This is a genomic window from Mesorhizobium sp. RCC_202, assembly GCF_041355295.1.
Taxonomy (GTDB): Bacteria; Pseudomonadota; Alphaproteobacteria; order Rhizobiales; family Rhizobiaceae; genus Mesorhizobium.
Window position 1 is genome coordinate 1 of record NZ_JBFUPO010000005.1, and the last position, 56125, is coordinate 56125.

Annotated in this window: 54 protein-coding genes and 2 pseudogenes (1 of these 56 cut by a window edge); 33 read left to right on the forward strand and 23 right to left on the reverse strand. The window is 61.4% G+C overall.

Annotated features, from left to right (window positions below; all coding sequences use genetic code 11):
* Window positions 1–174: 174 nt before the first annotated feature.
* Window positions 175–4476, reverse strand: a complete 4302-nt coding sequence (locus AB6802_RS12820) for a cytochrome P450 (RefSeq protein ID WP_371010479.1) — start codon at window positions 4474–4476, stop codon at window positions 175–177.
* 118 nt (window positions 4477–4594) lie between these two features.
* Window positions 4595–6376, reverse strand: a complete 1782-nt coding sequence (locus AB6802_RS12825; protein WP_371010480.1) for an adenylate/guanylate cyclase domain-containing protein — start codon at window positions 6374–6376, stop codon at window positions 4595–4597.
* 409 nt (window positions 6377–6785) lie between these two features.
* Between AB6802_RS12825 and AB6802_RS12830 the strand changes: the two genes are divergently transcribed.
* The 3 genes from AB6802_RS12830 (at window position 6786) to AB6802_RS12840 (ending at window position 8425) form a co-directional block, all read left to right on the forward strand.
* Window positions 6786–7043: a PepSY domain-containing protein gene (locus tag AB6802_RS12830; RefSeq protein ID WP_371010481.1), complete on the forward strand. Its 258-nt coding sequence runs from the start codon at window positions 6786–6788 to the stop codon at window positions 7041–7043.
* A gap of 83 nt (window positions 7044–7126) precedes the next feature.
* The gene (locus AB6802_RS12835; protein ID WP_371010482.1) at window positions 7127–7858 is read left to right on the forward strand and encodes a lysozyme inhibitor LprI family protein; all 732 of its coding nucleotides are present in this window, start codon (window positions 7127–7129) and stop codon (window positions 7856–7858) included.
* 102 nt (window positions 7859–7960) lie between these two features.
* Window positions 7961–8425, forward strand: a complete 465-nt coding sequence (locus tag AB6802_RS12840; protein WP_371010483.1) for a hypothetical protein — start codon at window positions 7961–7963, stop codon at window positions 8423–8425.
* 77 nt (window positions 8426–8502) lie between these two features.
* Here AB6802_RS12840 and AB6802_RS12845 read toward each other — a convergent pair whose 3' ends face one another.
* Together AB6802_RS12845 and AB6802_RS12850 are read right to left on the reverse strand one after the other, a co-directional pair.
* Window positions 8503–10380 (reverse strand): murein L,D-transpeptidase, encoded by a 1878-nt coding sequence (locus tag AB6802_RS12845; protein WP_371010484.1) that lies wholly within the window; start codon window positions 10378–10380, stop codon window positions 8503–8505.
* 220 nt (window positions 10381–10600) lie between these two features.
* Window positions 10601–11347 (reverse strand): 3-oxoacyl-ACP reductase family protein, encoded by a 747-nt coding sequence (locus tag AB6802_RS12850; protein ID WP_371010485.1) that lies wholly within the window; start codon window positions 11345–11347, stop codon window positions 10601–10603.
* Window positions 11348–11448: 101 nt separating this feature from the next.
* Between AB6802_RS12850 and AB6802_RS12855 the strand changes: the two genes are divergently transcribed.
* Both AB6802_RS12855 and AB6802_RS12860 read left to right on the forward strand, forming a co-directional pair.
* The gene (locus tag AB6802_RS12855) at window positions 11449–12057 is read left to right on the forward strand and encodes a TetR/AcrR family transcriptional regulator (protein WP_371010486.1); all 609 of its coding nucleotides are present in this window, start codon (window positions 11449–11451) and stop codon (window positions 12055–12057) included.
* 61 nt (window positions 12058–12118) lie between these two features.
* Complete coding sequence (locus tag AB6802_RS12860; protein WP_371010487.1) at window positions 12119–12517, forward strand: rhodanese-like domain-containing protein; 399 nt, start codon at window positions 12119–12121, stop codon at window positions 12515–12517.
* Between the two features lie 12 nt (window positions 12518–12529).
* On the opposite strand, the gene AB6802_RS12865 is transcribed toward AB6802_RS12860, so the two are convergent.
* Entirely contained in the window at window positions 12530–13438 is a 909-nt protein-coding gene (locus tag AB6802_RS12865) for an alpha/beta hydrolase (protein ID WP_371010488.1), read from the reverse strand.
* Window positions 13439–13485: 47 nt separating this feature from the next.
* Between AB6802_RS12865 and AB6802_RS12870 the strand changes: the two genes are divergently transcribed.
* Window positions 13486–13938: a MarR family winged helix-turn-helix transcriptional regulator gene (locus AB6802_RS12870; protein WP_371010489.1), complete on the forward strand. Its 453-nt coding sequence runs from the start codon at window positions 13486–13488 to the stop codon at window positions 13936–13938.
* A 167-nt stretch (window positions 13939–14105) separates the two neighbouring features.
* On the opposite strand, the gene AB6802_RS12875 is transcribed toward AB6802_RS12870, so the two are convergent.
* Together AB6802_RS12875 and AB6802_RS12880 are read right to left on the reverse strand one after the other, a co-directional pair.
* Window positions 14106–14717: a pyridoxamine 5'-phosphate oxidase family protein gene (locus AB6802_RS12875; protein ID WP_371010490.1), complete on the reverse strand. Its 612-nt coding sequence runs from the start codon at window positions 14715–14717 to the stop codon at window positions 14106–14108.
* A gap of 66 nt (window positions 14718–14783) precedes the next feature.
* Entirely contained in the window at window positions 14784–15137 is a 354-nt protein-coding gene (locus AB6802_RS12880) for a gamma-butyrobetaine hydroxylase-like domain-containing protein (RefSeq protein WP_095805855.1), read from the reverse strand.
* Between the two features lie 193 nt (window positions 15138–15330).
* Between AB6802_RS12880 and moaA the strand changes: the two genes are divergently transcribed.
* From moaA to AB6802_RS12950, 14 genes and pseudogenes are all read left to right on the forward strand, one after another.
* Window positions 15331–16326, forward strand: coding sequence for a GTP 3',8-cyclase MoaA (moaA, locus tag AB6802_RS12885; RefSeq protein ID WP_371010491.1), 996 nt, complete (start codon window positions 15331–15333; stop codon window positions 16324–16326).
* A 197-nt stretch (window positions 16327–16523) separates the two neighbouring features.
* A complete protein-coding gene (locus AB6802_RS12890; protein ID WP_371010492.1) occupies window positions 16524–17387 on the forward strand; it encodes a prolyl oligopeptidase family serine peptidase in 864 nt (287 codons plus the stop codon).
* Window positions 17388–17509: 122 nt separating this feature from the next.
* A pseudogene (locus tag AB6802_RS12895) lies at window positions 17510–17656 on the forward strand (GTP 3',8-cyclase MoaA); the annotation flags it as partial.
* Between the two features lie 53 nt (window positions 17657–17709).
* Complete coding sequence (locus AB6802_RS12900) at window positions 17710–18222, forward strand: hypothetical protein (protein ID WP_371010493.1); 513 nt, start codon at window positions 17710–17712, stop codon at window positions 18220–18222.
* A gap of 89 nt (window positions 18223–18311) precedes the next feature.
* Complete coding sequence (locus AB6802_RS12905) at window positions 18312–18668, forward strand: hypothetical protein (RefSeq protein WP_371010494.1); 357 nt, start codon at window positions 18312–18314, stop codon at window positions 18666–18668.
* Window positions 18669–18795: 127 nt separating this feature from the next.
* Window positions 18796–19716, forward strand: a complete 921-nt coding sequence (locus AB6802_RS12910) for a DMT family transporter (protein ID WP_371010495.1) — start codon at window positions 18796–18798, stop codon at window positions 19714–19716.
* Window positions 19717–19721: 5 nt separating this feature from the next.
* On the forward strand, window positions 19722–20354 hold the full coding sequence (mobA, locus tag AB6802_RS12915; RefSeq protein WP_371010496.1) for a molybdenum cofactor guanylyltransferase MobA: 633 nt from the start codon (window positions 19722–19724) through the stop codon (window positions 20352–20354).
* The gene (gene mobB / locus AB6802_RS12920) at window positions 20351–20866 is read left to right on the forward strand and encodes a molybdopterin-guanine dinucleotide biosynthesis protein B (RefSeq protein ID WP_371010497.1); all 516 of its coding nucleotides are present in this window, start codon (window positions 20351–20353) and stop codon (window positions 20864–20866) included. Before mobA ends, mobB begins: the two co-directional genes overlap by 4 nt.
* A gap of 153 nt (window positions 20867–21019) precedes the next feature.
* Complete coding sequence (locus AB6802_RS12925; RefSeq protein WP_371010498.1) at window positions 21020–21805, forward strand: ABC transporter substrate-binding protein; 786 nt, start codon at window positions 21020–21022, stop codon at window positions 21803–21805.
* Between the two features lie 79 nt (window positions 21806–21884).
* Window positions 21885–22601, forward strand: a complete 717-nt coding sequence (locus AB6802_RS12930) for an ABC transporter permease (protein ID WP_371010499.1) — start codon at window positions 21885–21887, stop codon at window positions 22599–22601.
* The gene (locus AB6802_RS12935; protein WP_371010500.1) at window positions 22598–23422 is read left to right on the forward strand and encodes an ABC transporter permease; all 825 of its coding nucleotides are present in this window, start codon (window positions 22598–22600) and stop codon (window positions 23420–23422) included. Before AB6802_RS12930 ends, AB6802_RS12935 begins: the two co-directional genes overlap by 4 nt.
* Before the next feature lie 158 nt (window positions 23423–23580).
* On the forward strand, window positions 23581–24450 hold the full coding sequence (locus AB6802_RS12940; protein ID WP_371010501.1) for an NAD(P)-dependent oxidoreductase: 870 nt from the start codon (window positions 23581–23583) through the stop codon (window positions 24448–24450).
* A 7-nt stretch (window positions 24451–24457) separates the two neighbouring features.
* Window positions 24458–25162 (forward strand): DNA alkylation repair protein, encoded by a 705-nt coding sequence (locus tag AB6802_RS12945; RefSeq protein WP_371010502.1) that lies wholly within the window; start codon window positions 24458–24460, stop codon window positions 25160–25162.
* The gene (locus AB6802_RS12950) at window positions 25122–25700 is read left to right on the forward strand and encodes a GNAT family N-acetyltransferase (protein ID WP_371010503.1); all 579 of its coding nucleotides are present in this window, start codon (window positions 25122–25124) and stop codon (window positions 25698–25700) included. Before AB6802_RS12945 ends, AB6802_RS12950 begins: the two co-directional genes overlap by 41 nt.
* A 43-nt stretch (window positions 25701–25743) precedes the next feature.
* Here AB6802_RS12950 and AB6802_RS12955 read toward each other — a convergent pair whose 3' ends face one another.
* Together AB6802_RS12955 and AB6802_RS12960 are read right to left on the reverse strand one after the other, a co-directional pair.
* Window positions 25744–26496, reverse strand: coding sequence for a hypothetical protein (locus AB6802_RS12955; RefSeq protein ID WP_371010504.1), 753 nt, complete (start codon window positions 26494–26496; stop codon window positions 25744–25746).
* Window positions 26436–27089 carry a hypothetical protein gene (locus AB6802_RS12960; RefSeq protein WP_371010505.1) on the reverse strand — a complete coding sequence of 218 codons (654 nt, stop codon included), beginning with the start codon at window positions 27087–27089 and terminating at the stop codon, window positions 26436–26438. Before AB6802_RS12960 ends, AB6802_RS12955 begins: the two co-directional genes overlap by 61 nt.
* Window positions 27090–27316: 227 nt before the next feature.
* Here AB6802_RS12960 and AB6802_RS12965 point away from each other — a divergent pair, with 227 nt between their 5' ends.
* A complete protein-coding gene (locus AB6802_RS12965; RefSeq protein ID WP_371010506.1) occupies window positions 27317–27886 on the forward strand; it encodes a DUF3299 domain-containing protein in 570 nt (189 codons plus the stop codon).
* Between the two features lie 16 nt (window positions 27887–27902).
* Here AB6802_RS12965 and AB6802_RS12970 read toward each other — a convergent pair whose 3' ends face one another.
* The 4 genes from AB6802_RS12970 to AB6802_RS12985 all read right to left on the reverse strand — a co-directional run bounded on the left by AB6802_RS12970 (window position 27903) and on the right by AB6802_RS12985 (window position 30440).
* Window positions 27903–28394, reverse strand: a complete 492-nt coding sequence (locus AB6802_RS12970) for an Lrp/AsnC family transcriptional regulator (protein WP_371010507.1) — start codon at window positions 28392–28394, stop codon at window positions 27903–27905.
* Between the two features lie 108 nt (window positions 28395–28502).
* Window positions 28503–29120 (reverse strand): uracil-DNA glycosylase family protein, encoded by a 618-nt coding sequence (locus AB6802_RS12975; protein ID WP_371010508.1) that lies wholly within the window; start codon window positions 29118–29120, stop codon window positions 28503–28505.
* A gap of 44 nt (window positions 29121–29164) precedes the next feature.
* The gene (locus AB6802_RS12980) at window positions 29165–29776 is read right to left on the reverse strand and encodes a glutathione S-transferase (protein ID WP_371010509.1); all 612 of its coding nucleotides are present in this window, start codon (window positions 29774–29776) and stop codon (window positions 29165–29167) included.
* Window positions 29777–29816: 40 nt separating this feature from the next.
* A complete protein-coding gene (locus AB6802_RS12985; protein WP_371010510.1) occupies window positions 29817–30440 on the reverse strand; it encodes a thermonuclease family protein in 624 nt (207 codons plus the stop codon).
* Window positions 30441–30516: 76 nt separating this feature from the next.
* Here AB6802_RS12985 and AB6802_RS12990 point away from each other — a divergent pair, with 76 nt between their 5' ends.
* Window positions 30517–32037: a sensor histidine kinase gene (locus tag AB6802_RS12990; protein ID WP_371010511.1), complete on the forward strand. Its 1521-nt coding sequence runs from the start codon at window positions 30517–30519 to the stop codon at window positions 32035–32037.
* Window positions 32038–32049: 12 nt separating this feature from the next.
* On the opposite strand, the gene AB6802_RS12995 is transcribed toward AB6802_RS12990, so the two are convergent.
* A complete protein-coding gene (locus tag AB6802_RS12995) occupies window positions 32050–33045 on the reverse strand; it encodes a nicotinate-nucleotide--dimethylbenzimidazole phosphoribosyltransferase (protein WP_371010512.1) in 996 nt (331 codons plus the stop codon).
* Window positions 33046–33324: 279 nt separating this feature from the next.
* On the opposite strand from AB6802_RS12995, the gene AB6802_RS13000 reads away from it, so the two are divergent.
* Together AB6802_RS13000 and AB6802_RS13005 are read left to right on the forward strand one after the other, a co-directional pair.
* Window positions 33325–33555, forward strand: a complete 231-nt coding sequence (locus AB6802_RS13000) for a DUF1289 domain-containing protein (protein WP_371010513.1) — start codon at window positions 33325–33327, stop codon at window positions 33553–33555.
* 32 nt (window positions 33556–33587) lie between these two features.
* Window positions 33588–34292 carry a TIGR02281 family clan AA aspartic protease gene (locus AB6802_RS13005; RefSeq protein ID WP_371010514.1) on the forward strand — a complete coding sequence of 235 codons (705 nt, stop codon included), beginning with the start codon at window positions 33588–33590 and terminating at the stop codon, window positions 34290–34292.
* Window positions 34293–34335: 43 nt separating this feature from the next.
* Here the strand turns inward: AB6802_RS13005 and dusA are convergent, their stop codons facing one another.
* Entirely contained in the window at window positions 34336–35334 is a 999-nt protein-coding gene (gene dusA, locus AB6802_RS13010) for a tRNA dihydrouridine(20/20a) synthase DusA (protein ID WP_371010515.1), read from the reverse strand.
* Window positions 35335–35449: 115 nt separating this feature from the next.
* Between dusA and AB6802_RS13015 the strand changes: the two genes are divergently transcribed.
* From AB6802_RS13015 to AB6802_RS13025, 3 genes are all read left to right on the forward strand, one after another.
* Window positions 35450–36511 (forward strand): site-specific integrase, encoded by a 1062-nt coding sequence (locus AB6802_RS13015; RefSeq protein WP_371010516.1) that lies wholly within the window; start codon window positions 35450–35452, stop codon window positions 36509–36511.
* A 631-nt stretch (window positions 36512–37142) separates the two neighbouring features.
* The gene (locus AB6802_RS13020; protein WP_371010517.1) at window positions 37143–37910 is read left to right on the forward strand and encodes a hypothetical protein; all 768 of its coding nucleotides are present in this window, start codon (window positions 37143–37145) and stop codon (window positions 37908–37910) included.
* 288 nt (window positions 37911–38198) lie between these two features.
* Window positions 38199–39458, forward strand: a complete 1260-nt coding sequence (locus tag AB6802_RS13025) for a GGDEF domain-containing protein (protein ID WP_371010941.1) — start codon at window positions 38199–38201, stop codon at window positions 39456–39458.
* A gap of 350 nt (window positions 39459–39808) precedes the next feature.
* Here the strand turns inward: AB6802_RS13025 and AB6802_RS13030 are convergent, their stop codons facing one another.
* On the reverse strand, window positions 39809–40027 hold the full coding sequence (locus AB6802_RS13030; protein WP_371010518.1) for a helix-turn-helix transcriptional regulator: 219 nt from the start codon (window positions 40025–40027) through the stop codon (window positions 39809–39811).
* Between the two features lie 128 nt (window positions 40028–40155).
* The gene (gene traA, locus AB6802_RS13035; protein WP_371010519.1) at window positions 40156–43203 is read right to left on the reverse strand and encodes a Ti-type conjugative transfer relaxase TraA; all 3048 of its coding nucleotides are present in this window, start codon (window positions 43201–43203) and stop codon (window positions 40156–40158) included.
* A gap of 172 nt (window positions 43204–43375) precedes the next feature.
* Between traA and AB6802_RS13040 the strand changes: the two genes are divergently transcribed.
* From AB6802_RS13040 to AB6802_RS13050, 3 genes are all read left to right on the forward strand, one after another.
* On the forward strand, window positions 43376–43702 hold the full coding sequence (locus AB6802_RS13040; RefSeq protein WP_371010520.1) for a conjugal transfer protein TraD: 327 nt from the start codon (window positions 43376–43378) through the stop codon (window positions 43700–43702).
* A gap of 1 nt (window position 43703) precedes the next feature.
* Window positions 43704–43952 (forward strand): conjugal transfer protein TraD, encoded by a 249-nt coding sequence (locus tag AB6802_RS13045; protein WP_371010521.1) that lies wholly within the window; start codon window positions 43704–43706, stop codon window positions 43950–43952.
* Between the two features lie 847 nt (window positions 43953–44799).
* Complete coding sequence (locus AB6802_RS13050) at window positions 44800–47481, forward strand: EAL domain-containing protein (protein WP_371010522.1); 2682 nt, start codon at window positions 44800–44802, stop codon at window positions 47479–47481.
* 551 nt (window positions 47482–48032) lie between these two features.
* Here the strand turns inward: AB6802_RS13050 and AB6802_RS13055 are convergent.
* The 4 genes and pseudogenes from AB6802_RS13055 to AB6802_RS13070 all read right to left on the reverse strand — a co-directional run bounded on the left by AB6802_RS13055 (window position 48033) and on the right by AB6802_RS13070 (window position 52426).
* Complete coding sequence (locus tag AB6802_RS13055; RefSeq protein ID WP_371010523.1) at window positions 48033–48350, reverse strand: DUF1236 domain-containing protein; 318 nt, start codon at window positions 48348–48350, stop codon at window positions 48033–48035.
* Window positions 48351–48960: 610 nt separating this feature from the next.
* A complete protein-coding gene (locus AB6802_RS13060) occupies window positions 48961–49248 on the reverse strand; it encodes a PilZ domain-containing protein (protein WP_371010524.1) in 288 nt (95 codons plus the stop codon).
* Window positions 49249–51300: 2052 nt separating this feature from the next.
* Window positions 51301–51561: a hypothetical protein gene (locus tag AB6802_RS13065; protein ID WP_371010525.1), complete on the reverse strand. Its 261-nt coding sequence runs from the start codon at window positions 51559–51561 to the stop codon at window positions 51301–51303.
* A gap of 27 nt (window positions 51562–51588) precedes the next feature.
* A pseudogene (locus tag AB6802_RS13070) lies at window positions 51589–52426 on the reverse strand (RNA ligase family protein).
* Between the two features lie 175 nt (window positions 52427–52601).
* Between AB6802_RS13070 and AB6802_RS13075 the strand changes: the two are divergent.
* From AB6802_RS13075 to AB6802_RS13085, 3 genes are all read left to right on the forward strand, one after another.
* Window positions 52602–52787: a DUF3606 domain-containing protein gene (locus AB6802_RS13075; RefSeq protein ID WP_371010526.1), complete on the forward strand. Its 186-nt coding sequence runs from the start codon at window positions 52602–52604 to the stop codon at window positions 52785–52787.
* A gap of 170 nt (window positions 52788–52957) precedes the next feature.
* On the forward strand, window positions 52958–53545 hold the full coding sequence (locus AB6802_RS13080) for a multiprotein-bridging factor 1 family protein (RefSeq protein ID WP_371010527.1): 588 nt from the start codon (window positions 52958–52960) through the stop codon (window positions 53543–53545).
* Window positions 53533–53742, forward strand: a complete 210-nt coding sequence (locus tag AB6802_RS13085) for a hypothetical protein (RefSeq protein WP_371010953.1) — start codon at window positions 53533–53535, stop codon at window positions 53740–53742. The genes AB6802_RS13080 and AB6802_RS13085 overlap by 13 nt, the downstream gene beginning before the upstream one ends.
* Window positions 53743–54463: 721 nt before the next feature.
* Here the strand turns inward: AB6802_RS13085 and AB6802_RS13090 are convergent.
* Both AB6802_RS13090 and AB6802_RS13095 read right to left on the reverse strand, forming a co-directional pair.
* A complete protein-coding gene (locus AB6802_RS13090) occupies window positions 54464–56014 on the reverse strand; it encodes an FAD-dependent oxidoreductase (protein ID WP_371010528.1) in 1551 nt (516 codons plus the stop codon).
* A 25-nt stretch (window positions 56015–56039) separates the two neighbouring features.
* On the reverse strand, window positions 56040–56125 hold the final stretch of the coding sequence (locus AB6802_RS13095) for a ferritin-like domain-containing protein (protein ID WP_371010529.1). It continues 421 nt past the right edge of the window; the window shows 86 of its 507 coding nt (coding positions 422–507); its start codon lies beyond the right edge, outside the window — the gene reads right to left on this strand; it ends in the stop codon at window positions 56040–56042.

Genomic DNA, 56125 nt, shown 5'->3' on the forward strand with positions numbered 1-56125 from the left:
ACAGATCGAAACTTCAGCGCAATGATCTACGCTTGCGCATCCGTCATCAACTCACGCTGATTCTCAACAGGCCCTAGAGCGCTTCACCGTTTCATGGAAACGGCGAAACGCTCTAACTCTTTGTTTTTACGCAATTCCGGACGGAAAACCGATCACACTTTTCCTGGAATTGCTCTAAAGCCGCGAAATCAGGTAGCGCAAGGCTGAGCGGCTCGGCATGAAGAAATAGCCGCCGCCCTTTGTCGTGACGAATTGCGGCATGTCCTTGAGCACGGTCACCTTTTCCCATGACGGGATCGAAAACCGGCCGCCGCCGTTGCGCGCGCCGATCGTCGGATCCTTCTCGCCGACAAGGCCCTGGAACGAGCTCGACGAGACCCAAGTCTGCTGGATGAACTCATATTGGCGCTCGATGTCGGCGTTGAGGCAGATGAAGAGCAGGCCCTTCTCGGTCTTGCCGCCCCTTTCCTTCTTCTCATAGGTGCGGCCGACACGCAGGATCCGGTGGCGCTTGCCGATCCTGATCTGCGTCTCGCGGTCCTCGCCAAGCGAATCGCGTGGATTGGAGCGACGTATGTGCGAGCCGAGCGGACAGGCGTGTCCCTGCGGATCCTCCGCGCCAAGCGCGAAATCATTGTCGGCGCCCCGGCTCGGGCGGCCGTTGGGATTGCGCACCAGCGAGCTGCCGTCCTGCCAGCGCCCGAGCATCTTGGCCGCGACCCAGCGCGGCGTAATAGCGGCATCGCCGGTCTCGGCGGCGGCCTGGGCGGCAGCGTTCCTGCAATAGTCGTCGAAGAGTTCGACATGCTGCTCGAACTGGCGCACCACCATGAAAGAGCCGTTGCGGCCGAAATCGCGCGGCGGCGGCGGCTGTCCAGGCACCTGGCGGTTGCGCCGTACCTGCGAGAGGATGCCGGTGCGGTCCTGCGCCGCCGCGACCGAGGGCGAAGCCGGGTAGAAACCGTGCTCGTCGCGATAGCCGAACAGGAATTCCCCGGGGGCGATCACATGCATGGGCGCCGCGCCCCGGTTGGCGCGCGCGGTGCCTCTGACGATCGGCTGCGAGACGCCATCGACGAAGCCGAAATGCTCGTAGGCGCGAAGCCGTCCCGGCTTGCCGTGCCTTGCGCCGTCGCCGCTTTTTTTCGGCTCCTCAGCGTCCGCGCCGTCCGGCTCTCGCTTGACCATAAGCGGCAGCTCGGCAACCAAAGACATCCCCGCATCCGCCGTCTGCCGTTTCATGGCCGCGATCTCGGTATTCAGCATAGCCGGCGTTTCTGTGTAACAGACAATGACGGCATCGACCCGTTTGTCGGGCGAACCCCACTGCCATTTCGCCGGGCCGTCGGGACCGGTATCATCGAGGATGCGGCTGCGCTCCGGTGTGCCCATGCCTTGGCGGAAGGCGACCGGGAACGTGTCCAGCGGATTGTTGTCGACACCGCCTTCCAGTCCGAGCCGGTGCAGGCCGTCGGGCCCGAAGGCCACGGTCATGGCACGGCCGACTGGCACGCCGTCGCCGAAACTTGTCTTGTCGATAACGAAGTCCAACCACGCTTTGCGCTTGTTTGCCGGCAGGCTTTCCGGCACCTGGATCGCAAGCATATGCGCATGACCGAGCGCGCCGAACGGGCCAAAGAAGATCGACTGGATTTCTCCGGATTCCAGCTCTTCGAGAGGGGTGGATGGAGGGGCAGCCGGCCCGGCCGCGTCCGCTGGCCGCGCTTGCGGACGCGGCAGCGAACCGAACAGGCTAAGCCAATCGCGCGCCTCGTTGCCGGTGGCCGAGGCAATGCCGCGCCTGATTCTCGAATTGGCCCGGATGCGTATGGTGTTGAGATGCGGATAGGCGGTGTACCAGAACAACGTCGGCACCTGCTGGCGCCGCGCCCAACGCTTGAAACGGTCGCCGTCGCGCGCTCCGTCGAGGAACAGCCAGCGCGTGCGGGGGTAGCCTAGCGTATTGCTCCACACGCCGGTCAGGCCCTCGGACGCTTTGGCGATGAAATCCTCAAGATAGCTTTCCCAGCTGCCGCCGTAGTTGGAGAAGAACACCAGCCTGTCGGTGCCGGGCAAAAGCACCCAGCGGGCGAAATGAATCGTATTGATGTTGGCGAGAAAGCCCGGCCTGAACACCTTCTGCGCCGCAATCGAGATCACGTAGAAGGAAAACCTGAGCGCCAGCCGCCGCAAGATGCCGGCCTTCATGGTCGAGATCGCCGTCAGATGGTTCTGCGCGGCAAGATCCTCATGGGCGAGGATTTTTTCCAGCGCCTTCGGCTCGATCGAGGCGGTTTGTGGCTGGTCACGGTCATCGAGGCGCTGCAATGCCCACAAGGCTATAAGCGCCAGCAGCGCCACCAAAATCAGCAACCCGGCAAATGCCAGCACTAGCGAGGTTACGGCTACGGCAATGCCGGTGAGCGAAATGTTGCTTATGCCGACAGGCCGGCCGAACACCAGATGATAGGTCATAAACCAGGAGGCAGCCAGAATGACTGCCACCGTCGCGAAAACCGGCGGCACCAGCAGCGTCGTCGTCAGAGCGCGTCCAAAACTGCCGGCCGGCTTTTCCAGCAGGCTTTCAGCCGGCTCGAACGCCCAGCCGAACTGTCCCAGGCACCGGACATGCCGGCGCGCCTCGGCAAGCACGTCCGGGGCATTGCCGTTGCCGGTGCGCGGCTTCTCGGCGATCTCGCGCACGCTGTCGGCAAGCTTGGCTTCGGCGAGGATGCGGCGGACGGAATGTCCAGGCGTGCCGGCGAAAACCAATCCGGCGGTACTGCCGAAAGAGGGCGATATCGCGATGTTGTGCTTCTTGAGGAAATCTTCGAGCGCACCGCCGTCCGGCAGGCCGCAGACATCCCTGAAGATCGGCCGCAGCCGGTGACCGATGGCTTGCGCGATGGCGGCAATGACATCGTCGGCGCTGCCGTCGCCTGAAATTTCAAACACCAGCATGCCGGTCTCGAGACCCGATCTGTCGTCCTTGCCGGTGGCGGCGACGGCGAGGCTGGTGAAATGGATGGTGCCGACCTTGTCGAGCGCCTCGCGGAGCTCGCCGCCGCAGGGATTGCCGAGGTCGCCGACTTTTTCGCGCACGGCATCCAGCGGCACGGTGCGGGTGATCGGGCAGACCACCGTCACCAGGGACTGCCCGACCGTGCGACAAAGCTGCGAGCGCTCGAAATCGACCTTGAGGCTTGCCGGATAGGCACCGACATCGGCCATCTTGCCGGCCCGCCCCGGCGCACGGGTCAGCTTCGGTTTGCTGAACAGGGCACGCACGCACTCGCCGATCTGGATGCGGGCGATCTCGGCGCCGATGCACAGATGGATGCCGTAGCCGAAAACCATGTAGTCGCGATGCGGCCGCGACGTATCGAACTCGTTTGGCCTCTGCACGATCTCCGGATCGAACATCGCCGAAAGCGTCGCCGGCATCACCACGGTACCGGCCTTCACCAGCCGTTCGCGGCGCGTACCCTTGCCGATGACCGCATCGCGCGCCGTGTAGCGCCACGGCCCGATCCAGATCGGCTTGAAGCGCATGGCCTCCAAAACCGCCCGGTCGAGCTTATCGGTGTCGTTGGCAGTGATCGCCGCGTCGACGGCCTGCCTTGCATCGGAACGTGACAGGATGACATCGAGGCAGTTGCCGCCGGCAAGCACATTGGTCGGCACAAATCCGGCAACCATGCCAAGCATGATGGAATGGATGTCGGGCTTGGACAGCCGTCCTTGGTCCATGAACGCGACGAGGCGCGCCAGCGGCCGGTCATCCTGTCCTGCCTTCTCCCTGATCGTGGCGATCGAACGGTCGATGATCTTGATCAGGCGGTCGCCGGCGACAACAGCAAGCTGGCGCGTCGTGGGGCTTGCGGTCGGATCGGAAAAGAACAGCGCGCTGAGCGCGATCGACCATTCGGCGAATTCGGTTTCATCGTCGATATCGAGGCCGAAATAGTCGCGGCAGATGCGCACCGGCACGATCTTCATCAGCCCGGCGATGGCATCGAAGCCGGGGCTGGCGCGGGTCATGATGTCGCGCGAATGGCGCTCGGCGATCGGCCTGACGGTGGCCTCGACCTCCGCCGGCGGAAAAGCGCTCAGCACCGCCGACTTCATCTGCCGATAGGCGGCGCCGTCCTGCATGCCGAGGATGAAATTCGAGCCCCGCGCCAGCTCGGTCATTTCCGGCCCGTAGGGTGTCTCGAACTCGTCGCCGCGCTCCAATATGTCGCGCACGTCGGCGCCCTTGGTGACGAGCAGGAAGTTGCCGAAGCCGACATTCGGCCGGAAACGGCGCAACAGCGCAAGCAGCCAGCGCGGGTCTCCCAACAGAAAGCCGGCGATGCGCGAGGCAATGCCCTTGGAGCCGCCGAGTCGGTTGATGTCGAATGGCGGCATGTCGACAACCGGCCGCTGGGCTTTCTGAGCCGCCCTCACGGCATCGAAATATTTTAACTTGATCATGCGCGTTCGAGCCCCCCGGCTGTCCACGTTGATACAATGCCGGCATTTTCTGGCCTAGGTTTGCATTGCTCCGGCGTATGTGAATTCGTTCACAGTTATTTGTCGTCGACGGCAGAGATCATGCCGCAGACTTGGCTTTCTCGAAGTTGGCGATCAGGACATTGTTCCTCGCCGGATCGACGAACGGTATCCAGCGTATGCGTTGCTCTGAGAAATCCGGGTGCCGGGTGGCGAAAATGGCAAGCTCGCGCGCCGCCTCGTCGCGGCGGCCGCTCCTGATCAGGGCGCCTATCTTGAGGAACCTGGCATAGAAGTAACCCGGCGACAGATTGAGCGAGCGCTCGGCGACGGCGATCGCCGCCTGCCAGTCCTCGACGAAACAATAGGCGGCCGCCAGCTCACCCAGATTGTGGAAGCGGTAGAGATCGAACGGGCTCAACCGCTCGGTATCGAGGAAGAACGGTATCGCGCCGGCCGCGTCGCCAAGCAGCAGTTGCGCGCTGCCCATGGCCGAGCGCGCAAAGGCGAAGCTAGGGTTGATGTGGATTGCCTCGGCAAGGTGCTCGGCCGCCAGGGCCGGCAGGCCGCGCATGATGTCGGCCGCGCCGAGATAGGCGTGCGGCCGGGCGTCGAGGCTGTCCATCAGCAACGCCTTGCGCGCCAGCGTTTCGACCTTTTCCAGATCGTCGCTGTCGCCGAAACGCAGCCATGCACGCCAGAAATACCACCAGGCAAGCTCGTTCAGCACGGCGCTCGAATTGGGATCCTCGCGATAGGCCTTGTCGAAGAATTCAAGCGCGATTTCGGTATCGCGGCGCGTGCGCCTGTTCATGTGCCAGCGGCCGCGCCGCACCAATTGCCAGGTCTCCAGGCTTTCCCACGGCACCTGGAAGGTGCGTGCCTGCTCGGCCCGGTCGACTTCCTTGTCGAGGATCGACACGATCTCACTGCCGATCTCGTCGCGCAGGCTGAAGATGTCACGCAGGTCGCGGTCGAAGCGCTGCGACCAGACAAGACGCCCGTTCGACGTATCGGTGAGCGAGGCGTTGAGGCGGATCTGGCGGTCGTAGCGTGTCAGCGTGCCGCTGACGATGTAGCGCGCGCCGAGCGCGTTGCCGATCAACCGGGTGCCCAGGCTGTCGTCACGGAACTGGAAGCTGGACCCTTTGGCGATCACGGAAAGCCAGCGCGTGTTGGAAAGGCCATAGATGATATCTTCGGAAATGCCGTCGGCCATATAGCCGACATCGGGCTCGGCCCCCTCGCCCCGGAACGGCAGCACGGCGATCGCCGGCGGGCCTTTTGCAAACGGCTTGTAGTGGCCGGGAGCGGTCGGAACCGTCGCGAATGCCATCGCGGCGGGGGCACCATTGCCGCCGCGCCCGGCAATCAGAACATGCACCGGCAAGGCGATGTTCTTCAGGCTGAATTCGCCGAGATCGGTGAACACAGCAGCGGTCTTGTCCTTCACATGGTGCCAGGTGGTTGCCGATATGGCAACGCCGTCATGCGGCGCGAATTCCTGAAGCCGGGCGGCGATGTTGACATCGTCGCCATAGAGACGGCCCTCGCGCACGATGACGTCGCCGGTGTTGATCCCGGCGCGAAACGGCATGCGCATGTCCTCGGCGACCGAGGTGTTCAGCATCACGATCTTTTCCTGGAAATCGAAGGCGGCGCGCAAGGCCTCGATCGGATTGCCGAACTCGGCCATGATGCTGTCGCCGGCGTCGCCGAAGGTGCGCCCGCCAAACGTGCCGCAGCTGTCGGCGATGATGTCGCGCCTTTCCTCGAAGGCGGCCACGGCGAGCTCGTCGTCGATACCCATCAGCCGCGAGAATCCCACGGCATCGATTGAAATGATTGTCGCGAGCTGACGGGTATAATTCCGTTCAGCCATGGTCGAGCCCCCAGTCCCTGCTTCCAGTCCAGATCAGGCGACTTGCGCTCAAAACACTTCGCCGTTTGCCGGCGAAAATCACCGGCAGGCTCGGCGCGCCATTGCCACCCTGTAATTATCGACAATTCTAGCAGGCTCTCGCCGAAAGCTCTACCACGAAGCGCTAATATGACGAATTCGCGTTCCAACGCATGGTTAGCCATTCGTTATGTAAGGAGCCACAGTCAAGTCGCGCCGTTGCGCATTGAAATCAAAAGATTTTGCTTGTTAAACCGTAGCGAATTGGTGCGCGCTCGACAGCATCGAGACAGGCGCCCCAAGAAGCGCTATTTTTGCGTTGCGGAACCAACCTGCATGTGTGCGAGTTTTTGAGCGCATTTCATGCCAACACAAGATTGAGGGGCAGTCCATGCGCATAGTTATTTTGGCGACCGGTATAGCAGCCTTGCTTGCCGGCGGACCGGCGTTCGCGGCGGACGACCAGGCGCTGCCGCCGCAAAATGCCAAGAAGCTCTCGGAAATCATCACCAAGGTCGAGCAGCGGACCGACTTCCGTTATGTGAAGGAGGTCGATTGGGACAGCGACGGCTATACCATCACCTACTACACGACCGACAAGGCCAAGGTCGAAATCACCTACGATCCGGTGACCGGCGAGCCGAAATAACCGCCCCAGCCTGCTTCGCCATTCCGCAAGGCCGCGGTTGCGCCTAGACTGAGCCGTCGAACCCGACATGGCCCGGAGGAAATATGCGGCGCCCCAACCGAGTGTTCGCTTGGTTCGTCCCCGCGCTGGTGCTGATGGCATCCGCGCCGGCCCTGGCGGACGGCCCCTCCTTCGACTGCCGTAAGGCGCAACTGCCGACCGAGAAGGCTATCTGCGCCGACCCGCAAATGTCGGCCATCGACGCTCTGGTCACCAAGGCCTATGGCGGCTTCGCACCGGCCTTCGGCGGCGACAAGCGCAAGATCGCCAGAGGACTGGCGGCGGACCGGAACGCCTGCAAGTCCGATGCCGCCTGCATCGTCAGCGCCCAGAACAACGCGCTGCAGACATACGGCTTCGCGCCGCATTGGGTGGAAGCCTACAATGAAGGACTGATCGGCAAGAAGGCGTTGAACACAGGAGCACGCGAACCCAAAAACGCCGACCAGTCCCTGCCCGCCTCGGTTGGCCAGTGCAGCGTGACGCATATCAAAACGCTTACAACGCGGCTCGGCGATGATCCGCTGGCCACCGCCCCGCCGGAAGGCGGCAGTGCCGCTACCTTCGCCAACGGCGGATCGGCGGTTTCTTATGATCGCGATGCGGGGCTGGCGGCTTCCATGGTCGGTGATCCCGTCGTGTTGTGTCTGATGTCGATCCCGAGGGACTGCCCTGAGGGCGATCTGCGCGGCAGGGTCTATTACGGCGTCAATCTAAGATTTCAAAACGCCTGGTGGGTGCTGCCGGACACCGAGCATCTGTGCGGCGGCGCTTGACGACAATCCGGCCAACGCGAGCCTCTCGTCCTCAGCCCTTGCATCGACACACCTTTGGTGGCTGACTGCGAGGCATAATTGCGGGCACGGGGGTGCATGGCAATGGTTGGCTATGTTCTGAAGCGCATTCTGATGGTGCTCACCGGCTATCTGGTGGCGGTGCTTGTCGGGCTGATCGCGATTGTCGTGCTCTATGTCGTTCTGAGCTCGCTGCCCGGCGCGCCCGGTTATTTCGATTTGATGCAGTTCACGCCGATTGCCGTGCTGGTGGTGCCGCCGCTCGGCATGTTCGTCTATTTCCTGACGATTATTCTGACCGGCTTGCAGGCCCTTATCTTTGCACTCATCGCCGAATTCTTTTCGCTGCGCAGCTTCTGGCTGCACATGCTGTTCGGCGCCATCGCCGCGGTCGCCGGTTTCATGCTGCTCTGGTCAGGCGCGCTGGACAGTTCGGAACGTTGGCCCGACACGGCCATCATTGCTGCGGCGGGCCTGGTGGCCGGTCTGATCTACTGGTTGATCGCCGGCCGCGACGCCGGCTTCCGGCGTCCGCTTATTGATCGCTAGAGAGCAATTCCAGGAAAACAGTTGCAACTGTTTTCCTGAAATTGCGGTTTTGTGGCCAACTGCGAAATTGATAAGCCTTAGCTTGACGGCGCGCGCACCGCTTCGGTCGCGTCAAGCGCCTGCATCAGCCTTGAATCGCGATCATAGACGTCGTCGAAATACTCGACCTTGCCGGACATGTCCGGCCATGCCGTGAAGTAGGCGACGTAGACCGGGATGACACGCGTGACATTCTCGGTCGAATGGCCATGGCTCAGCTTCTCGGCGATATCGTCGACCGTGGTGTCGAGCACCGCCGCCGCCATGCCGCGCGGATCCTGCAGGCGGACGCAGCCGTGGCTCAGCGCGCGCATATCGCGGGCGAAGAACGACTTCTGCGGCGTGTCATGCATGTAGATCGCATGCTTGTTGGGGAACAGGATCTTCAATTCGCCCAAAGCATTGGCCTCGCTCGGCTGCTGGCGCACGTTGAAGGGGATGTTGGAGCCATAGGCGCCCCAATTGACCGACGACGACGGAACCTGCCTGCCGCGGGCATCCGTCACCTCATAGCCGGCGCGATCCAGGTAACCCGGATCGCTGCGCAGCCGCGGCAGCATCTCGTTGACGATGATCGACTGCGGCACGCCCCAGAATGGATGGAAATCGACCTGCTTGATCTGGTTGTAGAAGAAGGCGGTCTGGTTGGCGACCCGGCCGATGACCGCGCGGGTCTTCAGCTTCTCCTCGCCATTGTCGATGTAGCTGGCGGTGAAGGCCGGCTGGTTGATGAAGACACGTGGACTGCCGAGATCGGACGGCAGCCAGCGCAGTTCCTCGAGCGCAACCTTGACCTTCTCGATCTTGTCGGCCTTCGAAGCACCGACATACAATGCCACGGTGCGCGGGCCGATGACGCCGTCGCCCTTCATGCCGGCTTTCACCTGCACTGCCTTGATGACCGGCACCAGTTCGGGATCGTACACCTCGCTCTTGCCGAGCCTGGCAAGGACTTCGCCGTAATTGCCGCCCATCTCGTCATCGAGATTGCGCGCAATAAGCGTCAGCAGTTTCGGCAGTTCGGGGCTGCTCTCACCGGGCTTCAGCAACAGCTTCTGGTCGATGACGATTTCGTTTTCCTCGCTGGCCTCCAACGCTTCGAGCTCGACACGCAACGCCTGGTATTCGGCGTTCTGCGGATGCCGCGATTCGAGATAGGTGCGCACTTCCTGGGTATGCGCCAAGGTCTTGAGCGCACCCTCGAGGTCGAACGGCTTTGCCGGAAAATCGTAATAGGCGGTCATGCGGTTGGGCTCGACGCGGCCGCTTTGGGCGTCCTGCGCATAGCGCAGCACGCGCGCCGACAGCGCCATTTCGAAGCGGACCAATTCCTTGCTGCGCTCTTGCGGGGTGGCGGTGGTCGCAGCCGCCGGGACATCGACATTGTAGTCGGCCGGCGTCAGTCCGTAGCTCGACGCTTCGCCGAGCACCCGCACCGCATCCTGCGCGCGGGCATTGGGCGCGTTGTCGCTCACCCAGATGAAATCCGGATTGGCCGAATAGTAGGCGACCAGCGCCTTGGCGATATCCGGCTCGGCGAAAAGCTCATAGTCGCTGAGACCAGCCAGCGCGTCATGGAACGCGTTACCGGCCGCCGACCGCACATAGGCTGCGTCTTGCGCCGAAGCCGGCTGTGGCGGCGTCGCCCCGATCAACGACGTGAAGTCGACGCGCACAAGCCTGTCGGCCTTATAGGTGTTGTAGGTCGGGCTGCTGATCCTGACGCTGGGACCGCCGCTGGGCTGGACCTTTCGCGGCTTGGGCGGCGGCGGAAATTCGCCTTGCGGATTGTGCCTTATGCCGCCGCCGAAGAGCATGTCGAACAGACCTTGAGCACTCGCCGGCTGCTGGCTGAAGGTAAGTGTGGCCGCAATAGCGAGCGGCACTGCGACTTGCTTGTTGCCGAGGAATTTCATGAAACACCCGTGCCGGTTGAAACCGGTTCCCGTTCCGCGCCGCTTGACGGTCTCGCCCACCGCATGGCGGATCTAAGGCGTGACTATACCGATTCATACCGATTTCGTTAAGCTTCCATAAATTTTCGCGGCCGTGTTGCAGAACGGTTTCACATCATTGTGAGACCCGCGGCGTCGATTGCCCCGGGTCTCTCGCAGTCAAAAAACGCTTCTGGAACAATCAGGCGTTGGCGCCGCCGTCGATGGTCAGCGAGGCTCCGGTGACGAAGCGACCTTCGGAACTAGCGAGCCACGCCACCATGCCGGCGATCTCGTCGGCCTCGCCGAAACGCGGCGTCGCCATCTTCTGACGCTGGTGCTCGGCATGCGGTCCATCGGCCGGATTCATATCGGTGTCGGTGGAGCCCGGATGGACGATGTTGGCGGTGATGCCGCGCGCGCCAAGGTCGCGCGCGAGCGCCTTGGTCAACCCGATCAACGCCGCCTTGCTGGTCGCATAGGCGCTGAGACCGGGGTCCATCACGCGCTCGGCCAGATTGCTGCCGATCGAGATGATCCTGCCGCCATCCTGCATGTAGCGGGCGGCCGCCTTCGAGGCGACGAACGGCGCCCTCAGATTGACCTCCATGCTTTCATCGAAGTCGGCGAGCGATAGCGTGTCGATCGGCGCCGCACGCCAGATGCCGGCGCTGTTGACCAGGATGTCCAGCCGGCCAAATGCAGCCATTGCCTGATCGACGGCCTTTTCCAGCGCCTGGGCGTTGCGGCCATCGGCCTTGATGGCGACAGCGCGCCCGCCGCCGGCCTCGATCTCATCGACAACGGCGCGCGCCTGCCCTTCGCCATTGACGTAGGTCAAGGCGACGCTCGCGCCGTCACGCGCCAGCCGCCTGGCGACGGCGGCACCTATGCCGCGGCTGCCGCCAGTGACGAATGCGACCTTGCCGGCAAGCTGTTTTGAAGACATCGATTTCTCCTTTTCTGTAGTGATCGATACATAAATACCTGTCAGCCTTGCCTGCCGCCGTCAAGTGAATTATGTATCGATCAGCACAGAAAAGAAGCGCCATGTCAGACAGAGGTCGTCCTCGCAGTTTCGATCGAACCGCGGCCTTGCGGCAGGCGATGGAGCTGTTTTGGGCCAAGGGCTATGAGGGAACGTCAATCGCCGATCTGACTGCGGCGATGGGCATCGGTTCACCCAGCCTCTATGCCGCGTTCGGCAGCAAGGAGGCGCTGTTCCTTGAAGCGACCGAATATTACACGCAGGCCGAAGGCACCGAAATCTGGGCAGCACTCGACAAGGCGCCGACGGCTTGCAAGGCGGTCGAGAATTTCCTGCGCCAGACAGCCAGGGCCTATTCGCAGAGCGACCGCCCGCAGGGCTGCCTCATCGCGCTCGGCGCGCTGCATGAGGACTCAAGCAGCGGCGCGATCTGCGATGATTTGCGACGCCGCCGGGCGGAGAACCGGACCGCCTTGCTGCGCCGGCTCGAACGCGCCGTGGCGGAAGGCGAATTGCCGGCAGGCTTCGACAGCGGCACGGCGGCAACCTTCTACGCTACGGTCCAGCACGGCATGTCGATACAGGCGCGCGACGGCGCCTCGCGCGCCGCGCTTCTGGCCACGGTGGCCGGCGCTATGGCGGCTTGGCAGGGGCTGGCCGGAACGACGTGACAAACAGCTGGCGTTGTGCTGGAAATCCGCTCGATGCGAAAAAGCGCAGGGAGGATCGTCGATGAAAAAAGGGTATCGCCAGTTGCTCGACGAGGCCAATGCCGAGATCGAAGTCGTGTCGCCGGAGGAAGCGGCCTCGTTGCTGGAGGATGACGGCACGATCTTTGTCGACCTGCGCGATCCCCGCGAGGTCGAACGCGATGGCCAGATCCCCGGCGCCAAGCATGTCACGCGCGGCATGCTGGAATTCTGGATCGATCCGGAAAGCCCCTACCACAAGCCGTTCTTCGCTAGCGGCAAGACCTTTGTGTTCTTTTGCGCCGGTGGCTGGCGCTCGGCGCTTGCCACCAAGACCGCGCAGGACATGGGCCTGACGCCGGTCAAGCACATACTCGGCGGTTACACCGCTTGGAAAGCGGCCGGCCTGCCGGTCGAGTCGGCAAAGAAGAAGGCCGGCTGATCGGCTAAAAACCTAGTGTAAAGTCGCGTCGCGCTGCTCGGTCACGAAACCCACGGCGCGCTTGACGACGTCCTTGTCGGCCAGGATGCGGCGATGGCCAAGACCGTCGGCCCAATGCAGGCGCACATGCTCGCCAGCGCCGGCATATCGCCTGGCATGGTCGGCGTGCACTTCGCGATCGTCGGGCGCATGGATGATCAGCGTCGGTACGGATGCTGCGGCAAGCTGACGGTCGCCGGTGAATTCGCTGAGCGGCCGGCCAGACAGATGCTTCACCCGGTCCGCCATGGCGACCCGCGAGCGCGGCCCGACATTCATCATGTCGCTGAAATCGTCGAAGATCGCCGGCAGCGAGCTCGGCGCGGCGATCAGCACCAGCTTTTGCGCCGCGAGCGGCGGCATGCCCTTGACCGAGGCCGCGACGGCATTGGCGGCGATGGCGCCGCCGAACGAATGGCCGACGACGGCGGCAAACGGACCGAACCATTCGCCGGCGACCCGCGCTGCATCCACCGCATTGACCATGTTGAGATGGCGTCCGAGCGAATGGCCGTGACCCGGCAGGTCGAGCGAGACGACCTTGTAGCCGGCACCGCGAAACCCTTCGATCAGGCTGCGCATATATTCGGTGCGCGAGCGCCAGCCATGGATGACCAGCACCGTGCCGCGCGCCTCCCTGCCCGGTTCCGGCCGGAATTCATGCACCGCAACGCAATCTTTCCTGGTTTTCAGCCGGTGATGGCGCGCTTCGGCCATGAAGCCGGCGGCACGTTCCACAGCTCGGCGCTCGCCGTCGCTCAGCGATTTGGCGTTGGGTGTGCGGCAAAACAATTCGAAGGCGGCGCGGCCGCTGAGACGCGGCACGACATGCTCGGCGGCGCCAAAGACGCCGCGGATGACCTTCAATCCAAATGATGCCATATTGGCGATCCATCCATTCGTTCAAGCATGAACATAATAGTTCAAACATGAACATTAAACAAGAGCTGCCCTGGGACAACCCGCGCTTCCGCAACTGGGTTGCGGTGGCGCGCGCCTGCCATGTGCTGGAGCGCACGCTGGCTGTAAAACTCGCGCCGCTCGACCTGAAGCCCGCTCAACTCGACGTGCTGATGAACCTCTACCGACACCCCGGCATGTCGCAGCACGACCTCGCCCGCAAGCTTTTGGTCGGCCGCTCCAACATCACCATGCTGTTGCCGCAACTGGAAGCCCGCGGCCTGTTGCGGCGCGAGGGTGACGAGAAGGACAAGCGCGTGCTGCGGCTTAGTCTCACCGAAGCCGGCGAGGCTTTGCTGATGCGGGCGCTGAAGGTGCATATGGCGCTGATCGAAAAAGCGATGAGCCAGTCGACGCCGGAGCAATGCGATATGATCGGCGAGCAGATGCGCAAGATCTACGACGTGCTGAAGGACGCCTGACTTATAGGTTTGCTGAATTTGGCACGGGTGTGCCGAGATTTCGGTCAGGCCGAGTCGAAAATGGTGGCTTCCGAGAACCGGAGCGGAGCGTACTAAAGTACGTGAGGACCGGAAGCGCAGGAGGCCGGCATTTGCAGGCCGGCCTCACCGAAATATCGGTGCACCCGTCACCACATGGTTTTCTTCGCCCGTTCCGGCCATTCTCTGTCGTACGCGTCGCCATCAATATTCTTGCGGCTGGTGACCTCGAGGATCTGTCCGGGCGTCGGCAGCGACTTCGGATCGACATGCTTCGCCGAATTCCACAGCTCCGAGCGCACGATGGCGCGGGCGCACTGGAAGTAAACGGTATCGATCGCAATGACGGTCACCGACCGGGCCGGCTTGCCGTCGACGATGAACGATGCGCAAAGCTCCGGATCGGTGGTGATGTGGGCGCGGCCGTTGATGCGCAGCGTCGTGCCCGAGCCCGGAACGAGAAACAGCAGGCCGACGCGCGGATCGCGAATGATGTTCTTCAGCGAATCGGCACGGTTGTTGCCGCGCCTGTCGGGCATCATCAGCGTCTTGTCGTCCACCATGCGCACGAAGCCCGCGAGATCGCCGCGCGGCGAGCAATCCAGCCCTTCCGGTCCGCTGGTCGCCAACGCCACGAAGGGCGACGCCTCGATAAAGGCGGCGTATTCGGGAATCACATGGTCGAGTTCCTTGACGATCGAGGCCTCGCCCGGCAGGCCGTAAAGGGCTTCGAGCTGTTCGACCGATGTGATAAGCGACATTTTTCGTCCTCCGAACCTTTGCCGGCGCTACGCCAAGTCGATGACGGTTTGACGACAAATGCCAAGCTAGCGATCCCGGCTGAGCCCCTTCTCGGCAAGCTCGGCCAGATAGGCATTCCAGCGTTCGTCCTTTTCATGACCGAGCGTATGCAGGTAATTCCAGGTGAAGATGCCGGTGTCGTGGAAATCGTCGAAGGTGATGCGCACCGCATAGTTGCCGACCGGCTCGATCTTGAGGATCGCGACATTGCGCTTGCCGGGCACCGTCACGCGCTGATCCGGCGAGTGCCCCTGGACTTCGGCCGAGGGCGACGCGACGCGAAGCAATTCCGCCGGCAGTTCGAACGGCTGATGGCCGGGAAAGGTCACGGTGAGCAGCTTGCGGTCCTTCGAGACCCGCAGTTCCTTCGGCGCCGTCATGATTGATCCTGTTTCGATAGCGCCCTTCCCCTACGCTGCTTCGCGGGACGCGGGAAGGCATTTGAGGGCGGCCGACAGAGAATGTCGGTCGGGGAATGTTACCAAAGATCAAGACCTTCTATCTTGAATGCGGCATTGGATCGTATCACATAGCTGTATATAACGACGCCGCCCAAGGCCACGGAAACGCTTGATGAACATGATCGACCCATTCGGCCGCACGATCAGCTACCTGCGCGTGTCGGTCACCGACCGCTGCGATTTCCGTTGCACCTATTGCATGGCCGAAGACATGACCTTCCTGCCGAAGAAGGACCTGCTCTCGCTTGAAGAACTCGATCGGCTCTGCACCGTTTTCATCGAAAAGGGCGTCAGGAAGCTCAGGCTGACCGGCGGCGAACCGCTGGTACGCAAGAACATCATGCATCTGGTGCGTCAGCTGTCGCGGCATCTGGAGAGCGGTGCGCTGGAAGAATTGACACTGACCACCAACGGCTCGCAGCTGTCGCGCTTTGCCGCCGAGCTCGCCGATTGCGGCGTCAAGCGCATCAACGTCTCGCTCGACACGCTCGATGCCGACAAATTCCACCAGATCACCCGCTGGGGCAATCTCGGCAAGGTTATGGAAGGCATCGACGCGGCGCAGAAGGCCGGGCTGCAGATCAAGCTCAATGCGGTCGCCCTGCGCGACTTCAACGACGCCGAGATCCCCGAACTGATGCGTTGGGCGCATGGCCGCGGCATGGACCTCACCCTCATCGAGACCATGCCGATGGGCGAGATCGAGGCCGACCGCACCGATCAGTACCTGCCGCTATCGCTGCTGCGCGCCTCGCTGGAGCGTCAGTTCACGCTCGCCGACATCCCTTACAAGACCGGCGGCCCCGCTCGCTACGCCCACGTCGCCGAGACCGGCGGCAAGCTCGGCTTCATCACGCCGATGACCCACAATTTCTGCGAAAGCTGCAACCGCGTGCGGCTGACCTGCACCGGCACGCTCTATATGTGCCTCGGCCAGGAAGACGCGGCCGATCTCAGGGCGCCGCTACGCGCTTCGGAAGGCAATGAGCTGGTCGGCGCTGCCATCGACGAGGCGATCGGGCGCAAGCCCAAGGGCCATGATTTCATCATCGACCGCCGCACCAGCCGTCCTTCGGTGTCGCGGCATATGAGCGTCACCGGCGGCTGATTTTTCCATTGATTGGTTGGTGATTACTTTTGGTCATCGCCCGAATGGGCGGGTGACATTCTTGCGGTCTCACACCGGTCATCCACGGCCACGTCAATCCCTTCGGCCGTTTCGACCTCGACCTGGTCTCTTTATTAATCTGTCGCAAAAGCTAATTTCACTTGGGATTTTGCCATAGGATGCATCGGGGGTTGATGATGAGCATGATTGGCCGGATCCTTGCATTTGCGGTCACGCTTTTCTGCCCTGTCGCAGGTTCCCTAGCGAATGAGGCAAGGCCCTACGTCAAGGTCGAGGTGCCATATGCCACACAATCAAAGCTACAACGATTTGATCTATATACGCCTTCTGTAGGCAGAGGTCCGTTTCCGGTCGTGGTGTGGATTCACGGCGGGAACTTCTACGGCGGCGACAAGAGTGCCATGCCGCATGTCGATCGCGGCCCTATCCCGACTAAGCCGAATGAGGAACCCTACCAGATACAGGTGCCGGATGTGGCGGCGCTCACACGGATGGGATATGCAGTCGTCAGCTTGAACTACCGCCTGGGTGGCCCCAGTTGGGCAGCTGCGATGTTGAACGCCATTTCTGATGGGAAGGCTGCGGTTCGCTATCTGCATGCCAATGCTGATGCGCTTCATATCGATCCGACGCGTATCGCCGTGTGGGGCAATTCGGCTGGGGGCTTCATAGCGGAAGCGCTTGGACTCACCGGAGATCAACCGAGCCCCTTCGACAATGCCGCGAGCGCAAACGTTTCAAGCGATGTGCGGGCGGTAATCGTTTGCTTCGGAGCAGAGAACACCCTTTCTCGATCCATCATGCAAATGGAGCCTTACATAGGCACAGCCATGACCGTACCGCCTTTCCTGATCGTCAATGGCGATCGCGACAACATTGTCACGGCTGCGGACGCGCGCCGGTTGCATGATGCACTGATCAGCCACGGTTGGTCATCAACGCTTACAATCGTGAAGGGAGCAGGACATGAGGATCCCTCTTTCATGAAAACGCAAATGCAGCCTGCTTTCGATTTTTTGCTACGCGCACTTGGGACTTGAAAATCGTTTGTGACATGTCGCGGAAATCCTGACTTTGCGACGGAAACGCCAAATATCAGGCAGTCCGGCCACAGAGGAATTTTTCGGCGAAGCATGTTTCCCAAGCAGGCAGGAAGACGCGGCTCAGGGCGTCGCTGCGGTCTTCGGAAGGCAACGGCGCGGCCACCGACGAGGCGACCGGGTGCAAGCCCAAGGGCCATGACTTCATTATCGACCGCCGCCCCAGCCGTCCTTCGGTGTCGCGGCACATGAGCGTCACCGGCGGCTGATTTTTTCGAGCGATTGGTGCATGATCACTCCTGGTCATCGACCAGAGGGTACAATGCAACCTATCCATCGCATCGGCTTGTCATCATTCTCCGCGCTTCTGTTTCTGTCGACGAATATGGCCACAACGGCGCTTGCCAAGCCGTTCACCTATGTCAATGCGCGCTTCAGCACGGTGTGCACGTTCCCGGACCAGATTTTCACCGGGCGCATGCCCGAGCCGGAAAATGGCGACGGCCTGGAATGGCATAGCGCCGACGGCGCCAGCGTGGCGTGCTACGGCAGCTACAATGCGCTCGACGCCACGCCGAAGAGCCTCGTTGAGAATGAGAAGGCCAGCCCCGACCCGGGCGAGAAAGTCACTTACTCCAAAACCGGCAAGAACTGGGCGGTGCTGTCTGGAACCAAGGGCGACAACATCTTCTACGAGCGGTCCGTGTTTGGCAAAGAGGACGTCATCCACACCGTCTTCATCCAGTATCCAGCGGCGCTCAAGGCGAAATACGACCCGCTGGTCGGCGCCATCGCCGCCAGCCTGCACGAGGCGTCCGGGCCACACTGGAAATAAACCTTACGCAAGGTCGCGAGCCCCGATTTACCACGCGCTTTTTCCAGCCTAGCGTGTTGCCGCGGTTTTGGCTCTATGGGGGAATCCACATGCATAAATTCATGCTTACAGTTGGCATGCTTGCGGTTGCTTGCCTGCCGGCGGCAGCCCAATCTATCGGCGGCACGTACACCGTTGCGGGGACCAACTTCGATGGCTCGAAATATGGCGGCGAGGCGACGATCACGCTGACCAGCGACACGACCTGCAAAATCCATTGGGAAACCGGCGGCTCGACCTCGGATGGCATCTGCATGCGTAATGACGATGCCTTTTCCGCCGGCTATGCCATGGGCAAGGAAATCGGTCTTGTCGTCTACAAGATGGAGAAAGACGGCTCGCTGCACGGGTTGTGGACAATCGCCGGCCAGGACGGGAACGGCACCGAAGTGCTGACGCCGAAATAGGCCTTCGACACCGCTATAAATCGATCTGTTGGGCCGCGGAGAACATCTGTGGCCCATTTCTTTGCCGTTGCTGTTTCCCGGTCGCCTGCTAGGGCTTGGCTTAAAATAGAATCCGGAAACGCCGCCCTTGCCTCCTTCGCCAAATCTGCGCGGCGCGCTGTTCATGATCGTGGCCATGATCGGCTTCACCTTGAATGACGCGATCACGAAATACTCCTCCGAATGGATGAACATGGCGCAGGTCATGCTTGTGCGCGGCGCGTTTGCCTCGCTTTTCGTCGGCCTGCTTGCCTGGCAGCGCGGCGCATTGGCCCATCCGGCGGCAATGCTGCAGCCGATGGTGGCGATGCGTGTCGCCGGCGAAGCCGGCGCCACGGTGTCGTTCCTGATCGCGCTCGCGCATCTGCCGATCGCCAATGTATCCGCCGTGCTGCAGGCATTGCCGCTGGCGGTGACGATGGGCGCCGCGCTGGTGTTCGGCGAAGGCGTCGGCTGGCGGCGGTGGCTGGCCATCGCGGTCGGCTTCGCGGGTGTACTCATCATCGTGCGGCCGGGCTTCGAGGGATTCAGCGTCTATTCGCTGCTGGCGCTGACCAGCGTCGCCTGCTGCGCGGTGCGCGACCTCGCCACCAAGCGCATCCCGCAAGCGATCCCGACCATGCTGGTGTCGACGGCGACGGCGCTGGCCATGACCGTTCTCGGCGCCCTTCTGCTGTCGCCGATGGGTGGGTGGACGCCGATGACCGGCCACGCCACCGCCTTGCTGGCGCTGGCCGCGGTGCTGGTGATCATCGGCTATCAGTTCATCATCAAGGCGATGCGCTCGGGCGACATCTCCTTCGTCGCACCGTTCCGCTACACGGCGTTGCTCTGGTCGATCCTGCTTGGCCTCGTCATCTTCGGCGACATTCCGGACCTGCCGATGATCGTCGGCGCCGTGATAATCATCGGCTCGGGGCTCTACGCGCTTTACCGCGAGCGCGTCGTCGGTCGGCGGCAGCCCGCCGCCGAAAGCGCTGGACCCGATATGGCGCCGGACGGCATATAGACGCGATGGTCACAGAAATTGCCGGCATCATCCTGGCGGGCGGCCTGTCGCGGCGCATGGGCGGCGGCGACAAGCCTCTGCTTTCGCTGAACAACGCGAGGCTGATCGACCATGTCGCCGCGCGCTTCACGCCGCAGGTCGCCACCCTGGCGATCAACGCCAATGGCGACCCGGCACGGTTTGCCGGCATCGACCTGCCGGTGCTTGCCGACACGGTGCCGGACTACGCGGGACCGCTGGCCGGCATTCTGACCGGGCTGGAATGGGCGGCGACGCAGTCCGGTTGCGAGGCGATGGTGAGCACTGCGGGCGACACGCCCTTCTTCCCCGGCGATCTCGTCGAGCGACTGGTTCAAGCGGCGGGCGAACAGCCGGGCAAGATCGCCGTCGCCAGTTCCGACGGCCGATGGCACCCGACCTTCGCGCTCTGGCCGCTCGGCTTGCGCGAGTCCTTGCGCCGGTTCCTGGTCGACGAAGACAACCGCCGGGTTTCCGCCTTCATGGAGCGGCACGGTTTCGTTGTGGTGGATTTCCCGATGATCGAGGCCGAAGGCCAGCGCATCGACCCGTTCTTCAACGTCAACACGCCGGATGACCTTGCGGTGGCGAAACGTCTGTTGCAAAGCCTGCACCCATGAGACGCGTGTTCGGCATCACCGGCTGGAAGAATTCCGGCAAAACGACCTTGACCGAGAAGCTGGTCACCGAGCTGGTTCGGCGCGGCTGGACGGTCTCGACCGTCAAACATGCCCATCACGACTTCGATATCGACAAGCCGGGCGCCGACAGCTTTCGTCATCGTCAGGCCGGAGCGACAGAGGTTGCCATCGTCTCCGACCGTCGCTGGGCCCTTATGCACGAATTGCGGGGCGAGGACGAGCCGAAGCTGGATGACATCCTGGCCAGGCTGGGGCCCTGCGATATCGTGCTGGTCGAGGGCTACAAGCGCGAAGCCCACGGGAAGATCGAGGCAAGACGGCTCGAGGCCAAGGATCGCACGCCGCTTTCCGCCAACGATCCCAACATTGTCGCCATCGCCGCCGACTTTGCGGTCGAGGGTGAAAAGCTGCCCGTCTTCGACCTCGACGACACCAAGTCGATAGCCGACTTCGTCGAGCGCAGCACAGGTCTTGTCGCTCAAACCAAGTAACGCAGCGGCAGACGGCGATTGCAGTTTGCCGTTGATTTGCAGTTGCTTTTTTCTCGCAAAGAGTGGGAGTATCCGCCGTAGCGGGCGGTCAACAAACCACCGCCCACAAGAGCCGCACGGGACAGCGGCCATGATAATTATGAGAGGATCATCATGCGTATTGCACTGCGTATCGCGCTTGCCGCTTCGGCCGCGCTGCTGACACTCGGCGTCGCCCAGGCTCAGGAAAAGACCCTGAGGATCGGCACCGAAGGCGCCTACCCGCCCTTCAACAACCTGACCTCCGACGGCCAGCTGGTCGGCTTCGACATCGATATCGCCAAGGCCCTCTGCGACGAAATGAAGGTGAAGTGCACCTTCGTCGCGCAGGATTGGGACGGCATCATCCCGGCGCTGCAGGCCGGCAAGTTCGACGCCATCGTCGCCTCGATGTCGATCACGCCGGAACGTGCCGAGAAGGTCGACTTCAGCCACAAATATTACAACACGCCATCGGCGATCGCCGTGCCGAAGGATTCCCCGCTCAAGGGTGTGACCAAGGCGGACCTCGCCGGCAAGAACATCGGCGTCGCCACCACGACCACCCACTACAACTATGCCTCGAAGACCTTCACCGACAGCACCATCAAGGGCTATCCGAGCAGTCCCGAGGAGCAGGCTGATCTGGCCAACGGCCGCCTCGACGCCATCGAGGATGACATCGTGGTGCTGCAGCAGTGGCTCGATTCGCCTGACGGCGCCTGCTGCAAGATCCTCGGCCAGCCTTCACCGCAGCCGGTCGAGATCTTCGGACCGGGCGCCGGCATTGCCGTGCGCAAGGGCGAGACCGACCTGGTCAACAAGCTGAACACCGCGATCGACGCCATCCGCAAAAACGGAAAGTACAAGGAAATCAACGACAAGTACTTCAAGTTCGACGTCTTCGGCGCCGAGTCCTGATCGTTAAGCCAAAAGCGGCGAGGCATCCCCTCGCCGCTTTTCCTTCTTCAAGCGATCGCCACGGAGACACGACCCGTCAATGCCGGCCCAAAGCATTTGGACGCTTCTCAGCTGGGGACCGGATGGCTGGAGTGACGACATTGCCTATGGCGTGCTGGTCACGATCGCATTGGCGCTTGCCACCCTTCCTTTCGGCCTGGTGATCGGCTTTTTCGTCGCTTTCGCCAAGCAGCACGAAGAGCCGGCGTTGCGGCTGGCCGGCAACATCTACACCACCGTCTTTCGCGGCCTGCCGGAACTGGTGACGCTGTTCCTGTTCTTCTTCGGCATGCCGATTCTGCTGCAATATCTCTTGCGGCTGTTCAATCCGGGCGCCACGATCGACGTCAACAGCTTCATCGCCGGCATGATCGTGCTGTCGCTGATCTTCTCCTCCTATGCCAGCGAGGTCTTCCTCTCCGCGTTCCGCGCCATTCCCAAAGGCCAGTATGAGGGCGGCTACGCCATTGGCCTGTCGAAATGGCAGACGATGCGGCTGGTGGTTCTGCCGCAGCTGATACGCATCGCCTTCCCGGGTCTTGAGAATTGCTGGCTGAGCCTGCTCAAGGACACGTCGCTGGTTTCCGTCGTCAACCTCGCCGAGACCTTGCGCAACGCCGGTGTCGCGGCGCGCGTCACCAAGCATTCCTTCCTGTTCTACAGCGTGGCGGCACTGGTCTTCCTCGTGCTCGCCATCCTGTCGTCGATCGCCACCGGCTTCATCCTGCGCTCGCTCGGACGGAGAGAAGCGCGATGAGCGTCGCCCAAGCCGCCGCTGTCGAAAGGCCACCGCCTCTGGCGCGAGGCTGGTCGCGCGCCCGTGTCCTGGGCTATGCGCTGGTCGGGGTCTGGATCCTCTTCGGCCTTGGTATCGTTGCCTATCTGGTCTTTGCCTGGAATGCCGAATTCTTCGCCAGATACGCGCCGGCCTATCTGCAGGGGCTCGGAACAACCTTGTCGCTTGTGGCGATCTCGATGGTGCTGGGCGCGCTCATGTCGCTGCCCGTTGCCTATGGCCGCATGTCGAAGAACCGGGTGCTGTCCGGGCTTGCTTATTGCTATGTCTATTTCTTCCGCGGCACGCCGCTCCTGGTGCAGACCTACCTCGTCTATTACGGCGTCGGCTCGTTCCGGCCGGAGCTCGAGACGGTCGGGCTGTGGTGGTTCTTCCGCGAGGCGTTCTATTGCGGTGTCTTCGCCTTCTCGCTCAACACCGCTGCCTATCAGGCCGAAATCCTGCGCGGCGCCATTGAAAGCGTTCCGCGCGGCCAGTGGGAAGGTGCGGCTTCGCTCGGCCTGCACACGCTTCAGACGCTGCGCAAGGTCATCCTGCCGCAGGCGATCATCGTGGCGCTCAGGCCCTACGGCAACGAGCTGATCCTGATGATCAAGGCCTCGGCCATCGTCGCCATCATCACCGTCTACGACCTGATGGGCAACGCCAAGCTCGCCTATGCAAAGTCCTTCGACATTCAGGCCTATATCTGGGTCGCCATCGTCTATCTGGTGATGGTCGAAATCCTGCGCCACGGCGTCGAATGGATCGAGCGCCGGATCACCGTCCACCTGCATCGCTAATGCATGTCGCCCAAAAGTGGCAGCGGTTTTGGGAGAACGACATGCATAAACGGACACCCGGGCTGTACCAGTCGATACGCCCCTGCGCGCCTTGACGAATTCGCTGCAGCGCATAGACCTTCCGCAACAGCAAACTCTGTCTTCGGAAGGTACGACCTATGGCATCGGTGGCATTTCTCGGTCTGGGCGTCATGGGATATCCCATGGCCGGGCACCTCAAGAACAAGGGCGGCCACGACGTCACCGTCTATAACCGCAGCCCGGCCAAGGCTGAGCAGTGGGTCGGCCAGCACGGCGGCAACCTCGCGCTGACGCCGGCGAAGGCCGCCGAAGGCAAGGACTTCGTCTTCTCCTGCGTCGGTAATGACGACGATCTGCGCTCGGTAACGATCGGCGCCAACGGCGCCTTCGCGGCGATGAAGAAGGGAGCCATCTACATCGACAACACCACGGCTTCGGCCGAGGTCGCGCGCGAACTCGACGAAGCGGCGCGCAAGGCCGGTCTTTCCTTCCTCGACGCGCCGGTTTCGGGCGGCCAGGCCGGCGCCGAGAACGGCCTGCTGACCGTCATGGTCGGTGGCGACCAGGCGGCGTTCGACAAGGCCAAGCCCGTCATCGACGCCTTCGCCCGCATGGTCGGGCTGATGGGTTCGGCAGGCGCCGGCCAACTCACCAAGATGATCAACCAGATCACCATCGCCGGTCTTGTTCAGGGATTGGCCGAAGGCATCCATTTCGGCAAGAAGGCAGGCCTCGACATCGAAAAGGTTATCGAGGTGATCTCCAAGGGCGCGGCCGGCTCTTGGCAGATGGACAACCGCCACAAGACGATGAATGCTGGGAAATATGATTTCGGCTTTGCCGTCGACTGGATGCGCAAGGATCTCGGCATCTGTCTCGCCGAAGCCAACCGCAACGGCGCCAGGCTTCCGGTGACGGCGCTCGTCGACCAGTTCTACAAGGATGTGCAGGAGATGGGCGGCCGCCGCTGGGACACGTCTTCGCTGCTGGCCCGGCTGGAAAAGTAGGCGCGCGATGGCCCTGCCCGATCCGCGCTGGGGCGCCGACGACATCGTCGCGCATCTGCGCTCGATCGGCACCGAGCAGAACCGCGCCGGCATGGCGCGTTTCGGCATCAAAACCGAAAGCGCGCTCGGCATCGGCAATTCCGACCTGCGGCCGCTGGCGCGCAAATTGAAGAAGAACCATGAGCGCTCGCTGCTGCTATGGGATACCGGCATCCGCGAGGCGCGGCTGCTGGCGGCCTTCACCGGCGAGCCGCAGAAGGTCGATATTGCGCTATGCCGGCGCTGGGCCGCCGATTTCGACAGCTGGGAGATCGTCGACACGGTCGTCGACCTCTTTATCGAGACACCGTTCTGGCGCGACCTGATCGAAGAGTTCGCCGCTGACGAGCGCGAATTCGTCCGCCGCACCGCCTTTGCCATGCTGGCGTGGAGCGCGGTCCATCTGAAGAAGGAGCCGGAAGCGACCTTCCTTGCCTATCTGCCGATGATCGAGAGCCATGCCGGCGATCCGCGCAATTTCGTGCGCAAAGCGGTCAACTGGGCGCTGCGGCAGATCGGCAAGCGCTCGATGGCGCTGCATGCCCCTGCCCTTGCGTTGGCGGAAAAACTGGCGGCATCCTCCGACAAGACGGCGCGCTGGATCGGCAAGGATGCGGTGAAGGAACTGACGGATGCCAAGCAGCTCGAAAGGCTCGCAGCGAGAAAAGTCTGACCTGGCGGGTATCCGTTTCATCGAGGTGACGCGCGAAACCCGCGCCGATTTCGAGGGCCTCTTCGAACAGCCGGGCGCGCCGAAATATTGCTGGTGTATGGCCTGGCGCCACTCAAGCCGCGAGCACGTCGACAACGACGAGAAGAAACGCATGATGCTGGCGCTGATCGACCGGGGCACACCGGTCGGGATCGTTGCCGAGCTTGCCGGCAAGCTCGTCGGCTGGTGCTCGGTCGCGCCGCGCGAGACCTATCGCCGACTTTGGAAAGGACAGGATGACGGCGAGGCGGATGTCTGGTCGATCGTCTGCTTTTACGTCCCCAGGGCCTTGCGCGGCGGCGGCCTGGCGGCTTCCCTGCTCGATGCCGCCGTCGAGCATGCTTTCGCCAGGGGCGCGCGCATCGTCGAGGCTTATCCCGTCGACGAGGCCGCGCCGAGCTATCGCTTCATGGGCTTCCGCGACATGTTCATCGCGCGCGGCTTCCACGAGATCGGCACCGCCGGCACGCGCCGGCATGTGGTGCGGCTGGACCGTTGAGCCTGGTCCGAGTGGATTGTGACGGAGCGGATACGACAGAGTGCTACCGGCGCAGATCGTGAACGCCGAGTTCTTTCCACATCCACTCGAGGCTGTAGGTTGCCATCGGCTGGGTCGGATCGGGCTGCCTTGCGGTCTGGTTTTCGATGTATTTCAGCCATTCGACCACCTTTTGTCGGCCGGCCGTTGTCTTGACGGCTTGGCGCGGTGTCTTATTCCCCAACATCTTGACCGGCTGGTCGAGCGTTTCCAGATAGTGCCGATCTAGGTATTCGTGAATGCTCCGTTCGGCAATTTCCGGATCGATGTTCGATCGGGATGTTTTGCTCCCGCTAGGTGGCTGATCGGCTGTCAATTGTTCGACGGTCCTGATGTTAGTCAGCGGCGTCCTGATAAGATCGCCAAGGGCCTGCTGGATCAGAGCCGTTCCTTTTGTCGCCCGCTCTGCGGAATTGGCGGACAGATGCAGGAAACGGCCCTTCAACTCGACATTGCCAAGCACAAGCGGACCGTTGTCCATTGTGGTGTCTATCGCAGGAGCTGTCGCCTTTGATTTCTTGCTACTTTTCGGCGCCTCTTCCAGCCAGTTCCAGAATTTCGCATTCGCCTGCGACAACGCTGGAATGCCGTTCAGGCGAGCGGCGATCTCCTCCTGTTTCACGCTCGGCGCAAGCGGAAAGCGGGCCTCATGAAATACGATTTCATCGCCATCGGTGTTCTGCAGCCGCGGTTGCGTTACCCTTGCGAGGGTGTCGAACAACCATGACAGCGTGAACAGGAATGCCGCCGCCTGCAACTCTTCGTCCTTGATGGCGGGTAGCTTCTTTGCATTTCCTTTGCCGAACAGGCCCGCAACCCATCGAACAATGTTTCCGTGGCCTGCGGACTGAAGGGCAAGACACCGCCGGCCATGACGTTTTTGCCCATGACGGGTACGATCCGGGCCGCAAGCCTGTCCCACTGCTTCAAAGTCTTTGTCGCGCTGCCTTCGCTGACGGAGATCGGTTCGCCACCGCGGATAAGGTCGCGCCCCATAAAAGACGCTCCCGAAACGACGTCACTCACCTCGTATAAACTCATGACCGAGTTACGCAGCGCCGCCATGTAGGCCTTTGATTGCGCGCTTTCCTTCCAGCCTCGGCGCTTGAGATATTCGTCGACCATATTGGCGGGCTCGCCTTCGAAATCCTGCGTCAGGAAATCCTCGAAGGCGCAACCCCAAAGGGCGTTTGTCCAATGGTCGCCGAGGACTTCGGCAAGGTCTTCAAAATCCCCCTCGCCCTCGAGAACCGGGCCGAAATGTTCGTTGAAAACTTCCTCGAAGCATTCGCGCCATTTGCCACGGGTCAGAAACTTCATCAGCCCGCTGAGATCATGGCTGGTCGGCATGCATTCCTCCAGGGTCCTGTGCGGCGGGCATCGCGCGCCGCTGGCTCATGGCCATTATAAGTGGCGCACTTCCGTGCGCCCTGGTAGGGCCTGTTCGCGATCCCACAGTTTTCTCCATACAACCTTCCGGTGCAGCGTTTCCAACAATTCCATCGAGCGAGCAGGACGCGCCAGAGATCACGGTAGTTTTACTCGCTTGCAGTTATGGACCGGCCAGAATGGAACCAATGAACAACCGTTTTCACAAGGGCGCGATCCTTGCTGGGTCACTTGGCCTTGCCGTTAGTCAAGCCGCGGCCGAAACCGCGCATATCTTCTGGAAGGATCTGCGCCCGCAGACTCAAGCCGTCGCCGAGGATGCCAACCTGCCGATGGTCGCGGCGAAACTGCCCGACCATGGCGAGACGCTGTCGCTCAATCTGCAGGACAAGACGATACAATTAGCCGGCTATGCACTGCCGGTCGATCGTGACGGCGATCTCGTCTACCAGTTCCTGCTGGTGCCATGGACGGGCGCCTGCAGTCATATGCCGACGCCTCCGCCCAACCAGATCGTGCTGGTGACGCCGACGAAGCCCTACAAGATGACGCAAGCCTATGAGCCGGTGTCCGTCACTGGCGTATTGAATCCCGGCATGGAAAAGAGCCAGCTCTTCATCCTCGACGGCGTCTCGATCGTCCAGTCGGGCTACACGGTGCGCAAAGCCGAAGTAGCCAGCGTCGACTCCGTGCCGGATACGGTCACGCTGCCGGTGAACTCGCCGTGGAATTTGCTCCTCAACAAAAAGAAGAACTGACGCCGCCGCCTGGCGGTCAAGCCGCGTTGGCGCCCGATTCCTTGTCCAGCACCATGTAGTCGAGCGGGATCTCGGTCGTGTACTTGATCTGCTCCATGGCAAAGGACGACGACACGTCGCGGATTTCGATCTTGGCGATCAGCCGCTTGTAGAAGGCGTCATAGGCACCAATGTCCGGCACCACGACACGCAGCAGGTAATCGACGTCGCCGCTCATGCGGTAGAACTCGACCACTTCGGGAAATTCCTGGATGACCTCGGAGAAGCGGCGCAGCCACTCATGGCTGTGCGAATTGGTGCGGATCGACACGAACACGGTGACGCGCACATTGACCTTCTCATGGTCGAGAATGGCGACGCGCCGCTTGATGACGCCCTCTTCCTCGAGCTTCTGGATACGCCGCCAGCACGGCGTGGTCGACAGGCCGACTTTCTTGGCGACGTCGGCCACCGCGAGCGTGGCGTCCTCCTGCAGGAGGCGGAGAATTTTTCGGTCTAGGCGATCCATGGGGAGACTCCAGGGGAATAGTTTGTCGATAATCCCTCTTATCGACGCCTTTAACAAGAAAGAAATTCTGCCAAAGGCACGAAAAGCGAGTGATTTCTTGCAAGATAGCTAATTGATGCGATAGCGGATTTCCGACCGCAGGAAAGGCAGCAAATCCATTTCAAACCAGGGATTCCGCTTCAGCCAGCCGCTGTTTCGCCACGACGGATGCGGCAGCGGCAGCACTTTTAGCTTGCCCGGCGCGTCCCAGATCGCACGCCAGTTTCTGACCGTCTCCGTCAGCGATGGCAGCCGCGCGGTGCCCATATGCCAGGCCTGGGCATAGCCGCCGATCGTCAGCACCAGGTCGATCCGCGGCATCAACGCCATCAGCTCGGCGCGCCAGGCCGGCGCGCATTCGCGGCGCGGCGGTAGGTCGCCGCCCTTGGCATCCTGGCCGGGAAAGCAGAAGCCCATCGGCACGATGGCGAACTTTTTGGTGTCGTAGAACTCTTCATCGCTGACGCTCAGCCAGCTTCGCAGGCGATCGCCGGATGCATCGGTGAACGGCATCCCCGAATTATGCACCTTGGTGCCCGGCGCCTGGCCGGCGAGCAGGATGCGCGCCGTCGAGGACGGCAGCAGGACAGGCCGCGGTTCATGCGGCAAGGGCCGTCCAAGCGGATGCTCCACGCAGATGCGGCAGGCCCGCGCCCTGGCGGTGAGACGCTCCAGCGCGTCGCTCATGGCAGACCGATTATCCAATCGCAGGCCCCATGCAGCAGCAGGCCTCACGCGGCGGCACTGGGCCGGCTCGTGAGCGCCGCGTACCAGCGCAGCACGTTGGCGCATTCTTCCGGCACCTTGATGCGGGCGGGCTTCATGAAATCGATGGCGATCATGCCGGTGATGTCGGCAACCGAATAGTCATCGCCGGCGGCAAATTCCCTGTCGTCCAGCTCATGATCGAGAAGATGCAGGAACTCGATCGCCTTGGGCTTGTTGGCTTCGCCCCATTCGGGGATCTGCGGCACTTCCCACTCCTTCATCGCTGGGTGGATATGGCGGAACGCTGCGGCAACGCAGCTCATCAGGTTGAACTCCATGCGCCGTTGCCACATCTCGACCTTGGCTTTTCCGAGCGCACCCTTGCCGAACAAAGCGGGTTCGGGATGCAGTTCCTCGAAATAACGGCAGATGGCGATGGATTCGGTGATGACTGTGCCGTCGTCGAGCTCAAGCACCGGCAGGCGCCGCAGTGGGTTGCGCGAGGCAACCGCCTGCTCACGATGCTCCAGCGCCCCCATGTCGACCGGCACCAGCGGAATCGTCAGACCTTTCTCGGCAAGGAAAACACGAACCCGGCGGGGATTGGGCGCGCGGCCGCCATCGAACAGCTTCATTTTACCCTCCGATTTCCTCACCGATCATAAGGCGCACCCTTCACCAGAAGCGAAACAATTCGCGCGCCGCATCGCCAATGGAAGCCAGGGTGCCATGCTTGCGCTCGATAGGAGCATCGCGGTGGCTGTCGCGCCAATCCTGTGGCTCGTCGAAACTTCCCGCCCAGATGCCGACCTTGGCCGCCCTTGCGGCAGCTTCCTCGGTCTCGAAATCACCATAGGCGACAGCCCATCCCGCCTGGACCTGCGCGCGGTTGAGATCGGTGTCACCCGCCTTGCACTCGCCGAGCAGGCGCCCGTAGCGGTCGCGCTGCCAGCCGCTGCAGGACACCGGCCGACTGGCGATCAGCTTGACCAGCGACTGCCGCGCCAGCTTGCCGCAGGCATAGTCGGCGCCATTCCTCTGGCAGGTCTGCAGATATTCCGGCGCATCGATGCCGCGCATGCGGATGCGCTTGGTGCCGAGCGTGATCGAATCGCCATCATTGACGATCGCCGTGCCCTGCTCGCTGCGTGTCGCGAAGCGGTCGAGGCGGGCCGCCACCAGGATCAGCAGCCCGAGCAAAAGGATCGCCAATCCGTAGTCCGCCAGCTTGCGCACAGGGCTGCGCGGTTGGCCAGCCGCATAGCGCCGGCGCGATCCTCGCGGCCCGAAACGGCTCATATGGCAAACAGTCTCTTAATCATTCGAACGTAGCTTAACGAACTGGAAATCGCTGCGCGCAGAAATTGAAGTCCGTATGCCTTTGCTACGCTCGAACACAGCGGATAAATTTATTGTGGACCGCCGAAAACCGCACCGCAACAGCGATGTGGCGCGCGCGGTGCGCAAGACGCGCGACCGTCTTTCGCAGCAGGCCGGCAATCTCGACTTCGAACGCGAACTGTTGAAGCTGCATGCACGCGCCATGGTGGTCAGCGCGGCGGCGATTCCGCTGCTTGTGCTCACCGTCGGTGGTATAGGTCAGCTTGTCGGCCTGGACAGACAGATCACCATTTGGACACTTGTCACGCTGCTTTGCTACACCATCGTCACCTTCATGGCGCGCCGCGTGGAAAAGACCGAGGCAGCCGAGCTTGAGCCGGTACAGACGCGCCGCGACTTCCTCATCGGCCATTTCCTGTGTGGCTTGAGCTGGGCGTGGTTTGCCTGGATCGGTTGCGACACATGCCAGGTCGATCAATTTCACGTCGCCAAGGCCATGGTGCTCCTGGTCGCGATGGCGACAACCGCGGTTATGGCTTCCTCGCTTGGCGGCGCCCTGCTTGCCACCTTTGCCATTCCCGTTGCCGTTTATGTCTATGTGGTTATCCAGTTGTGGACGCCGGTGGAGGCAATCATGGCGGCGCTCCTCATCCTGGCGCTTCCTTTTTTCGGCTACGTCGCGCGCCATCTCAACCAGGCCTCCTGGATGCTGCTCTCGTTTCGCTCCGAAAAAGACGCGCTGATCGCCGAGCTGGAGACGGCAAAATCGATGTCGGACGAAGCCAGGCGGCGCGCCGAGGACGCCAATCTGGCGAAATCGCGCTTTCTCGCTTCGATGAGCCACGAGCTCAGGACGCCGCTCAACGCCATCCTCGGCTTCTCCGAAGTGATGTCGAACGAAGTGCTGGGGCCGATGAACAATCCGACCTACCGTGACTATGCCCATGACGTGCACGAGTCCGGCCAGCATTTGCTCGACCTGATCAACGAGATCCTCGACCTGTCGCGCATCGAGGCCGGTCGCTATCAGCTCAACGAAGAGCCGGTGCTGCTTTTGAACATCGTCGAGGATTGCTGCCACATGATGGAATTGCGCGCCCGCAACAAGGACATCCGTGTCATGCAGGATTTTGAGGAAACCTTGCCGCGCCTGTTCGCCGACGAGCGCGCCGTCCGCCAGATCACTCTCAACCTGTTGTCCAACGCCATCAAGTTCACACCCTCCGGTGGTGAGGTGCGGGTGCGCGTCGGCTGGACGGCCGGCGGCGGCCAGTACATTTCGGTCAAGGACAACGGCCCCGGCATTCCGGAAGAGGAAATCCCTGTGGTGCTTTCGGCCTTCGGCCAGGGCTCGATCGCCATCAAGAGCGCCGAACAGGGTACCGGCCTCGGCCTGCCGATCGTCCAGGGGCTGCTCGCCATGCATGGCGGCGAGTTCGAGCTTCATTCCAAGCTGCGCGAAGGCACCGAGGCGATCGCCATTTTCCCGTTGAGCCGGGTGATGGAGGAACTGCCGGCGCTGCCGACCAAGGCCGTCGCCGCCAGGCGGCGCTAGTCCGGAAACGCCTTATCGTCGAATGGCAGCCGCCATGCCGGAACTTGTCAGCGCCGCGGCCTTGACGATACCGGCGGCCAGAGCTGCCCCTACCCCTTCCTCATGTCTGATGCCGAGATCGAGCAACGGCGAAAGGCCAAGCTGCTCGGCTAGCTTCGCATGTCCGGGCCCGGGCGACAGGCTGGCGAGCAGGCAATGGTCGAGCGCGGCGGGATCGGCTTGATGCAACACCGCGGCAGCCGCGGTTGCCACGAAGCCGTCGAGCAGCACGGGGACCTTTTCCATGCGCGCGGCAAGAATGGCGCCGCAGATCGCCGCGAACTCGCGGCCGCCTACCCGTCGCAATATCTCCAGCGGATCGTCGAGAGCGGCGTGATGAAACGCCAAAGCCCGGTCGACCACTTCGGCCTTGCGCACGATCATCGCTTCATCGGCGCCTGATCCTTCCCCGACCCAGTCTGCGCCCCCGCCGCCGAACAGCGCGGCGCACAAGGCAGCGGCTATGGTCGAATTGCCGACGCCAAGATCGCCGAGGCACAAAAGATCGGCGCCGCCGGCGACCGCCTCCATGCCGAAGGCCATGGTCGCGGCACAGCCGCGCTCGTCGAGCGCCGCTTCCTCGGTGATGTCGCCTGTCGGAATGTCCAGCGCAAGGTCGAAGACCTTCAGGCCGAGATCGTTGGCGATGCAGATCTGGTTGATGGCAGCGCCACCGGCGGCGCAAAGCTCGACGGCATTGGCGGTCGCGGCCACCGCCCGTGGCGAAATACTGTGCCGGACGGCGCCGTGATTGCCGGCAAAGATCGCCACCAGCGGCCGGTTGATGGCCGGCGGCGCGCGCCCGCTCCAGGCGGCAAGCCAGGCCGCGACATCCTCGATCCGCCCGAGCGATGCCTTGGGCTTATCCGTCTTGGCAAACAACGTGCGAACTCTGGATCGGGCCGCCTCGTCGGCTGATGGCAGGGCGGCCAGAAGGTTTCGGAAGTCATCGAAAGGCGTTGTGGTCATCACTGTCGGTCGCGGCTCGTTGCTAGAGCATGATGCCGAAAAGCGTGAAGCCGTTTTCGGGCGACACCATGCTCTATCTCTTGGATTTAGAGACGGATTTCGATTTCAGGTCGATTCGACCTGAAATCATCCGGCCCTAGGGTCGCCAGCGGCATAGCCGCCTTCTCCAGCCGGCACAACCGCCTGATCATGGCGCGAATGCGGTGGCCTGCGGCGCATTGCGGAGGGCTTGCATTGCTCCGGCGGTTGCACCATGTGGAGGAAAGGTAAGAGAGCAGCATGACCGCCATCGAATCCCCTTGCATCCTGGTCTGTTCGATCGACATGAAAACCGGCTTCTGCTTCGGTTGTGGCCGCACGCGCGACGAGATTTCGGCCTGGCTCACCATGACCCCGGACGTAAGGCGTGAGGTGATGGCCGAATTGCCGGCGCGACTGGAAACGGTCGAGCGTCGTCCGCGCCGCGAAACGCGCCGCACCCGCATGGCGCGCGAGAGCGGCGCAGCCTGAGACAGAAGTTTGGCTGACATAGAGGGTAGCGTTTGAGTCGTCTGTTCTGGATCGTGATGGCAGTGATCGGCGTCGGGGTGGTGCTCCTGATGCTCAACAATTCCGCTGGCCGCACATTCGGCATGAACAACAATGATTTCGGCCAACTGATCTGGGTCGGCGTGCTGGTGATGGTGATCGGCGCCACCCTGCTTCGCTCCGGCCGGCCGCTGGGCGGCATGGCGCGCGGCCTCGCCGTCTGGGCGTCACTCGTGCTCGTGCTGATTGCCGGCTACCAGTACCGCTATGAATTGCAGGATGTCGCGCACCGCGTCACCGCCGGCCTTGTTCCCGGCAGCCCGCTGGCGCTGGGCCTGGAAAATGGCCGCCCGACGGTAACGCTCGACAAGGCCGACAACGGCCATTTCGAAGCCCGCATCCTGGTCAACGACACGCCGGTGCGCGCCGTGGTCGACACCGGCGCGACCAGCACGGTGCTGACATCCGAGGACGCCCAGGCCGCCGGCTTCAATCCGGCGGCGCTCAGCTATAGCGTCGACGTCTCGACCGCCAATGGCATGGCGCGCGCCGCCATCGTGCGAACCAATCAGGTGGCGATCGGCGGCATCGTGCGCAAGGACATGTCGGTGATGGTGGCCGCGCCCGGCATGCTCGAGCAAAGCCTGCTCGGCATGAACTTCATCAGCTCGCTGTCCGGCTTCGACGTGCGCGGCGATCGCATGATCCTCCGGGACTGATGCACGTCGCCCGGAAGTGTGAATCAAAAAAAAGACTGAAAAATCAGGCCGCTTCGGCTTCAGCCGCCGCGAAATCGATTGCCGCGAATGCCGTCCGCAACACCTCGGGTCCAGCGCCAGGCTTGTTGGCGTCGGTGGACAGAATCTGCCGGAAGCGGCGCGCGCCGGGCAGTCCGTGGAACAGTCCGACCATATGGCGCGTGACATGGCCGAGCCGCCCGCCCTTCTCGATATGGCGCGCGGCGTATGCACCCATGGCATCGATGAGCGCCGCATAGTCGAAGGCGACCGGTGTGGCGCCATAGAACGCGGCATCGACGCCCGTGAGGATGCCAGGCGTGTGATAGGCCGACCGGCCAAGCATCGCGCCGTCGACATGGGCAAGATGCGCCGACGCTTCTTCGAGCGATTGAATGCCGCCATTGATGCCGATGAACTCGTTCGGCTTTCTCGCCTTGAGCCGGTAAACGCGAGGATAGTCGAGCGGCGGAATCTCGCGGTTTTCCTTGGGGCTCAGCCCTTCCAGCCAGGCCTTGCGGGCATGCACCCAGAGCGCGTCGGCGCCGGCAGCCAAAACGCCATCGGCCAAGGTATCGAGGGCCGGTTCGGGATCCTGCTCGTCGACGCCGATACGGCATTTGACCGTGACAGGAATTTTCACCGCCGCCTTCATCGCCGCGACGCAGTCGGCGACCAGCACCGGCGTCTTCATCAGGCAGGCGCCGAACGTGCCCGACTGAACACGATCGGACGGGCAGCCGACATTGAGGTTGATCTCGCCATAGCCGAACGCCTCGCCGATGCGCGCTGCTTCGGCAAGCTTTGCGGGATCCGACCCACCGAGCTGCAGCGCAACCGGATGCTCGGCGACGTCAAATCCGAGCAGCCGCTCGCGCGCGCCATGGATCACCGCATCGGCGACCACCATCTCGGTGTAGAGAAGCGCGCGGCGCGTCAGCTGGCGGTGGAAGAACCGGCAGTGCCGATCCGTCCAATCCATCATCGGGGCCACGGCCACTCTATGCTCTTGATTTTTCAGCATTTTTTCTTTAACATCAATTCGTTAGTCGCAATCGCGGCTACGCTACTTTACGCCAGAATACGACCCTTTTCGCTACATTTCGATCTGTCCGTGCACACGGAGCGCACACGAAAAAATGGCCACCTACACAAAACTCTCGTCCGGCTCCTGGCGCGTCCAAGTCCGTCGCAAAGGTCGCTACGTCAGCGAGACCTTCCTGCGCCGAGACGATGCACGGCGCTGGGCAACCGAAACCGAGCGTCAGGTCGATCGCGGTGAGACGCCGACCAAGTCCCGCATAGCGCGCCTGAAAACCATCGGCGACCTCATCGACCTTCATATCGACGACATGTGCGATGTAGGCAAGTCCCCTCGCCGCTCCAAGGCCGCGGCCCTCGACATGCTCAAAAGACATCTTGGGAAGTGCAACATCGCTGCTCTGGATCGCGAACGGCTCATCCGCTTCGGTCGGGAGCGTGCGGCCCAAGGCGCCGGGCCGATGACCCTCGGTATCGATATCGGCTTTATAAAACTTGTTCTGACTCACGCCGCTGCGGTCCACGGCTTGCCCGTCAAGGTCGAACCGGTTGATTTCGCGCGTGTCGCCCTAACGAGGCTCGGTCTCGTTGGCAAAGGCCAGCAGCGAGATAGACGACCGACACAGGAGGAACTCGACAAGCTAATTGATCATTTCGATGCAAACCCTCGCCAAATTGCACCGGTTGGCCAGATCATTCGGTTCGCCGTCGCTACCGCGATGCGCCAGGAAGAGATCTGCAGGGCGCGTTGGTCCGATTTGGAATCTCGCACGCGGATGCTCCTTGTCCGCGACAGGAAGGACCCTCGAAACAAGAACGGTAACAATCAGCGCATACCGCTGTTCGCAGCCACTGGCTATGACGCGTGGGCCATTGTTGAAGAGAGACGGGCGAAGCGCAACAACGACGACGATCGGATTTTCCCATTCAATCATCGGTCAGTCGGGACCGCCTTCCGTCGAGGGTGCGCTGACCTGGCCATCCACGACCTTCATTTCCATGACTTGCGCCATGAGGGCACTAGCCGGCTTTTCGAGGCCGGGTTCACAATTGAACAGGTGGCGCTGGTCACAGGGCATAAGGATTGGAAGATGTTACGGCGCTATACGCACCTTAAGCCAGAAATGCTCCACACGATCCAAGCGACGAAGGCTGCGTAGTTCACGCAAATGGGGATTTGAGAGCGAAATGTTGGGCGGAGTTCAAGCCGTCCGATAAAGATCGCAAGGCTCTCGATCGGGCCTTGAGCCTGTACGCAGCACCGGCATAACCGATGGCGAGATGCGCCTCGGCAGAACAACCGAATCGGAAGCTGGCATCATGGGGATTGGAAGGCATTCCGGCCGGGACAAACAAACGACGGCCCCCACCTGTCGTCGCGAGCGCATAGTAAGCGGCGTTTGGATTTCAAACACGGCCGCGCTGTAAGCGAGATCGAAGGGATCTGCCGCAACCGATGAGACCGTCGCACTGCCGCCGCGCCGCAACGTTCACCTTCGAAAACGTGGAGTCATGCAATTACTGGGTGGGCATCCAGCGCGAGCGGGAAATGTCCTCCAATTCCGATTGTAGCCACCCATTGCGCGTTTCCAGGGAGACCTATCGCCCAAACAGCGCTAATTACCGGAAATTTACATAAAATCCTAAATTAACCTTCTACTGATAGGAAACTATGAGAATTCAACGCTCTCGCAATTACGAAACAGGTTGACACCTTAGTGGTTGCTAATGCGGGACAGCGGACTCGATCGCGTGCTGTCCCTTGAGTGGAGGCAACCACAGGAGAGTGTCATGGCTAGTATCTTCGCGAGAACCGCCAAAGCATTGGCGGGTGGTGCAATCATCGCGGTTCTTTGTCTGCCGGCCAACGCGGGAGGAATCGGCGTGGGGAGCGGCGCTTCGATCGGCGGCGGAGGGGGCATCAATGCCGGGGCTGGTGCCTCTATCGGCGGTTCAGGCGGCATCAACGCCGGGGCAGGCGCATCCATAGGCGGGGCTGGCGGCATCAACGCCGGGCTTGGAGCATCAGTCGGATCGAGCGGTGTCAGCGCTGGTCTCGGCGCAACCGCAGGCGACCCAAATACGATAGGCGCTGGCGTCGGCGCCACGGTGGGCAAGGCTAAGATTCTGAAGGCCAGAATTGGCGCGACGGTGGGCGGTCCTAACACCTTGCGGGCCGGAGCTGACACGACTGTCGGGGCTTTGGAAGGGGCCACGATTGGATTGGGTGCAACGGTCGGCGGGCCAAATACCTTGAAAGCCGGAGCCGGTGCGACACTGGGTGGCGCAAAGGGCGTGACAGCAGGACTTGGCACGACGGTGGGCGGCGCGAGTACGCTTGACGTTGGAGCGGGTGTCGGGATCGGAACCGGTCTCGGCAGCCCGTCCAATCCGAGCAATTCGGCCAATACGACCAATCAGAGGGTGGTCAACGTCGTCGCCGATATGTCGGGCGCACAATTGGTCCGGATGAAGAAACGCTGCGTGGATGTGCTCAGCAGCCAAGACGCTTACGACCGCGACTTGCGACAGCTCTGTCAACTGCTCGCACGCCGTTAGCAGGCTCAATCTAAGTGTACCTGCCGCCGAGCACTATGACGCTCGGCGTCCCTGCAAGTCAGTGGAGGCCCGTTGCGAAGCATTGGGCCTCTTGCAGCGTTCCAGGACGCTTCTAAGAGCCCGGGGCGACGCGGCTGACAATGCCGCGGCCGCTCGGAAACCGGCAAAGATGAGTGGAATTTCGCTCAGTTGGCAATCAAATCTTTAGAAAAAACCGACAATGTTGCCCGCTGCGGCCACCAGTGGCTCGGAAACTATCAGGAGAAAACAGCCAAAAGGCCTGAGGTTGTGTCAAATCTGGTGCACGTTGAGGCGCAGCATGACCCTGCCATAGCTGCAGAAGTTGACCAGCTTCTGGCGCGCCGGACGCGCGACATCCGGCTCAAAGGCGAGATCATGCGTCTGTTCAGAGCGCGTATCTGGTCACAGACCGCCAAGATCATACGCGCATGGATGATCTGGGTGGCCTTGTTGGATGTGCTGACCCTGACGGTCAACATGCTCATCCTTCCAACCTCGATCGCGGATCGCATGCTTTTGCCAGCCGGGATTATCCCTCCCGTCGCGATAGCCGTTGTCCTTCTTTGGCGAAAGCCTCAGGCGCCGTGGCTGCAGGGCTCCTCGCTACTCGCAGGGATGTTCCTCATCTTGTTGTCGGTTGCGCTGGTCGGGGTAAGTGCTGGTGGCGAGTTCTACGAACGACACCTGAACATCATGCTGTTTGTAGCCATTACCGCGATTATCATTTTCGGGATTCCTCTGGCCTGGACCGTGATTACTGCCGGCATGGCGCTCGGCCTCTATTTAATGTTTCAATTGCGCAACCCGGCAATCGACCTTGGGAGCACGGTGGCTGCGACGCTGTTTTTCGCCAGCGGCATCTTCGCGACGGTCGCGGCCCGTCGCATCATGACCATTCTCGCCCAAAAGACCTTCCTGTTTGAGCTTCGGGACCAGCGCAGAGTGGCCGAATTGGCCGAAGCGAACGATCGACTGGAATTCCTGGCGCGTACAGATCCACTCACAGGCATCGCAAACAGGCGCTGGATGACGGAGACCCTGAACAAGTTGTGGGGAACTGACACACGTTGCCTGGATGGTGCAGCAATGCTGATGTGCGACATCGACCATTTTAAGAAGCTAAACGACCACCTCGGCCATGCCGAGGGAGATCGCTGCCTATTGGACGTCGCTAGGATTATCCAAGACAACATCAGGCGCGACTGCGACCTTGTGGCCCGATACGGAGGCGAAGAGTTCCTGGTCCTTCTGCCGGGCGTGAACGAGGCCGAGGCCTTCTCCGTCGGGGAACGTATCCGCACCAGCGTCGAAGCTGCCGCTATTCCCAACCCGGGATCGCGAGTGTCGCGTCGCCTCACACTCAGTATCGGGGTTGCTGTTCAAACCAAGGACCAGGTAATCGCACCGGAGCAACTGCAGCGCCAGGCGGATGAAGCACTTTACCTTGCCAAGCAGAGCGGCCGAAATCGGGTGACGCTGCACGGATCGGAATCGGACAAGAGTCGGCCTATCCGATCGGTCCGTTGATAGGGCAACGGACCTGCGTCGCGCGCCCAAGCAAGTCTGTTAGATTGAATATGGGTTGGATGAGGCCGGCGCTTGGCCGTGGGCTGTGGAGTTCACGCATTGCCAAGCATGCGCCGAAGAGCATGATTGTCATACCGGCGATCTCGGCTGCTTGGCAAACGCCCAGACCATCAGCGCATATGCCTCAACATTGCTGGGGTCCCAGACCGTAGGTGCGCACCAAGCCGTGATGAAGGCAGCCCTACTGTTCGATGGCTCTCTGCAAAGGAACGTTCTGGATATCCGATGTTGGATACGGACCGCCCCTCAAAGAGGGTGTTCAACGGTGGGGCAAAGCGCCCCGACTGCCACTAATAGTCGTTGTTCTTTCGTGATGGGCCGGAGTGCCACGAAACAGGGTCGGCGATCCATCGATTGACATCGGATTCCCGCCAGCCCGCCCCGTTGATGCTTATCTTGATCTGCGCGGGGAACGCGCCTTCGGCGATCTTGCGATAGAGGGTTGAGCGGGACAGGCCGGTCCGGGCCAGGACGGTCTTGAGGCGTATTATGCGATCCGGCCGGGACATAGCTCGCTGTTTCTCGCTGGGTGTTGCTGGTATTTGCTGGGACAGACAGGACGGATCGAACGCCGGACGCAATCCGGTTTGTCGCCTCGCCTGCCTGTGGCGTGTAAACGGCGGCAAATCGGGATACCTTAGATTCCAATCCCCCGCCCCTTACCGATGCCATGACTGAATGCGAGTTCTGCGCCGAGTCGGCGGCCGGAGTCGGTATGAATGCCAAGCTCGCGCTTGCGGTTGGCGAGTAGAGATTCCAGCTGCGGATCGCGCTCGAGGCTTTTGGCCATATCGGACATGGCCGAACGCGTTGACTTGTAGCCCGACATGTCGCCGGCCTGGTATTGGCGCTGGCCCACGCGGTCGAGCTTGCTCCATTGTTCAACGAACCGGTCAGCGCGGCGGCCCAAATCGATGTCCAGTCCGGTGCGGATTTCTGTTTCGAGTTGAAGAGCAAGGACGATGCGGTTGACGCGGCCAGCCCCTGCCTCGCGAACCAGCTCGGTATTTTTCGCATAAGCCGCCTCGGCATCGCGCCAGCCATGCGGCCGAACCTTCTCGAAAGCGCTGCGGGCATCCCTCAATTCGCGCATCTGCTCGGGTCTGCCCTGCCCGTCGGCATTTCCAGTGCTGATGATCGCATCGAGCGCGCGCGCGTGACGCGCAAGCGCGTTAGTGCGAGCTCGGCGCAGCGCCGCTTCGGGGTCCACCGGCAACTCCGTGTTGCGCGACACTCCCAGGGCGGGGATTTTTCCTTTGGGCGTGGAGCCCGCATCTTCGATCCGCGCCCCAACATCTTCCCTTCCCGGCCTGCGCCCACGGTCCTGGCCCGGCTCGGCGTCTGCCGGCGAGCGCAATCCGTCCAGCAGCTCGCCGATCCTGTCGCGGACCTTCTCCGGCACGATCCGGCGCACGATCTCGACCACGCGCTCGCGGAAGGTGATCCCGCGCCGCTCTGCATAACTCTGCGCCGGATCGACTAGCTCATAGTCGGAAGCCATGTCCTTGGCTCGATCGCGCGACAGCGTGCGGACAAGCCGATCCCGGGTTGCGAAGTCGTCGCTGCCATAGTGCAGGTCCATCCTGTCGCGATGCCGTGACAGCGAGACGTAGCTGCCATGTGCATCCATCCCCGGCGTCGCCAGCACATGAGTGCGGTCAACGGTCATGCCCTGCGCCTTGTGGATGGTCGCGGCATAGCCGTGATCGACATGGGCATAGTCTTTCAGATCGAACCGCACCGACCTGCCGTCGTCGGTGCGCACGGCCATGCTCTGTGTGCTGACCTCTTCGATCACACCAAGCGTGCCGTTCTTGACGCCAAGCCCGCGCTCGTTGCGCAAGAACATGACGCGGTCGCCGCTGGCGAAGTTTCTTGCGCCGCGTTCGACATTCACCTGCAGATCGCCGCCGAGATTTCCTGCAGCCCGCATGCGCTGGCGCGCTGCCTGGTTGAGCGCCCGCACCTCGTCGTTTGTGTGGGTGAGGATGATCCGGCTTGCCTCTGGATGCGCCTGCCGGTCTCGATCCCAGCGCTCGACCAGTTCACCTCGCGCCTCATTGCGCGTTGCAGCCTGATGCACCATGCCTTGCGCGTCGTAGGCGCTGATCGCAGCACCGATCCTGCCGGTTGCCAGATCGCGCGTGGCATCGCGCTGCCAGTCCTGGCGCTGCCGACGCACCTGTCCGATTTCGACGCCGCCGTGTCGCTCGTGAACCGAACGGAATGCAGCGCCCGCTTCGATTGCCTGCAACTGCTGCGGATCGCCGACAAGGACGACTTTCGCGCCAGCGTCCGCCGCATGGGAAAGCACGCGCTCCAACTGGCGCGTGCCGACCATGCCGGCCTCGTCGATCACCAGGACATCGTGCGCGGTGAGCAGATCCCTGCCCTGTCCCCAGCCATGCTCCATACTGGCGATGGTGCGTGACGAGATGCCCGAACCGCTTTCAAGATTTTCGGCCGCAATGCCGGAGAGTGCGGCGCCTCGGACCTCATAGCCCGCTGCCGCCCATGCCTGGCGCGCAACACCCAGCATGGCGCTTTTGCCCGTGCCAGCAAAACCGACAACAACGCCAAGACCGCGGCCATCGGTGATGTGATCCAGAGCATCGGCCTGCTCGACTGACAGGACAAGCCCGCGCTGTTTGGCATTCGCCAGAGTGGCCTCGCGCTGCGCGTCATTCACCACATGACGCTCCTGTCCAGCCGTCCGTTCCGCAGCGCGATGCAGGCGCTGTTCGGTCTCGATCATCTGCCGGGTTGTGAAGCGGTCCTCGCCGCGTCCATCCTTGCCGAGCTCGACCAGATCGGGTGCGTTGCCGATCGCGCCCATCACCGCGTCGAACTGCTCCATTCCGTCGCTGTGCCTATGGGCGAACTTCGCGATGTCGCGGCGGGTAAAAGTCGATTGCTGATGCGTGATTGCGTCGAGCGCCACGGACGGATCGGCAATGATGCGCGCCCCATTGTTGCGTGCGATCTCGCGATGCAGCTCGGCGCGATCTGCTTCAATGCCGACAGCGTCGAGGCCGACGCCCTCTATGCGTTGCGCCGGTGCTCCAATCTGGGTTTGCGGTTCCAAGGCAATGCCCTGCGCTTCCAGACTGCGATGATCGATGCGGGCGTCAATGTCGAGTTCGGCAAGGCGCTCATTGGCAAGTTCCGCCCATCGCTCGCGCCAGCGCTCGACCAGTTCGGTGCGGTTCCAGTCGCGAACCTTTGAACCGAAACCGTTCTCATCGACTGACCGCATGGTCAGCATGACATGAGCATGCGGCTTGGGACTGCCATCCTCCGCCCGGTCCCAATGCACATTGAGGTCGGCGACCATGCCGCGATCGACAAACTCCGACTGAACGAAGTCGCGCGCCAGTTCGATGCCTTGCGGCTGGCTGAGTTCACGCGGCAAGGCGAACTCCACCTCACGGGCCAACTGCGCATCCTTCCTCACCTCGAACGCTTCGACATCGTTCCACAGCCGTTCGCGGTCGCTCCAAGCCTGCGGCGCATTCTCCGGCAGCATCACCTCGGAATGGACAATACCGCGTTTGGCCGAGAAGTCATGGCTGCGATCGATGCGCTCGTCGCGCAGCCGCGAGGCCGAGCGGTAGGCGGCCGACGCAACTGCGCTGCTCCCAGCCTTGCGGCCAATGACCTTGACGTGAAGATGATAGATCGCCATCGCGACCAGATCATTTGCACGTCAAAGCGCACGTCGGCACGACGTATAAGCGCGCCCTCCCTCGAAAAATTCTCGGGATGGACCAGCCCGTCCCGGGCTGTCTCGGCAACCCTGAAGCCTTCCGGCAGGCGCTGCTCTATGATCGCCGCATCGCCAATCGATGGAGACAGCCATGCGTAAACCACGGGACTTCGACGCGGAACTGAAGGCGCTGGAAGACAAAGGGCGAGAGCTCAAAACGCGAAAGGTGCAGCAACTTGGCGAGCTGGTGATCGCCACCGGCGCCGATCAGCTCGGCACCGACGAACTGGCCGGCGCTCTGGTCGCAATCGCTGAAACCAAAGACACCGCAAAGCGCGAGGCATGGGCCAAGCGTGGTGTGATGTTTTTCGAGAGCCGGTCCCGGCGAACTGCTCACGCATCTCAGCGCAACCCGCGCAGCGCTCAAGCGCAATCGGGCAGCACACAATCGACAGCAAGCGGCACGGGCTCGCAATGACATGCGCACCTGGCAGGTCGAGCGCCGCCAGCGCACCCGACATTTGATCGAACTCGGCGGTCTTGTCGTCAAGGCAGGCATTGTTGAGCTGACCAACGACGACCGCGCTGTCATCTACGGAGCGATGCTCTGGATCGCCGCCAAGCTGCAGGGCCATGATGGTAAGCATGCGCGGCAGCTTTGGGCCGTGAAGGGAAAGCAGGCCTTGGCGGCGGCACCGAAAGAAGAACTGAAGGCACAGCGAACATAGCGGCGGACGGCGCGAAGACTTCAAATATCGCAGCACCGCACGCCATCACACTACCTCCTCATGAAGTCCCATAGAATGGGAGAAATGGCGGGACACATGGATGTCGCGCACCACGACGCGAACGCCGACACACGGTGGGAGGCCGCCGAAGGCTATCGGCATAGCGGTTCAAGGCGGAACTGATGAATGATCTTGGGTCTGGGCTTACGGATGAGACGCGCCGGACCGTTTTCAAATACGCTTTCAAAAGAGGTGTGACCTGCTATCTGCCCAAGGGCTTCCGGGAAAGCTCCAGCAGCTCGCGCTCATCGGTGATGCCGGCCACGTAGTTTGCGATAATGCGTGAGGCGCGGTGCTCTCTCTGATCTTCTGTTTCCTTTGGGGCGGAACCCGCTTGGAAAACCCGGCTGAGAAAGTCTATTTCCTCGGGTGTAAAAACGCCCTTCGTCAACCTAACAATAGGCATGACGGTAACCTCCGCAGGCACTCCCTCTTTCGCGAGACTATCGAACACCGATGTCTGTGGAAAGCCGGGCCTTAGGTCTCTCCCTCGTGCGCACGGGCTCGCAGGGCGACAAGCGGTCGGCTCTACGGGTGAGATAGTCCATATGCGATGACTAGGCTTAGTAGATGCGGCACAAGGCGCAGGACCGATACAGACCACCAGAAGAGCTGTTTGCAAACGCGGTTTACCGGCACGCAGCCCTGTCGGTTAGCCCTTGAGCAACAGGCCCCTGTCTCGCGGAAGCTGTGCAGCATTTGCATTCGGCTAGTGAGCTTTCAATAACGTTTCGCAGCTAGCGTCAGAACGGTTTCGTGCTCACCTGCAGACCAGAGGTCCTGCCTTGTGAAAAAATCATCCTCGAAAGCGGTAAGGGAGTCGGAAGCGCAAGGCATTGCATGGCTGGCGAAATTGGCGCGGAGCTCCTACAGTGTGCACGAGATCGATCTTGAGGCGAAGATCGAAGATCTCGAAGCCCAAGCGAGGCGGCTCTCGACGGTCATCGACAACATATCACAAGGCATCTGCTTGTTTGATGCCGAAGAGCGGTTGATACTATCGAACTCCCGATATTGCGACATCTACCGGCTCTCACCTGAACACTTGCTTCCCGGCATGCCGCTCAGGGAAATTGTAGCGCTACGCGTCGCTGCCGGCACATGCGCAGTATCGGTCGACGCCTATCTCGCTTTGGCCCGGTCGATCAATTCGGGCATGGCACCGCGAACGTGGACTGCCACCCTACCCAACGGTCGCATTATACAGGTTTGTCACCAACCCATGTCAGACGGGGGTTGGGTTTCAACCCATGAGGACGTCACCGAACTGGCCGCAACGCGTCAGATTGCCGATGAGCGGATATCCCTTCAGACATTGATCGATTGGGTCCCAGACTATCTTTGGGTCAAGGACGTGCAAAGCCGTTTCATTGTGGTCAACCGGGCACTCGCGACCGACAGTGGCCGGGAGAAGACCAGCGATATGATAGGGTTGACCGATTTCGATCTTCACGCCCCCGACATGGCGAGCAAGTTTAGGGCGATCGAACTGCATGTTCTACAAACGGGGCAACCGGTTTTCGACAAGGAAGAATTCGTGGTTGACGCCTCAGGCGTAGGCAAATGGCTATCCTCGACCAAGGTGCCGTTGCGCAACGAGCAAAATGAGATCCTTGGTCTGGTTGGCATCGCTCATGACATCACCGGGCGCAAGAAGGCGGACCTCCTGCGGGATGGGCAGGCCCAAATTCTCGAGATGATTGCAACTGGAGTGCCGCTGGAGGACGTGCTTGGCCGCCTGGTGCGTCTGATGGAATCCCAACTCACCGGGATATTCGGCTCTGTGTTGCTGCTCGACAAAGAGGGCCGGCACTTGCGCCATGGCGCAGCGCCCAGCTTGGCCAAAGGCTATATCAAGGCCATTGATGGGGTCGCCATTGGACCCAAGGTCGGTTCTTGCGGCACCGCTGTGTTTCGACGCGCGCCAGTGATCGTCACAGATGTGATGCTTGACCCGCTGTGGGAGGACTATCGCGATTTGGCAATGGGCTACGGATATCGCTCTTGCTGGTCGACTCCTATCATTTCCCATCAAGGCGCAGTTCTGGGCGTCTTTGCCATGTATTCCAAGACGGCACGCGCGCCCGCCGAAGCTGAGACGCGCCTGATCGACTTCACCACTCGCATCGCAGGAATCGCGATTGAGAGGAAAGTCGCTGAGGACCAGATCCACTTCATGGCCAACCATGATGTGCTCACAGGCCTGCCCAACCGGGCTCTGCTCGAGGACCGGCTATCGCAGGCGATCCTACACGCCCAAAGATATGATCGATGGGTCACAGTCGTCTTCATTGATCTGGATAATTTCAAACTTATCAACGACACGCTCGGTCACAATGCCGGTGACAGGCTGCTCAAGGCATTGGCCGAGCGAATGGTGGCATGCGTGAAATCGACCGACACGGTCGTTCGGCTTGGCGGCGACGAGTTCGTGCTCGTCCTGTTCGACCAGCCGAAGAACGTCGATCTTATCGCAGAAACCCTGCAGCAAGTGCGAACAGCGATAGCCGAGCCCATTCAGTTGGGGAACCGATGTGTGAGGACGACGGCAAGCATCGGCATCGCTAACTATCCCAAAGACGGAAGAGTACCAGAAACCCTCATCGCCAATGCCGATGCGGCGATGTATCGCGCAAAGGAAGTGGGGCGCGACAATTTTCAGTTCTACGCTCCCGAATTCAACACCAGAGCGCACGAACGTTTCCTGCTACAGGAGGAGTTGCGAAATGCCCTGTCTCGCTCGGAGTTTGTGCTGTTCTATCAGCCGCAGGTGGATCTCCGCAGCGGCCGCGTTTTCGCAGTTGAGGCGTTGATACGCTGGAACCATCCGATGCGCGGTGCAATGTCCCCTGTCGGTTTCATTCCCACGGCAGAAGAAACAGGGATGATCGTTCCGATTGGCGATTGGGTTCTCCATGAGGCTTGCCGCCAGAACAAGGCGTGGCAGGACGCAGGACTGCCGCCGATGAGCGTTTGCGTAAACGTCTCTGCCCGCCAATTCAGGGAAAGGAACCTAGTGGAACGAGCCGTCCATGCGCTGGGCGAAAGCCAACTGGAGGGTCGTTACCTTGAACTGGAGGTTACTGAGAGCCTCATCATGCAGGACGCTGAACTCGCAGTTTCAACGATGAATGAACTTCAGGCCTTGGGTGTCCAGATTTCGATCGACGATTTCGGGACAGGCTACTCAAGTCTCAGTGCCCTTAAGACTTTCCCAGTCGGCCGGCTCAAGATCGACAAGTCCTTCATCAAGGACGTTGCCGGCAACAAAGAAGATCAGGAGGTCGCGAGCGCTATCATATCGCTGGCCCAAAAACTCAATATGAGGGTTATCGCGGAAGGGGTCGAGACCGAGGAGCAGGTGGACTTTCTCCGCAAAAATAATTGCGATGAGATGCAGGGCTACTATTTCAGCAAACCTGTCTCAGCTGAGGAAATCGACCAATTTGTGAGAAGACTAGATGTGTAGGCCCCGAATGAAACGGTGTGGATCAATCTAGGATCAATCGTTGGCTGGCCGGCCAAGGGGAGCAGCTGACGGGCTACGTAACTAATGTAACTAGCAGGCGGCACTGGCGAGTTCCGACATCGGCATTTGGCCGATTCCGACGGGGCAATACGTCGTGGTACACTATTTGCCAGCACGGTGCCGGGACATCACCTCCGCCGCAGCTGTTCAACCCTTCGCTACTACCGATTTGATGGCTGTTTGCGGGGCATCGACCGCCACGTCATTGGGGAGGCCCGGATAGTCTCGAAACATCCGCATAGGCGCCTGATGGCCCGATCGGATAAGTGCGTGGCCTACGGCCGCGCGAACGCTCTGGCCGTCGCGCCGCGATTCGCGGATTGACCGCCAAAACGGGCAGAGAATGATCACCTATCGTCGCAGGCCGAAGAAGCTCAAGACCGCGAGGATCACGACAACCAAGCCTATGATGTATATGATGCTGTGCATTGCTTTACCTTCCATGGCGAAACTCCCGCCGGCTTCGGCCGGCGGGAGCCGGTCACTCAAGGTCAGTCCAAGACCTTGACAATGGTGTGGGTATCAGGATCGACAACCACGGTTCGATTGTCGATCACAGTGTAGCGGTACTTGACGTTTGGAACCTGATGAAGCTCGACCTTCTCGGAGAGCTTGGACCCGACATTGAGCTCCACGCCAGGCAACTTAACCGAGGCCAGAGGTTCCTTCTTCACATATGTGCGAATGGTGGTTTCCTGGTCGGGCGAGAGGACAACCTCGTCGGCGACCGCCGCGCCGATGCCGGCCAGCAGAACCAAGGCAGCTAGCGAATTGCTGATGATGGTGGTTCTCATGAGATGACTCCTCATTTGTTTCCGATGACCGCTTCCGAAGCCACAAAGGCTGGGCGGTGGAATTGCAATGCGTTTCGCCGATCAATGTTTCATTGAATGCACGAAGTGAGCCTTAATCAACAAGCGCGTCGCACTAAAGTTGGAAGCGGGGTCAGACTTTCGGCCAGCCTACCGTGATCGACAGCACTTTCGCGTCTGGCGTCGCACCCTGGATGCCCCGGCCCGAGGTAACGGCAAATCGCGCAAGGCCTCAGTGTTCTCGATTACACACTTGCAACGCAGGACGGAGCTACTTCTCGCCCCTGGAGGCCGGCCGTGTTGTTCTCGAAGGGCACTCAGCCATTCCCTGGTGCGCGGGAAGTGGAACAACCCGGCAAAGCCTGTGTTTCTCCCCTTCAGGAGGACACCGACATGGCAGACGACAAGAGAAGGGAGACTTCCGCGATCGCGATCGCATTCCGCCGATGAGGACTATAATGCGGATTATTTACTCCAGAACGTCGGGCTGACGGCGCAGCAGGTGCGCCAGTTGCGGCGCTAGCGGCCCTGATCAGTTCGCGCTCGTATTGGTCCAAGTCTTCGGGCCGCAAGTTGCTAGCCGGCCTTAACAGGCCGCCAGCTCTCTTCAGCCATAGTGGAGACGGGGTTTTGGCAACGTCCCAGTGAACTGGACGCCAATTCGGTCGTTCCTCCGCCACCGCAGGACAGATTGATAGGCGACGCCGTCGGTTGGAACATATAGGACGAAGCGTTCCGGCACCATCGCTTCGACCGGTACCGTCAGTTCTGCACCACCGCTATTCTGGTTTTTAATCGTGCAACTGATTTCGGAGTTGTTGATGCCGTTGATGATCGCCGCGCCTTTCAGCACTCTCTGACGCCGTTGTCGGCGCTTATCGGGCTCTTCAGCCATTGTGACCTCCGTTGGGTCACCCCGCCAAGGGGATACTACGCTCGGCCGCACGCATTTCCTATTCGCTTTTCATTTGAGAAGTCTCTAATATGTAGAAGAGCTTTTGCGGCGGGATGCTGATGAGCCAGCAGAGCAAACTGGAGAACCCGCGAGTTCGCTCAGGCCAAGTTGCGCGAACTTCGGCAACTGATGAAGGCAGATGGGGAGCATCTGCTGACCTATCTGCTAGACATGGCCTACCTTGAAGTAAGTGACGCTGCGCGGGCCAGTTGCTTTGTGCGCGAAAAGCAAGGGGAATTGACGTCTTCGCCGCATCGGAAAGCAGCCCGCTTCGAGCGGTAGCAGAACCGCAGAGAAGCCGGCGTAGGCTCAGCGCCGCGGATTACACACCTACGCTGTCCCAGCATGGCCGCTTATCAGCCTGCTGATTGCGAGCGCGCATGAGCGACTCATTGGCCGGCATGGCGTTCGGCCCGCCTTCGGGCAATTCGACCGTGCCATAACGGACGTTCCGACAGGTTGGTATGAGACGGCAGGTGATCTGATGCGACCATCGTTGAGCGTCTACGGACTTCGCCGCTTTCGTTAGTGTCAATGACCACGGAACTGGGACTACCCTGGTTTTTCATGTGAAAGCGGCTCCGACGCATTCGCGCTGCGCCCACAGCCCAAGTTGCAGCGATGAGGCGCGCCTGGGAAGGTGCCGACGGGCTTGCCTTAGCGTGATCGAGCCAACCGTCCAATTTGGCCACCGCCTTTGACCGGATCATCTCCTGAAAGTTGGCGATGAACGTTCGCGCGAAGGTCCAGGTCAGGCACATTGCTCTCGATTGCCGCGACCAGTAGGGCGTCGGACTTGGATAGATCGTCGCGCGCGTCATGAGCTGGCGATAGTCCGCGCCACGTGCAGCCCGGCTTGCCAAAAGCCAGCCGATCCTACCCCGCCACAAAGGCCAGCCGGCATACCCCATTCCCGATGGCCGAGCTGTCTGGGAACTTTGCCGTACGGCTTTCGTTTCGGAGCGCGGCACATAGGTAGGACTGGAACGTTACTTGGCGTGCCGCCGTCGGGGATGACCTGACGGCCCGCCCGTTAATTTTCGGGCGGGCTAGCCTCCTTCCTAAGCGCCTTCGCCGCACGGCCTAACGCCCTTCGGGGACAAGCTACAAACGACCCAAGTTTGGAGACGGATGAAAGCCCCCAGGTCGGAGAGATGGCCGAAAGCCCAGGCCGATAACATTTGAAATTGGAGCGAGAGATGATTTCGGTGCATGATGAGCGTAGGGCCTAATCATTGAACCTGAGTCGATGGCCCCTTTGCCTGGTGACCGACGGCATTCACCCCGCCCCCGCCCGTGACCGTCGGTCGCCGATTTTGTGTTCCGCACCCATCATGTCTTGCGAGGACGGCCTTGGCTGCGCCATCGGCGGCGGGGACATGACGGCGTAGGTGCTGCCGGCTCGGGAGCAAGCGATAGGACCTAGGTTCCTCTCACAAAACGCTGGCTCCGTACGTGATCGCACCATGTCCCATCTTACCTAATTTAGTTATCTGGCGTATGCGGCGGACCTCGGTTCGCCAGGCCGGTGCCGCTTTCCAGGCAATTCTCCCAACGAGAAGGCACCGGCCATCCTAGCCCGCTGCGGTTGGTGGTGGCACATCTGCAGCGGGCTATCGGGGTGGCAGTAGGTGTATCATTTTAATACAATCGCCGATTGGTAGACTCCCGCGATGCATCGGCAGCTAGTAACTCGGTTCGGGCCGACGCAGGTGCGAGACCGGGAGGGAATGAATGGTTGCGCAAAAAGAAGACTATCGAACGAACAGAGCCGACTATCTCGTCGCCACGATGCGCGCACAAGCGATCGCTAAAGATGGCCCCTATCAGCTAGCGGAGAGAAAAAAGCGAATCCTGGCGCTTAACGACCGGCGACTAGCCCAGCTGGCCGCAAATCCATGCGAAAGCAAGCCAGGACCGAGGACCAGCCCGCGCAGTGGACACTGAGTTGCGTTTCCGCAGCCGTCGTTGGAGCAGTCCGGCGCTCTCCGCTTAGTCGCTCTGCAACAAGGCCTGCCCATACTTCGTCCACAGCTGGTCGCATTCTCTGAGCCGAAGGTTCGGTGTCCCCGATTCCTCGGACAGCACAATTGCGGACCGAACATCGTAGCCAAGGATCGAAGCGTTGGCGACAAACTGGATGGCTTCGCCCAAGCGGCAGGACTCGAACGCGGGATCGGTTGTGGTGGAGGTTTGATCCACCACACCTATGATCTGGGCGTCTCTATTCCTGGCGGCCAGCACGGCAGCCATGGCCTCTTCGGTCACATCCCCGACCCTCTAATGGCGCTCATCCCAAAAGTCCTGCAGCGAGGCGTGGCGCAGGTCTTCCTCGCCTCTTAGATGCTTCACGCGGCCGATCAGGCCTGGCTTGACCCACTGCGTCGCCTGCCGCTTCGTGCCCTTCGGCGCCGGCCCTGCATGCTCCCTGAACGCGCTGCCACAATCGCTCGCGCATTTCACGGTTAAGGGTGATGAAGGCTGATCCGACATAGCGGCCGGTGCCGCGTTCGGCCATCAAGGCAAAGGCTGGCCTGCCCCGCTCGCGCTCAACGCCAAGCAAATCGTATTCCTCGATGCTGTAGCACTTCGCCTTTAGCCAATTGGTCGACCGGCCACTCCGATAGAGGCTATCGTTACGCTTCGAAACAACGCCTTCAAGCCCGGCCTGGTCGACAAGGTGAAAGAAGGATCTGGCATCGCCTGGCAGCGCCTGGCTGAATTGGATGCGTCTCCCGGCCGGGATCATGGCCTCAAGGATCTCTCGCCGGTCAATCAGGGGCATGTCGCGAAGGTCGTTCCCATTTAAGTGGAGCAAATCAAATGCCACGAAATAAAGATCGTGCTGCCGGCCCATGATCGTCTTGGGCAGTTCGCCAAAATCGGAAATGCCGGTGTCGTTCAAGACGATGATCTCGCCGTCAATGATGGCATTGTCGGCTTGCAGCTCGCCGGCGGCCTTGACGAGGTCGCGGTATTTGGCTGTCCAGTCGAGGCCTCGCCGAGTGAAGATGCGTGTGCCTTCGGCCTCGATGACGATCTGCGAGCGGTAGCCGTCAAACTTCACCTCGTGAATCCAACCGTCGCCCTCTGGCGGCTTGTCGACGAGGGTGGGCATCAAGGGAGGTATAAACGATAGCCGACCCCCGCCGGCGGGCTTATGCATCGAGACTCCATGCAACTCGAATTTGATTCAATATCGCAGAGCCATTTCCGTTCCATTAGCATTTGCTGAAAAAGAAAGTTGGAACATTCACGCGACGTGTCGGTTTCCCGTTGTGGGAGGAATAGCCATGGCAGACAACAAGATCAAAAGAGATTTCCGCGACCGCGGCCGCGTGTCCGCCGAAGAGGATTACGAGGTCCGATATTTCGCCAAGCAGCATCGCATCAGTCCAGAGCAGGTTCGGGCGCTGATCGGCGAGCACGGGAACGAGCGGAAGACGTTGGAGCGCGAGGCCAGGAAGCTGCGGGGTTGAACAAGCTTTCCGATGTAGGGGCGGCAGTTCGCGTTTACTGTGCATGAGTAGCCCGGCGCACCTCCTGTGCAACACCTACCGTTGCGAAGCGTGCGGCAGATTGTCGATCGGAAAGACCTACGGCAAGTGCTTTGGCACGAGCAGCGAGCATGAGCGCTGGAGATGGATAGGTGAATGTCAGACGCGTCGAGGGATATGACGCGGAGCAATCGCAGGCTGCTCGCGCCCTTCTGAAATGGTCCCAAGTGCGCCTGGCGGCCAAGTCAAACCTGAGCGAGGGGACGATCCGCGACCTCGAGAGCGGGAAACGGCAGCTGCGCGCTGCAAAAGTTGCAGCGATCCGCCGAGCCCTTGAATTAGCCGGCGTCCCGTTTACAGAACTTCAATGCCACTTCACGATTGCGAAGCCCGCAAGTAGCCCTTGTCAAAGGAGAAGCCCGCGCCCTCGGCAGGGCGCGGGCTCGGTGTTGCACACCAGTCTGCGGCTTTTGAGGGGACGACGCAGACACCTAACCAACAAGGGCAGGAGGCACCAGTTCCGTCTGCGACGAAAAAAAGCCTGCGGATCGAAGCCTGCGGGCAGATGTTTCGGCGACGATCCGAGGCAACTCATTCTCAGAGTTTGTCCTGCTAGGAATCCTTTCTCCTCGAACGAAAATATTCAGAATTTTCGGCAGGCTGCCATCGCCCGACGAGGGAATGCGCCGGACGAATTCCAGGAGAAAGCAGCCAAAGCCTATCGACTGTGCCCGAGCTGATTCACAGCGCCGGAGCGGAAGACCCCGCCTCAACCGCTGAAGTTGACCGACTTCTGGCCCGCCGCACGCGCCACATCCGCCTTAAGGGCGAGATCGAAGGGCTGTTTCAAGCACGAATCTGGTCGCAAACGGCGAAGATCATCCGCGCATGGATGACCTGGGTGGCTTTGCTCGATGTGCTGCGCTCAACATGCTGATCCTGGATGAGCCGGTCGCGCTGTCCGTGCTGCCGCCCGGTGCCATTATTCCGCTGGTGGCCGCGGCCACCGTTTTCGTATGGCGCCGACCGCGGGCGCCTTGGTTTCAAGGGGCCTCACTGATCGCGGGCGTGTTCTCATTCTGTTGTCGGTCGCGTCGCCGTCAGGGCGGGTAGCGAGTTCTGCGAGCGGCATTTGCAAGGTCGCCTTTTCTGCGGCCGCGGCGAAGAACGAAGTTCACGGATATCCCGCGAGCCCGCTGGCGGATAGGCGCCGACGACCAGAAAGTCCTGGCGGGCCTCGACACGCTGGTGGCGGGCCTACGGCAGGACAGCGACGTCTCCCGCCTTCATCGTCAATGAGCAACCGCGCTTGCCGCCAAACTGGATCTTGGCTGACCCGCGGGCGATGCATAGAACCTCATGAAGTCCGGAATCGTAAATGCGCATAATCGTCGATGTCGTTTCGCCAGGAGTCTTGCCAGCCGTTGCGCGCGAAGAGGTCCTCGAAGATTGCCGCCGGATCGAACCCGCAGGCAGTTCACAACCCCACGATAGACGATCCAAGGCCACTGCGGATGATTGGTTATGACCCCATCGTCCTCGAAGCGGAACGTGTTGGCCTTGCGCGGGCGGACCAAGTGATCGAGATCGTCACTCGAGGGCCGCTGCCAGCCCGTGATGTTCTCGACGAGCTTCTTTCCTTGCTCGAGGATGGGGCATTATGTCCCTCCCGTCGGTGCGTCAATTCGCTGGAGAGGGGTGACGGCCGGGCCGTTGAGAACGGTGCCGTCGGGAGCAAAATGTGACCCGTGACACGGGCAGTCCCAGCACTGCTCGGTAGAATTCCAGGCGACCTCGCATCCGGAATGGGTGCAGGTGGCCGAATGCTGATAGAGCTTCCCATCGAGATCGCGACAGGCGGCGATCCTTCCCAAGGCGCGAAGGATCCCGCCCTGCCCAGGTTGGAGTTCATCCACGGAGTCCAACTCGCCAGGCAGCACATATCCGGCGAGATTCTTGATAACGGACAGATTTTCTCGAACGTAGTTCAGTACGCCGGAAGGCGTCTTGCGCGACGGCTCATACACCGCTGCCCAAGGGCTCTCTCGGCCCGAAATCAAGTTCGCCAGGAGCATGCCCGAGAGAGCGCCATGCGTCATGCCCTGTCCGGAGTCGCCAGTGACGACATAGACTGCCTTGCCGCCGGGATTGAGGCCGATGAAGGCGCAATAGTCGATCGTATCGAGAACCTGCCCCGACCAGCGTGTCACCTCCTTGCCCAAGCTTGGCACCAGTTGGCGTATCCAGGCCTCAATAGCCTCGAAGCGTACGTCGCCATCGTCGGCTTCACCGGACTTGTGATCAGCGCCACCGGCGATCAGATAGTCGACCGATCCCGGACCAGGATCCATCCGAACGTAGTGATAGGGATCGCCGGTATCCCAGAACAGCGCATCCGGCAGATCGCCACAAGGGAGGGTGAAGGCCATCGCATAGGTGCGATAGGGCGACAACTTTGTGTGCAGCTTGAAGCGATCGTTGATTGGCGAATTGGTCGCCACAGCGGCCGCGGCAGCTTCGATCACACCGCCGTTCTCCGTCGCGACGCGCACGCCGCCATCGGGCAATTCCTCGACGGCAACAACGGGGCTGTGGGCAAAGATCAGGCCGCCTTTGGCGCGGATGGCAGCCGCAAGGCCGCGCATATAGCGCAGCGGATGGAAAGTGGCCTGATTCGGATAACGCAGGACAGGCGCCTTTTCTAAACCCTTGAGCGGCGCGCCTGTTATCAGTTCGGCGACGGCCCCGACCTTCCGAGCCGCGTCAAATTCCTGTTGCCGCTGATCGCGGGCGTCCTTCGGTTCGACGCCCATCGCCGGAAAGAGGAAGGCGTCCAGCCTGCGGAAATTGCACTCGATCCGCAGCTCGGCGATGTTTTCCTCGATGCGGGCGACGGCGGCTTCCTGGCTTTCCTGGAAGAGCCTTGCGGTTTCTTCGCCGCGCAGATTGATTAGCGCGCTTAGACCGTCGTCGCAGATTGGCGCCAGATGCGCTGTGGTGCGCGATGTCATTCCACCGGCGATCGGGCCCCGATCGATGACAATCACTTTCTGACCGATGCTGGAGAGTTCATAGGCGACTGACAGCCCTGCGATACCAGACCCGATGATGACAGTGTCACAGCTCTTGTTGCCAGAGAATTTCGGAGCGTCAGGATAGACGTCGACGTTCATCCAGAGCGCTCGGGTTTGTTCACTGCGGGCGTTCATGCCCCCGTCCTTCTAATCGCTGCCATCAGCCGGATGCCTTCTGGTTGACCTTTCGCTCGGCGATGGTGGTCAGCTTCTTGTCAGCTGCCTTTTCCTCGTTCAGCGTGGTGG

Coding starts and splice junctions, on each gene's coding strand:
- AB6802_RS12945 (WP_371010502.1), top strand. CDS start 24,458: ATGGCCCTGCCCGATCCGCGCTGGGGCGCCGACGACATCGTCGCGCAT.
- AB6802_RS12830 (WP_371010481.1), top strand. CDS start 6,786: ATGCGCATAGTTATTTTGGCGACCGGTATAGCAGCCTTGCTTGCCGGC.
- AB6802_RS13040 (WP_371010520.1), top strand. CDS start 43,376: ATGCGTAAACCACGGGACTTCGACGCGGAACTGAAGGCGCTGGAAGAC.
- AB6802_RS12890 (WP_371010492.1), top strand. CDS start 16,524: ATGAGCATGATTGGCCGGATCCTTGCATTTGCGGTCACGCTTTTCTGC.
- AB6802_RS12940 (WP_371010501.1), top strand. CDS start 23,581: ATGGCATCGGTGGCATTTCTCGGTCTGGGCGTCATGGGATATCCCATG.
- AB6802_RS12930 (WP_371010499.1), top strand. CDS start 21,885: ATGCCGGCCCAAAGCATTTGGACGCTTCTCAGCTGGGGACCGGATGGC.
- AB6802_RS12985 (WP_371010510.1), bottom strand. CDS start 30,440: ATGAGCCGTTTCGGGCCGCGAGGATCGCGCCGGCGCTATGCGGCTGGC.
- mobA (WP_371010496.1), top strand. CDS start 19,722: ATGGTCACAGAAATTGCCGGCATCATCCTGGCGGGCGGCCTGTCGCGG.
- AB6802_RS12870 (WP_371010489.1), top strand. CDS start 13,486: ATGAACATTAAACAAGAGCTGCCCTGGGACAACCCGCGCTTCCGCAAC.
- AB6802_RS12820 (WP_371010479.1), bottom strand. CDS start 4,476: ATGATCAAGTTAAAATATTTCGATGCCGTGAGGGCGGCTCAGAAAGCC.
- AB6802_RS13060 (WP_371010524.1), bottom strand. CDS start 49,248: ATGGCTGAAGAGCCCGATAAGCGCCGACAACGGCGTCAGAGAGTGCTG.
- AB6802_RS13090 (WP_371010528.1), bottom strand. CDS start 56,014: ATGAACGCCCGCAGTGAACAAACCCGAGCGCTCTGGATGAACGTCGAC.
- AB6802_RS12875 (WP_371010490.1), bottom strand. CDS start 14,717: ATGTCGCTTATCACATCGGTCGAACAGCTCGAAGCCCTTTACGGCCTG.
- AB6802_RS12850 (WP_371010485.1), bottom strand. CDS start 11,347: ATGTCTTCAAAACAGCTTGCCGGCAAGGTCGCATTCGTCACTGGCGGC.
- AB6802_RS12925 (WP_371010498.1), top strand. CDS start 21,020: ATGCGTATTGCACTGCGTATCGCGCTTGCCGCTTCGGCCGCGCTGCTG.
- AB6802_RS13055 (WP_371010523.1), bottom strand. CDS start 48,350: ATGAGGAGTCATCTCATGAGAACCACCATCATCAGCAATTCGCTAGCT.
- AB6802_RS12995 (WP_371010512.1), bottom strand. CDS start 33,045: ATGACCACAACGCCTTTCGATGACTTCCGAAACCTTCTGGCCGCCCTG.
- AB6802_RS12855 (WP_371010486.1), top strand. CDS start 11,449: ATGTCAGACAGAGGTCGTCCTCGCAGTTTCGATCGAACCGCGGCCTTG.
- AB6802_RS12960 (WP_371010505.1), bottom strand. CDS start 27,089: ATGCCGACCAGCCATGATCTCAGCGGGCTGATGAAGTTTCTGACCCGT.
- AB6802_RS12950 (WP_371010503.1), top strand. CDS start 25,122: ATGCCAAGCAGCTCGAAAGGCTCGCAGCGAGAAAAGTCTGACCTGGCG.
- AB6802_RS12980 (WP_371010509.1), bottom strand. CDS start 29,776: ATGAAGCTGTTCGATGGCGGCCGCGCGCCCAATCCCCGCCGGGTTCGT.
- AB6802_RS12990 (WP_371010511.1), top strand. CDS start 30,517: ATGCCTTTGCTACGCTCGAACACAGCGGATAAATTTATTGTGGACCGC.
- traA (WP_371010519.1), bottom strand. CDS start 43,203: ATGGCGATCTATCATCTTCACGTCAAGGTCATTGGCCGCAAGGCTGGG.
- moaA (WP_371010491.1), top strand. CDS start 15,331: ATGAACATGATCGACCCATTCGGCCGCACGATCAGCTACCTGCGCGTG.
- AB6802_RS13045 (WP_371010521.1), top strand. CDS start 43,704: ATGCGCACCTGGCAGGTCGAGCGCCGCCAGCGCACCCGACATTTGATC.
- AB6802_RS13030 (WP_371010518.1), bottom strand. CDS start 40,027: ATGTCCCGGCCGGATCGCATAATACGCCTCAAGACCGTCCTGGCCCGG.
- AB6802_RS13020 (WP_371010517.1), top strand. CDS start 37,143: ATGGCTAGTATCTTCGCGAGAACCGCCAAAGCATTGGCGGGTGGTGCA.
- AB6802_RS13015 (WP_371010516.1), top strand. CDS start 35,450: ATGGCCACCTACACAAAACTCTCGTCCGGCTCCTGGCGCGTCCAAGTC.
- AB6802_RS12825 (WP_371010480.1), bottom strand. CDS start 6,376: ATGGCTGAACGGAATTATACCCGTCAGCTCGCGACAATCATTTCAATC.
- dusA (WP_371010515.1), bottom strand. CDS start 35,334: ATGCTGAAAAATCAAGAGCATAGAGTGGCCGTGGCCCCGATGATGGAT.
- AB6802_RS12840 (WP_371010483.1), top strand. CDS start 7,961: ATGGTTGGCTATGTTCTGAAGCGCATTCTGATGGTGCTCACCGGCTAT.
- AB6802_RS12975 (WP_371010508.1), bottom strand. CDS start 29,120: ATGAGCGACGCGCTGGAGCGTCTCACCGCCAGGGCGCGGGCCTGCCGC.
- AB6802_RS13000 (WP_371010513.1), top strand. CDS start 33,325: ATGACCGCCATCGAATCCCCTTGCATCCTGGTCTGTTCGATCGACATG.
- AB6802_RS12835 (WP_371010482.1), top strand. CDS start 7,127: ATGCGGCGCCCCAACCGAGTGTTCGCTTGGTTCGTCCCCGCGCTGGTG.
- AB6802_RS12865 (WP_371010488.1), bottom strand. CDS start 13,438: ATGGCATCATTTGGATTGAAGGTCATCCGCGGCGTCTTTGGCGCCGCC.
- AB6802_RS12880 (WP_095805855.1), bottom strand. CDS start 15,137: ATGACGGCGCCGAAGGAACTGCGGGTCTCGAAGGACCGCAAGCTGCTC.
- AB6802_RS12965 (WP_371010506.1), top strand. CDS start 27,317: ATGAACAACCGTTTTCACAAGGGCGCGATCCTTGCTGGGTCACTTGGC.
- AB6802_RS13065 (WP_371010525.1), bottom strand. CDS start 51,561: ATGGCTGCCGTGCTGGCCGCCAGGAATAGAGACGCCCAGATCATAGGT.
- AB6802_RS12935 (WP_371010500.1), top strand. CDS start 22,598: ATGAGCGTCGCCCAAGCCGCCGCTGTCGAAAGGCCACCGCCTCTGGCG.
- mobB (WP_371010497.1), top strand. CDS start 20,351: ATGAGACGCGTGTTCGGCATCACCGGCTGGAAGAATTCCGGCAAAACG.
- AB6802_RS12905 (WP_371010494.1), top strand. CDS start 18,312: ATGCATAAATTCATGCTTACAGTTGGCATGCTTGCGGTTGCTTGCCTG.
- AB6802_RS12900 (WP_371010493.1), top strand. CDS start 17,710: ATGCAACCTATCCATCGCATCGGCTTGTCATCATTCTCCGCGCTTCTG.
- AB6802_RS12845 (WP_371010484.1), bottom strand. CDS start 10,380: ATGAAATTCCTCGGCAACAAGCAAGTCGCAGTGCCGCTCGCTATTGCG.
- AB6802_RS12860 (WP_371010487.1), top strand. CDS start 12,119: ATGAAAAAAGGGTATCGCCAGTTGCTCGACGAGGCCAATGCCGAGATC.
- AB6802_RS13075 (WP_371010526.1), top strand. CDS start 52,602: ATGGCAGACAACAAGATCAAAAGAGATTTCCGCGACCGCGGCCGCGTG.
- AB6802_RS12970 (WP_371010507.1), bottom strand. CDS start 28,394: ATGGATCGCCTAGACCGAAAAATTCTCCGCCTCCTGCAGGAGGACGCC.